The sequence below is a fragment of the Streptomyces sp. NPDC048825 genome (genome assembly GCF_043198355.1).
In the GTDB taxonomy this organism is placed as follows: Bacteria; Actinomycetota; Actinomycetes; order Streptomycetales; family Streptomycetaceae; genus Streptomyces; species Streptomyces xiangluensis.
In genome coordinates, this window is sequence record NZ_JBICUR010000023.1 from 112,822 (window position 1) to 167,687 (window position 54,866).

A 54,866-nucleotide genomic window follows, 5' to 3' on the forward strand; every position below is an offset into this window, starting at 1 on the left:
TCGCACAGGCGGTCCTCAACCCGACGCTGCGCGGCCTGCAGCCGGCGGCCGACCAGGGCAGCGCCATCTGCTCGGCCTACAACGAGTGGCAGGCGGCGACCTGGCTCCAGGACGAGACGGACGGACCGCGCTTCCTCGGCACCATCCGGATCAACCCCATGGACCCCGAGGGCGCGGTCGCCGAGATCGAGCGCTGGGCCGACCACCCGCGGATGGTCCAGGTCGGCGTACCGCTGGAGTCCCACCACCCCTATGGCCAGCGGTACTACCTGGCCATCTGGAAGGCGGCCGCCGAGCACGGGCTGCCCGTCGCCATCAAGGCGGAAGGGGGCGTGGGCGTCGAGTACTTCCCGACCATGACCGGACTGCCGCGCACCCACATCGAGTTCAGCGCCCTCCACCGCGACCGGTTCTTCTTCCACCTCGCGAGCTTCATCGCCGAGGGCACCTTCGACCGCTTCCCGGATCTCAGGATCGTGTTCGCGGACGGCGGCTTCGACATGCTCACCCCGGCGATGTGGCGGATGGACATGGACTGGCCGATCACCCGCACCGAGGTGCCCTGGGTGAAGCAGATGCCCAGCGACTACCTGCGGCAGCACGTCCGGTTCGTCACCAACAGGCTCGAAGGGCCGCCGGACTCCGAGCCGGAGACCGTCGTGGAGTGGGCCCGGCGCACCGACGCGGCGCACCTGCTCGTTTACGGCAGCGGCTATCCGGTGTGGAGCGCCGCCCGCCCGGACCAGATCCTCCCGGCGCTCGCCGACGAGGACCGCGACCGGATCCTGAGGGGCAACGCCACCGAGTTGTACGCGTCCCGGCTCGCGGCGACACGCTAGTTCATCTTCCCTGCCGGCACCGCGCCCCCCTCCTTCCCGGCGTGCCCGGGGCTCGGCACCGGCAGGGGACCACTCATCGACACAAGGAGCGGGACATGAAGGTCGACGTCGACCCGGAACTGTGCGAGCACCAGGCGGTGTGCATCGGAATCGCCCCGTCGGTCTTCGATTTCGGCGAGGACGGGGCGCTCAAGGTGCTGCAGGTCGAGCCGCCGGAGTCGCTGCGGGACGCGGTCGAGGACGCCGCGGCAGCGTGCCCGCTGGGCGCGATCACGGTGCGGGAGTGAGCGTGCCGCCCCGGATCGCCGTCGTGGGCGCGTCACTGGCCGGCGCGCGGGTGCTGCGAGCGCTGCGACGCCGCGGCTTCGACGGCCGACTCGTACTGATAGGGGAGGAGAACGAGCTCCCCTACGACCGACCGCCGCTGTCCAAGCAGTACTTGACGGCGCCGGACCCCGTACCGGTGAAGCGGCTGGAGCCGGAAGGCTTCTACGACGGCATGGAGCTGCGTCTGGGCGTGCGCGCGACCGCGCTGAACCTGCGAGAGCGCAGCGTCCTCCTGGACGACGGCTCCACCGTGAAGGCCGACCACATCGTCATCACCACCGGCGCGGCTGCCCGCTCACTTGCTGGACTGCCCGACAGCGAGCGCGTGGCGCGCCTGCGGACGGCGGCCGACGCACGCCGCATCCGCGGCGCCCTCGACGAGGCCCACCACCTCCTCGTCGTCGGCGGAGGGTTCATCGGCTGCGAGGTCGCGGCCTCCGCCCGCGGGCGCGGTCTGGCGGTGACGGTCATCGAGCCCGCGCCCGCCCCCGTGCTGCGCGGAGTGGGCGCCACGGTCGGCGCCATGCTCGCCGAGCTGCACCGGGACAACGGAGTCGACTTCCGGCTCGGGGTCACCGTCGCCGACGTCGATGAGCGCGGGGGCCGACCGGTTGTGACGCTGTCCGACGGCAGCCGGATCGAGACGGACTTCGTCGTCGTCGGGGTGGGCGCCTTTGCCCGCACCGACTGGCTCGACAGCAGCGGACTCGACCTGTCCGACGGTGTGCTGTGCGACAACCGCTGCCGGGTCGCCGGCGCGGGAGGCCACGTCTGGGCCGCGGGCGACGTGGCGGCGTGGCCGAGCGAGCGTTTCGGGGCCACCCGGCGCATCGAGCACTGGACCAACGCCGCCGAACAGGCCGGCGTGCTCGCGGCGAACCTGCTGGACGGAGCCACGGCACCGACCTACGACCCGATCCCGTACGTGTGGTCCGACCAGTACCAGCACAAGATCCAGATCCTGGGCAGCGTGAGCGGTGAGGACGACACGACGCTGCTCGACGGGAGCTTCGAGGAACGTCGCTTCGTCCTCGCCTACGCACGGGACGGGCTACTGCGCGGCCTCGTCGCCTGCGACATGCCACGCGAGATCGCGGCCCGGCGCTCACTCGTCGCCACCCCGACGCCGATGGCCGGCGTCGTCTGAGACCACCACCGCCGCACCCGACTCGCGCGGCGCATGTGCCGACGCAAGCCAGGCAGCGGCCTCGACCGCCGGACGTAACGGATGGGACAAAGATGACCGATCCCCTTTCAGTACCCGCCGCGAGCCGCATCCGGGACCGCATCCTGACCGAGGACCGTCCCGTCCTCGGGGCCTGGCTGACCCGCCCTTCCCCCGACCTGCTCGCCGCACTGTCGGCATCCGCGCTCGACTACGTCGGCATCGACTGCCAGCACGGCATGGCCTGCGAGGCAGAGGCCGCCCGGATGACAGCGACCGCCCAACCGACGGCCGCCGGCCGCCTGGTGCGGGTGTCGGCGAACCGCCCCGAGCTGATCGGGCGCGTGCTCGACGGCGGCGCCGACGGCGTGATCGTGCCGACGGTGAACAGCGCCGAGGAGGCCCGGGCCGCGGTAGCCGCCGTTCGCTTCCCCCCGCACGGACACCGCAGTTACGGCCCCATAGCGCCCCATCTCCCGCGCGATCCGGAGCATTTGGCGCAGCACGCGCTGCTGCTGGCGATGATCGAGACGAGCCAGGGACTGGAGTCGGTGGAGGACATCCTCGCGGTCCCCGGCGTCGACGGCGTGTACGTCGGCCCGGCCGACCTCGGAATCTCCCTCAGCCTGGGACCCGCGCAGTTCCCGGCAAGCCCGGAGCTGGAACCCGCCCTGCACGCGGTGGTCGACGCGGGAAAAGCCGCCCGGAAGATCGTCGGCATTCACGCCGGCAGCGACTTGTTCGCCGAGCGCTACGCCGACATGGGCTTCCGCCTGCTGACGCTCGGCACAGAAACCTCGTTCGTCACGGCCGGAGTCGAGTGCGTGCTGGAGAGAGCAGGCACGGCCGCGACGAATGAGCGGAAGACAAGCGGGCCTTACTCAGGCACGTGACCAAGGAAGTACGAAATTCCACTGAAGGCGGGCGGAAATGGCGAAGCGGCAGTTCTCAGGCAGAGAGACCTACGACTATGTCGTGATCGGCGGCGGCTCGGCGGGGTGCGTCATGGCGAACCGCCTGTCCGAGGACCGGTCGACAACGGTGATGCTCCTGGAGGCCGGCGGGCACGACCTCCACTACCCCATCCGGTTCCCGGCCGGGATGATCAGGATGAAGAAGGAGTGGGACTGGGGCTACCAGGCCGAAGCCGACGCCTCCAGAAACGGTTTCCAGGACATCTGGGCCGCGGGCAAGGTGCTCGGCGGCAGCAGTTCCATCAACGCCATGGTGTGGGTCCGGGGAAACCGGGCCGATTTCGACAACTGGGCGGCGCAGGGCTGCGACGGATGGGACTACGACAGCGTGCTGCCGTACTTCCGGCGGGCCGAGAGCTGGGAGGACGGCGCCGACGAGTACCGCGGTGAACGCGGGCCCCAGCGCGTGTCCCACATGCGGATCGACAACAAACTGATCCCCGCGTTCGTCGACGCCGCCCAGCAGGCGGACCTGCCGCACAACAAGGACTACAACGGCGCCGACCAGTACGGCGTGGCCACCGGACAGGTGTCGCAGCGAGGCGGCATGCGCGCGAGCACCGCCCGCTCCTACCTGTCCCCCGCCCGCCGCCGCCGGAATCTGTCGGTGACGACCCACGCGCACGTCACCCGGATCCTCGTGGAGGACGGGAAAGCCGTCGGCGTCGAGTACGTCAGCAAGGGCCGCACCCTGCGCGTCCACGCGGAACGCGAAGTGATCCTCTCCGCGGGGGCCATCGCCTCCCCCAAGATCCTGATGCTCTCCGGCATCGGCCCGGCGGACGCACTGCGCGAGCACGGCATCGACGTGAAGGCCGACCTCCAGGGCGTCGGGCAGAACCTCATGGAACACCCGCACGCCCAGCTCAAGTACGAGGTCACCGAGCGGACCCTGAACATGGACCTCACACCGCTGGGCATGGCCAGGCACGGCCTGGACTTCCTCTTCCGCCGCCGCGGGGCGGTGACGAGCGGGTTCAACCACGCCATCCTCTTCGCGAACTCCTCCGACGCCGCCGAATGGTGCGACATCGAGATGCAGATGCTCGTGATGGGCGTCTCGGCCAAGGTGAAGGAGGTCGCCGACGAGTACGGCCTCGGGCACGAGGTCCACACGATGGCACCGGACCCGTATCCCGTGGTCAGCGTCATGCCGGCCTTCCTGCACCCGAGCGGCCGCGGATCCGTTGGACTGCGGTCGGCGAACCCGCTGGACGACCCCGTCATCCGCCATGAACTCCTCGGGCACCCGGACGACATGGCGGGCTTGCTGGCCGGCGTCAAACTGGCGCGCGAGATCTTCCGGCAGCCGGCCATCAAGAAGTACGTCGTATCGGAACGTGTCCCGGGCGACTCGGCCACCACGGACGAGGACCTGAAGAAGTACCTGAGCGTAGCGGGATTCACCGGCAAACACCCCTCGGGCACCTGCAAGATGGGCGTCGACGAGACAGCCGTCGTCGACCCCCAGCTGCGGGTACGCGGCATCGCGAACCTCCGCGTGGTCGACGCCTCGATCATGCCGGTCGTCACCAGCGGCAACACCAACGCCCCGACGATCATGCTCGCGGAACGTGCGGCCGACCTGGTCCGGTTCGGTGCCCACGCCCGCACCGAGACCGCGGCCCCCGCCAGCAGCACGAAGGCGCGGAAGCCTACGTCGTCCCAGACGAAACCCGTCCTGCCACCCGCGTAGCCCCCGCAAGCGCCACCCTCCACCCCTCCCTTTCACACCACGAAAAGAGAGCACACATGCTGGCTGCACTTGGTCTCGAACACGGCCACCACCTGTCGGTCGAGAAAGTCGATCCCCGCCCCCCTGGCCCGCACGACGTCGACGTACGGATCGGCGCGAGCGGGGTCTGCCACACCGACGTCGCCGTTCTGGGCGGCCAACTGCCCCTGCCACTGCCCCTCGTCCTCGGCCACGAGGGCGCCGGAGTGGTGACGGAGATCGGCTCCGAGGTGACCTCGGTCGCCGTCGGCGACCGGGTCATCGGAACCGTGGGTGCCGTGTGCGGCACCTGCTGGTACTGCGTCCGCGACATGACCCACCTGTGCGACAACAGCCAGGCCATGACCTCGGCACCACGCGTGACCAGGGCCGACGGCACCGAGGTTCCGGCCTTCCTGGGCCTTGGTACCTTCGCCGAGGCGATGACCGTGCACGAGGCGAGCGTGGTCCGGGTGACCACCGACCTGCCGGACGAACAACTCGCGCTGATCGGCTGCGCGATCACCACCGGCCTGGGCGCGGTGTTCAACACTGCCAAGGTGAAGCCCGGATCGAGCGTCGCGGTGATCGGCTCCGGCGGCGTCGGCCAGGCCGTCATCCAGGGCGCGCGGATCGCAGGAGCCGCCAGGATCATCGCGATCGACCCCCTGGAGAACAAGCGCTCGGCCGCACTGGGCTCCGGCGCCACGGACACGATCGACCCGGCGGCCACGGACCTGGCCGACGAAGTCCGACGTCTGACCGGCGGGCGTGGCGCCGACTACACGTTCGAGGTGGTGGGGCACCCCACGACCATCACCCAGGCATGGGAGGCGACCCGGCGCGGTGGGACCATCGCACTGGTCGGCATGCCGTCCGTCGACGCGACGATCACCATGTCCGCCTTCCAACTCGCCTCGGACGACAAGCGCCTGTGCGGCAGCCTCTACGGCGGCACACAGGCCCGGCGCGACATCCCGCTGATCATCGAACTCGCGGAGACAGGACGCCTCGACCTCGCCTCGATGGTCACCCGCCGAGTCGCGCTCCACGAGGTGAACGACGCCATCCGAGCCCTCGATGCAGGAGAGCAGATCCGCACGGTCGTCGTATGACGCGCCAATCCTGAGAAATCCACCTGCTCCAGAGATAAGGAAGCACGTGCCGCACGACACACCGTCCACCCCCCAGGTCCTGCTCGTCGGCGCAGGAGCGATGGGCGTCATATCCGGATACCACCTGCAGTTAGCCGGCGCCGAAGTGACGTTTCTGGTGCGCCCCGGACGCGTGAAGGAGTTGTCACGACCCCGGAGGCTGTACTCCTACGACGACGCGAACCTGAAGCTCTTCTCCGGCTACAGCGTCCTCTCCGATGTCTCGGAAGTCGGCAAGCGGTCCTACGACTACGTCATCGTCACTCTCGATGGTGCTTCCTCGCGTTCGGCCGAGGGCACCGAACTACTGAACCGTCTCGGCGCAGCCGTGCGCGAGACCTCCGCCACGGTCATCTTCGGCGGCGTCGGCTTCGGCCTGCGCGAGCATGTCCTCGACGCCCTCGGGCTGGCTGAGGAGCGCGTCGTGAGCGGACTGCTCGGCGTGCTGGCCCACCAGGTCGCCTCCGCCGGTCTTCCGGTACACCCGCCCACGGACGCCGAGCTCCTGGCGCAAGCCGATATGGCCTACCGTCATCTCGGCAAAATGGGCTTCGCGATGGAGGACCGGTTTCCCGCTGCCGCGGCACGCTTCAAGTCGCTCTACGACGCCTGCGGTGTCTCGCGCTGCGAGATCATCGACCACATGCAACTCCAGCTGCACGTGGCCCTCATACTTCCCACCTTCGCGGCGGGTGAGCTGATGGGGTGGCCGCCTGCCGCACAGTACGCCGATCACAAGGACATCTGGGATCTTGCCGTCGAGGCGGCGCGGGAGATCACCTCCCTCGACGAGTACGGTCCTGCGGGCCAGGCTGTGGCCACGCAGTTGAGTGACCACAGTCTGACCCGAACCGTGATGGCCTACGAGGAGCAGGCCGTGCCGTTGGACTGGCAGGAGTTCTCCGCGTTCCACCATGGCGGCAAGGTCGCGCAGCAGGACCTGGAACTCTTGAGAGACCACGTCACGGCTGGCGAGCGCCAGGGCAAACCCACATCGGCATCGCGGCAACTGATTGCCGCGCTCACGACATTCCGGCAACAGTGAGCACTGGGCACTGAGAAGTTGCAGGTCACGGGGTCTGATGCGCGGACCACGCACCTCACCGTTTTGGCTCGATGAGGAGCCCGGAACCGGGCTCCACCACGCCGCGACGCACCATCAGACACCGCCCACCCAACAACGTGACAGCGCCCGTCGAGGCGTTCGGCGTCGTAGGCGAGGTGGGAGACGACGAGGATCGAACGGCCGGCCCCACACAGCCGGGCGGCCAGGTCCCAGAAGCGCTGGTAGGTGTCCCAGTCGAAGCCCTGGTAGGGCTCGTCCAGCAGCAGGAGCTGCGGGTCGTGCATGAGGGCCAGGGTGAGGTTCAGCTTCTGCCGGGTACCGCCGCTGAGGACGCCAGCCCGCTCGTCGATGTACTCGCCCAACCGGAGCGTCTCCATCGCCTCTTCGGCCCGGCGCAGGTCGGGGAGGGCGTAGGCGGTTTTGAAGAAGTCCAGGAATGTGACGGCAAAGCCGCGCCACCCCAACGAGTGAGATGCCGGCCCTTCCCAAGGCCTAGACAGGGAACTTCACGCCGGTGAGGTTCTCGGAGACCGTCCACAGGCGTTGCTGGACTGTCCGGTCGTAGGACTCCGGGCTGGACTCGACAACCTTCGGGTGTCCTCGGTAGCCGCCCATCCCGTCGGGGCCGTAGTACTGGCCGCCGCGGACGGCGGGGTCGGTGGCCGCGCGCAGGGTCGGCAGTGCGCCCATCTCCGGCTTCTGGCTCATCAGGGGTGCGATCACGGGGCTGATCACCCGCATTGCGGCGGGGGAGTTGCGCATGAGGTCGGTGTTGGCCAGACCCGGGTGTGCGGCCACCGAGCTCGTGGTGCCCTGCAGGGCGAGGCGGCGTTGCAGCTCGTAGGTGAACATCAGGTTCGCCAGCTTCGACTGCCCGTAGGCCGCGACTCGGCTGTAGGACCGTTCCGACTGCAGGTCGTCGAAGTGGATGGCGGCCCGGATGCGGTGGGCGACGCTGCTGACCGTCACCACCCGCGAGCCCGGCACGGGGAGCAGCAGGTCCAGCACCAGCCCGGTGAACGCGAAGTGGCCGAGGTGGTTGGTGCCGAACTGCAGCTCGAACCCGTCGCGCGTGGTCTGCTTCGGTGGGTACATCACACCGGCGTTGTTGATCAGCAGGTCGATCCCCGTGTGTGTTCCGTGCAGGTCGTCCGCGGCGGCGCGGATCGACTCCAGTGACGTCAGGTCCAGCTTCTGCACGGTGACGTCGCCGGACATGCGGGCGGCCGCCTGCCTGCCCTTCTCGACGTCCCGCACGGCCAGCACCACCGTCGCCCCGTGTTCCGCCAGAGCACGGGCGGTCTCGAAGCCGAGGCCGGTGTTGGCGCCGGTCACGACCGCCACCCGCCCCTTCTGTTCGGGGATGTCACGCTCAGTCCACTTCATGCCGATCTCCTTATAGACCGTTGGTCTCTTACAGGCTCGACAGTAAGAGACCGATGGTCTGCTGTCAAGAGACCGCTGGTTTGTAAACTGGGGCGCATGACATTCCAGCGGGCACGCAGTAAGGAGCAGCGCGAGATCCGGCGCCAGTCGATCCTGGACACGGCGGCGGCGATGCTCGACGAGATGCCGGTGGCCGACGTGAGCCTCAACGAGCTGAGCCGACGGGTCGGGCTGGCCAAGTCGAATGTCCTGCGTTACTTCGAGTCCCGTGAGGCGGTGCTCTTCGAACTGCTGGAGCGCGCCATGGCGAGATGGCTGGCGGAGGTGCCGGACGAACTGGCCAAGGGTGTCGACCCACGACTGTCGGCGCGCGAACGTGGTGACCAGGTGGCCGCGGTACTCAGCGCGTCCCTCGCAGGCCAGACGGTGTTGCTCGATCTCGTCAACGCACAGACCAATGCGCTGGAGCACAACGTGTCCGTCGACGTCGTGGTGCGGCACAAGCGGTCCGCCGTCGCCGGCATCACGACCGCGACCGACCTCATCCGCCAGTACGTGCCGGAACTCGGCGACGGCGCCCGGACGGTGGCCATGATGACGTTGATCCTGGCCGGCGCCCTCTCGACCTACTGCCGGCCCTCCGCCAGCGCGCTCGCCGCCTACGAAGCCGACCCCACCGTGGTCGGGCTCCGCCTGGACCTGCGCGCCACCCTGGAAAACGCCGTCGCCACGCTGATCGCGGGCACAGTGGCGCGTGCCTGACGCCAAGGCAGTGAGGAGCCCGCAGAGCAGCACCGGTTAATCTGCCCGGACGTACGGAGGTACGGACGTACGACTGGGTGAGGCGGGAAGCAAGGGGCGTGGAGGAGCGAGGGAGTCTGGGGGACGGGGCGCGGCTTGTTGCGCGGGGGGCCGTGTATCTCGTCGTCGGGGGCGTTGCCCTCGTCGCGATCGTCACCGTCGGGTCCGTGCTCGGGCCGATGTTCGCGCTCGATCTCGCTACGCCTGCCATGGGGGCCTGGTGGACCGTCTTCACGGCCATCACCGTGCAGGGGATGCCTTTCCTGTTGCTGGGTACGGCGGTGTCGGCGGCGATCGGGGCGTTCGTGCCGGAGCGGGTCTTCAGCCGCGTACTGCCCAAGAAACCGGCGCTCGCCGTGCCCGTCGCGGGGGCGGCCGGGGTGGTGCTCCCCGGGTGCGAGTGCGCTTCCGTGCCGGTGGCCGACAGCTTGATGCGGCGCGGTGTCGCGCCCGCCGCCGCGCTGGCCTTTCTGCTGTCCGCGCCCGCCATCAATCCGGTCGTGCTCGTCGCCACCTCCATCGCCTTTCCCGGGAACCCGGCCATGGTCGGTGCCCGGCTCGTCGCCTCGCTCGCCACCGCCGTGGTGATGGGCTGGCTGTGGATCCGGTTCGGGAAGGAGGAGTGGCTGCCCCGGCCGCGTACGAGCGGGAAGGGGGCGTCCCCCACCGGGTGGCGCGGGTTCCGGGACGGGCTGCAGCACGACTTTCTGCACGCGGGCGGCTTCCTCGTCCTGGGCGCGGCTGCCGCGGCGACCTTCAACATCCTCGTGCCGCGCTCCGTGCTCGACGTCTTCACCGGCTCGCCCTGGCTGTCGGTGCTGCTGCTCGCCGTACTCGCCGTCGTGCTGTGCGTCTGCTCCGAGGCCGACGCCTTCGTCGCGGCCTCGCTGACCGGGTTCTCGCCCACCGCGCGGCTCGCGTTCATGGTCGTCGGGCCGATGGTCGATCTGAAACTGTTCGCCCTCCAGGCAGGGACCTTCGGGCGGGCCTTCGCCATCCGGTTCTCGTCCGTGACATGGGTCGTGGCCGTGGCGAGCAGTGCGGGTGTGGGGTGGTGGCTGCTATGAGGTTCCGTACGCAGGGCGTGCTGCTGCTTCTGTGCGGGGCGGCGCTGCTGAGGGTGTCCCTCTTCAGCGAGCTGTATCTGCGGTATGTGAAGGAGGGGCTGCGGCCGTATCTGGTCATTTCCGGGGTGCTGCTGCTTGTGCTCGCAGTACTGGGCCTCGTCAGGCGTGAAAACGGTGACGGCGGCAGTCGTGATCATGGCGACGGTGACGGCGACCACCGGGGCGGCGACGACGGGCACGAGGACCGGCACGGTCACGATCACGCCCGCAGCCCCCGTATCGCCTGGCTCCTCGCCGCCCCTGCCCTCGCCCTCCTCCTCTACCCGCCGCCCGCCCTCGGCTCGTACAGCGCCGAGCGCGAGGAGGCGAAGGTCGCGGCACAGGGCGTCGGGACCTTTCCGAAGCTCCCGGTGGGGGACCCGGTCGAGCTCACGCTGAACGCGTTCGCGTCGCGCGCGCAGTGGGACAGCGGCGCCTCCATGAAGGGACGCACCCTCCGGCTGACCGGCTTCGTGACGAAGGACGACGACGGCGCGTGGTACGTCGCCCGCCTCTTCGTCAACTGCTGCGCCGCCGACGCCCAGCCCCTGAAGGTTCAGGTACGCGGCGCCAAGGCCCCAGCCCGCGACACCTGGGTCACCGTCACCGGCACCTGGCACCGCACCGGCAGTCCCGGTTCGGACGAGGCTCGCCCGGTCCTGAACGCCACGTCTGTGGACCGCGTCGACCAGCCGTCGAACCCGTACGAGAAGCGCTGACCCCGGCTGCCCCTCGGCCAACTCCTGTGTTGTGCTTCGATGTACGCGACCCAGGGACCCGTACACCCGACCCAGGGACCCGTACACGCGGCAGGGACGACCGGGCTGCACGGCGTCCCGCAGACTCCGGCGGGGGCATGACCGAGGAAGAGTTCGACGCGTTCTACGCCGCCGCGTTCCCGCGGCTGACCGGCCAGCTCCATGCCTTCACCGGGGACCACGGCGAGGCGCAGGACGTCGTCCAGGAGGCGTTCGTACGTGCCTGGGACCGGCGGCGGGAGTTCCTGGCCGAAGGGGCTCCCGAGGCGTGGATCCGTACCGTCGCGATGCGGCTCGCGGTGAGCCGCTGGCGGCGGGCGAGGCGTTGGCTGGAACTGGTGCGCCGCACTGTGCCGCCGGAGCACATGCCGGGGCCGGGGCCCGAGCGGACCGCGCTGGTCCAGGCATTGCGGGAGCTGCCCGAGGTGCAGCGCCGAGCCGTCGTACTTCACCATCTGTGCGACCTCAGTGTCGAACAGGTAGCCTCCGAAACCGGTGCGCCCGTGGGCACGGTGAAGGCCCGGCTGGCCCGTGGCCGCGCGGCGCTGGCGCGGCGGCTGAGCGAGGCCGACGAACTGGCTGAGAGGGAGGACGACCGTGTCCGATGAGCCCCGGCCCGCCGAGTCCCACCGCAAACTGGCTCTCGCTCTCCATGAGTGGGCCGACGACCACGAGAGCCCGCCCCCCGTCCCGGGCGCCGAGATCCGCCGTCGTGCCGTACGCCGCCGGCGTCGCCGTCACGCTTCCCTGGCCACGGTCGGTGCCAGTGCGGTGGCGGCCGTATCGGTGGTCCTGAGCATGGCGTTCATCGGCGGAAAGAAGGAGGGCCACTCCAGACCGCCCGCCGCCACGCTCAAGGCGCCGGGGCCGTCGTCCGCCGCCGCCTCGGTGCCCGCCGCGACCGTCAACCTCTCCCGGCGTGAACTGGTCGTCGGGGGGCGCGTCCTGCCCATCTCCGCGGGGGCGGCCAAGACGCCGACGCCGACGGGCCGTATGACGGTCACCGGCAAGTACGAGGTCGCAGCCCTGCCCACCGACACGCTCGGACTCGGGCGACGGTACGAGACGAAGGCGCCGTGGGTGATCCGGCTGCGCACCCCCCAGAACCGTACGAACTACATCGTCGCCTTCATCCTGGACGAGAAGGCGCCCGGCAACTACGACAGCACCACGGGGTGGATCGGGCTGCGCCGCGGCGACGCGGAGTGGTTGTACCGGCGGCTTGATCCGGGTGCGGTGGTGGCGGTGGTGGGGGCGGCGCCCACGCCGGCGTCCACGACGCCGGCCCCTGCGGCGCCGACTCCGGTGCGGACGGGGCCGGCCGGTACGGCGCCGTGACGAGTGCCTGTGGCAGTACGTACGTCAGTGCCCGTGCCCGTGGGGGATGAGCCGGTCGACCATGCGGCGGGCCGCTCCCGGACGTGAGGCGGGGACCGGCGGCAGTTCCGCAGGGCGTTCCCAGTCGCAGGGCGGGGACAGGCGGAGCCGCGGATCCTCGCCCTGCTCGTCGCTGTGTTCCTTCAGTGCGACGCTCACGAGGCCCAACAGCAGTTCTACGTCCGCGTCGCAGTCGAGGAGGACGGTGATCCAGGAGGCGCCGGGGCGTACGCGGATGGCGCTGCTGTGGCTGAGCTGGGGGAGCAGACGTTCGACCGCCGCGCAGGTGAGGTGGAGGTCGGCGGAATCAGCGGTGTGGAAATGGACGATCTCGTGTCCCGCCGAAGCGAAGGCATGCCCAACGGTGCACTTGGGCGGGCCACTTACCAGGTTCGGCCAGCTCTCCAGGAGAGCCATGGCGCGATGGGCCGCGGTCATAACCACATCCTTGCGCACACGTCACCTGGATGACTACCCCCGGCTTCCGGTGGTTCGACCGCTCAGCCGGCGGGCCGATCATGTAGCGGATCGATCACCCGGCGGACGGAGACCAACTGTCTCGACTGCGCGGGCGTCCTGACCCCTCCGCTCCACGACAGTTCCGGGACCGCCCTTACTCCGCCCGTCTACTCCCCTCGTCCCATGGTCACCGTGCGCGTGCCCGGAGTGATGGCCCGCCCCACGCCGACGCGGTTGGCCGCTACGCGCTCAGCAGCTTGCGCCGGCTGCGGAGCGGTGCCGCCCAGGCGCTGACGGCCGAGGACCTCGGGGCCCTCGACCGGCTGCTCGACACCGAGGGGCCGCACAGCATCCTGCGGCGCGGCGACCTGACGGTGCGCACGGAGCGCATGGTGTGGGCCGCGACTGCCTCCGGCGGCTGAGCGGGGCGCCTCCGGGGGGGGGGGGGCGGTTCGGTGGCGACTGCGGGTGTTCTGTGGCTGGTCGCGCCCACGCGGCGGAGCCGCAAATCGATACAGCCCCGCGCCCCTGGGTGGTTGGTGGGTGCGGGGCCGTGGGCAAGTGCGGGCACGTGGTAGCTGGCGGCTCCAGGTGCGCCCCTTTAGGGGCGAGGGGAACTGCGCGACCAGCCACCCACGCACCCGCACCCGCACCCGGAAACGAACCCAGCCCCCACGAACCCAATCGTTCAACCGGCGGAGGCCACCCCCGTCTGCCAGGCCCATGCCGCGATTTCGACGCGGTTCCTCGCGGCCAGTTTGAGTTGGACGCTGGCCAGGTGGGTCTTGACCGTGGAGAGGGAGACGTACAGGTCGGCGGCGATCTCGGCGTTGGTGCGGCCCAGGGCGACCAGGCGAACGACGTCCAACTCGCGGTCGGTGAGCGGTTCTTGGGGCCGAGCCGGGGGTGGTGCGGCCTGTGTGGGGGGCGCCGTGGGGGCCGTGACGTGTTTGAGGAGGCGGACCGTGATGGAGGGGGAGACCAGGGAGTCGCCCGCCGCGGCCGCACGTACCGCCTCCGCGAGCAGCGTGGGGCCGGAGTCCTTGAGGAGGAAACCGCAGGCTCCGCCGCGGAGGGCTCCGTAGACGTACTCGTCGAGGTCGAAGGTGGTGACCACGACGACCCGCATCGGGTCCGGAACCTCCGGGCCCGCCAGCAACCGCGTCGCCTCCAGACCGTCCATCTTCGGCATGCGGATGTCGAGCAGGCACACGTCCGGCCGGGCCTCACGGGCCAGCGCCACGGCCTGCTCCCCGTCCGCCGCCTCGGCGACCACAGTGATGTCCGGCTGCGCGTCCAGGAAGAAACGGAAGCCGGTACGCACCATGTCCTGATCGTCGGCGATCAGGACGCGGATGGGGCGGTCGCGCTCGGTCGTGGCTCGCTCGGTCATGGCCCGAATCCTGCCGTACGGGGCTGCAGGCGGCGACTCCCCCAGGCGTCGTCCTCAGGGCTCCTGCTCAGAAATCCTTTTCGGGCCAGTCCAGCAGACGCGCCCCGATCACCGCCGTCTGCAGCGTGTACCGGTGCCCCGGGTCGGCCGGATTCGCGCCGGTCAGCCGGTGGATCCGGTCCAGCCGGTACGTGAGGGCCCGCACGCTCAGCGAGAGCCGGCGGGCCGCCTCCGCGGCGACGCAGCCCGAGGCGAAGTACTCGGTGAGGGTGTCGAGAAGGGGGCGGGCGCCGCCGCGGGCCTGCCGCAGCGGGCCGAGGGCATTGAGCACCAGGTCCGCCATGGCCTGGCGGTCGCGGGTGAGGACGGGGTAGACGAGGAGGTCGGCGGCGCGGAGTACGGGGGCGTCGAGCTCCAGGCGCTCGGCCAGGTCGAGGGCGTTCAGGGCCTCCTCGTACGACTGGACGACCCCGCCGGGCCCGGGCTGCGGACGGCCGATGGCGACCTGGCCGCCGTCGGTCGCTGCGTACGCCTGCTTGGCGAAGAAGGCGAGGACCTCGTCCTGGTCGCCGGGGGCGATGCAGACGAGCCGCCCGTCCTTGGTCGTCATGAGGATGCTGCGGTCACCGAACCGGCCGATCAGCGCACGCTCCACCTCACGGGACACGGCGTCCCCCTCGTCGTACCCGGCCCCGCCCTGCCCCACGGCGACGGCGTGTGCATGCGAGAGGCGCAACCCGAAGCGTTCGGCGCGTTCGGCGAGCCGGCCCAGGTCACTGCGCCCGTACAGCAGGTCGTCGATGAACTCCCGCCGCGCCGCCTCCTCTTGGCGCACGGCCTGACGCTGGGCCCGCTCGTACCCTTCCGCGAAGGCGTCGACGATCTGCTCGACGGCGGCGAGCACGCTGTCCGTGGAGGCGAGGCCCGCGGCCGGCCAGTGGACGCGGGCGGCGGCAAGATGCGCGCCGACGAGGGCGCGGAGCCCGTACCCGGCCTCTGCGGCCCGTTCGCCCAGTGCACGGCGGGAGTCGAGTTCGTCGCGGGTCAGCCGGCGGCCGGTCGCGGAGGCGTTCGCGAGGATGACGGCTAAGCCGTCGAGGTACTCCTCGGGTACGTCCCGCCCCGCCATCAGCGCCCCCGGATACATCATCAACCGTTGACGCCTTTCTAACGCATACGCGGCTGGGGTGGACCGCCAGGGAGTGGTTCACTGCCGGAAGACGGCACAGGACCGGGCCCCGGTGCTGGTGTCTTCCCCCTCGACACCCCGTCACCGGGGCCCGTATCCGTCCCCCGTAGTTCCCCCGTGCTCCCCTTGTTTCCTGCCCCGCCATCCTGGCCCGCGGCCGGAGCCCGGTGCATGGGCCGGAACCGGCATCAAGGCGGCGTAAAGACTGCCGGAGTACGGCAATGTGCGATGAGGCACACGTCTGAGATGATTCCCGCACGCCGAGGTGATCGGCGTACACGGGGGACACGGGGGAGGCGTACCGCATGACCTTCTTTCTCGGTCTCGGCATCGCGGGGATCGTCCTGCTCGTCCTGGCGCTCGTCTTCGACGGAGTGCTGGAAGGGCTGTTCGACGGGGTCGGGGTGCTGGACGCGCTGTTCGACGGGCTGCTGTCGCTGCCGGTCATTGCCGGGTTCATCTCGATGCTCGGCTTCGCCGGGGCCATCGTGCTCGGCACGACGGGCCTCGGCGCCGGACCCGCCACCGCCGTGGGTGTCGGCGCGGGCGCCGGGGCGGGCTGGCTGACCTGGAGGTTCAGCCGGGCCCTGATGCGGGACGAGCCCGCCGCCGCCCCGCGCAGCGAGGACCTGGTGGGCTCCTCGGGCTCCGTGGTCACCGCGATCCCGGCCGACGGCTATGGCGAGGTGCTGCTGTATCTCGCGGGCCAGCCGGTGAAGTACGCGGCCAAGAGTGCCGTTCCCATCGCGCGGGGCGCCGAAATCTGGGTCGAGGGGACCTTGTCGACGACGTCGGTGAGGGTCCGCCAGGTCGAGCGCTGACCGGACGGTCACGGGCGGCCACCCAACAGCCCGCGCGCAGACAACACCCCGCGCGCAGACAACATCCCGCACTTCATTCGTACGCACCGATCTGCCGTCCACGGGGCCGGCAGGGGGGAAGCCATCATGAGTCCAGTCCTCATCGCCGTCGTCGGAGTCGTCGTACTCCTCGTGCTGCTCGCGCTCGTCGTCGTCACCCGCTACAAGGTGGCCGGACCGAGCCAGGCGTTCATCGTCACCGGGCGGCGCGGCAAGAAGTCCACCGACCCGGAAACCGGCCGCATCTTCACCGACAACAGCGGCCAGAAGGTCGTGGTCGGCGGCGGCGTGTTCGTCGTGCCGTTCGTGCAGCAGAAGTTCACCCTCGACCTGTCCTCGCGGCACATTCCGATCTCGGTGCGCGGCGCGGTGACGTTGCGCGGGGTGAAGGCCAACCTCGAAGGCGTGGCCATCGTCAAGGTCGGCGGTTCCGAGGACTCGATCCGCGCCGCGGCCCAGCGGTTCTTGATGCAGCAGGGCGGAATCGTCGGGTTCACCCAGGAGGTGCTGTCCGGCGCGCTGCGGTCCATCGTGGGCCGGATGTCGGTGGAGGACATCATCCGGGACCGGGCCGCGTTCGCCGGGCAGGTGGCGGAGGAGGCCGAGGCAAGCCTGTCCGGGCAGGGCCTGGTGCTCGACGCCTTCCAGATCCAGGACATCACCACCGAGGGCTCCTACCTGGAGGACCTGGGCCGCCCGGAGGCCGCGCGGGCCAAGCAGGAGGCCGACATCGCGGAGGCGGTGGCCCGCCGGGCCGCCGAGCAGGCGCGGCTGAAGGCGGAGGAGGAGATCGCGATCGCGCAGCGGACCTTCGCCCTCAAGCAGGCCGAGATCAAGGCCGAGACGGACGCGGCGGCCGCGCAGGCCAACGCGGCGGGACCGCTCGCCGAGGCAGCCCGTCAGCAGGACGTCCTGATCCAGCAGGAGAAGGTGGCCGAGCGCCAGGCGGCACTGAAGGACCGTCAGCTCGACACCGAGGTGCGCAAGCCCGCCGACGCCCGGCGGTACGAGGCCGAGCAGGAGGCGGAGGCCAAGCGGGTGGCCCGCGTGAAGCAGGCCGAGGCCGAGCGGCTGGCCGCCATCGCGGCCGCGCAGGCGGAGGCCGAGCGGGCGCGTCTGTCGGGTGAGGGCGAGAAGCAGCGCCGCTCCGCGCTGGCCGAGGCGGAGGCCGTCGAAGGCCTCAAGCAGGGTGAGGCCGAGCGGTCCCGGCGTGCGGCGATCGCGGAGGCGGTCCGGCTGGAGGGTGAGGCGGAGGCTGCCGCGATCGGAGCGACGGGTGCCGCTCAGGCGGAGGCCATGCGGAAGAAGGCGGACGCGTTCGCGCAGTACGGCGACGCGGCCGTGCTCCAGATGCTCGTCGAGGTGCTGCCGCAGGTCGTCGCCAAGGCGTCCGAGCCGCTCTCCGCGGTGGACAAGATGACGGTGATCTCGACGGACGGCGCCAGCCAGCTGTCGCGCACGGTCGCCGACAATGTCGCGCAGGGCATGGAACTCCTCAGCTCCACCACGGGAGTTGACCTCGCCGAGCTGCTGAAGGGGATCACGGCGGGCAAGACGGCCGTACCCGCGGAGGCGGCCAACGGGAAGATCGAAGTGACCGGCTGACCGTGGAGGCCGGCGTTCCGCCCAGGGGCGCCGGTCCTTCATGCGGGTTGCGTACGGTGCGTGTGTGGGGCGCAGACAGCCCCGTGGACACGTACGTACGGATCGGACAGGGGATCAGCCATGGGCACACCACGCCTGAGCAGTACGCCGTTGCCGGGGATCGGGGTGCGCTACGACCTGACGACACGTGAGCGGCGCCGCCTTTCGGTGGTCGCGCACCGCGACGGCGACCGGACGTTCAGCTCATACCGCACGGACGACCCGGACGCCTGCTCGCTGTCCGTGCATCTGACGCCGAAGGAGGCGGCGGCCCTCGTCGACGCCCTGCTGCCCACGCATCACAGCCCGAACCTGCTCTCCACCACCGAGCTGGGCCTGGTGGCCGAACGCCTCGAACTGGCCGGCACCTCGTACTGGAACGGACGGCATCTAGGCGAGACCCGGATGCGTACCGAGACCGGCGCCTCCATCGTCGCCGTGCTGCGCCGGGCGGAGGCGATCCCCTCGCCCCCGCCGGACTTCCGGCTGGCCGGCGGCGACATCCTCATCGTGATCGGCACCCGCGAGGGCGTGGAGGCGGCCGCGGCGATACTCGGACGGGAGTGAACCCGGCAGTGCACACCTCCGCGGTCTTTCTGATCGAGTTCGGTGCCATCATCCTCAGCCTGGGGCTGCTCGGCCGCCTCGCCGGGCGGTTCTCGTTCTCGCCCATCCCGCTGTATCTGCTCGCCGGACTCGCCTTCGGGAAGGGCGGGTTGCTGCCGCTGGGCACCAGCGAGGAGTTCGTGGCGATCGGCGCCGAGATCGGGGTCGTACTGCTGCTGCTCATGCTGGGGCTCGAGTACACGGCGAGCGATCTCGTCTCCAACCTCAAGACCCAGTACCCGGCGGGCCTGGTCGACGCCGCCCTGAACGCCCTGCCCGGCGCCGCCATGGCGTTGCTGCTCGGCTGGGGTCCGGTGGCCGCCGTGGTCCTGGCCGGAGTCACCTGGATCTCGTCCTCCGGAGTCATCGCCAAGGTCCTCGGCGACCTGGGGCGGCTCGGCAACCGCGAGACTCCCGTGATCCTCAGCATCCTGGTGCTCGAAGACCTGTCGATGGCCGTCTATCTGCCGATCATCACCGCCCTGCTGGCGGGCGCGGGCCTCGCCTCGGGCAGTGTCACGCTGGCCATCGCGCTCGGTGCGGCGGCGCTCGTACTGGTGGTCGCGGTGCGGTACGGCCGCCTCATCTCCCGTTTCGTCTCCAGCGACGACCCCGAGAAGCTGCTCCTGGTCGTACTCGGCCTGACCCTGCTGGTCGCCGGCCTCGCCCAGCAGCTCCAGGTCTCGGCGGCGGTGGGCGCCTTCCTGGTCGGCATCGCGCTGTCCGGGGAGGTGGCGGAGGGCGCGCACAATCTGCTCTCCCCGCTCCGGGACCTGTTCGCCGCCGTGTTCTTCGTCTTCTTCGGCCTGCACACCGACCCGGCCAGCATTCCGCCGGTACTGCTGCCCGCGCTCGCTCTGGCACTGGTCACCGCCGTCACGAAGATCGCCACGGGTTACTGGGCCGCCGGGCGGGCCGGGATCTCGACGAAGGGGCGCTGGCGGGCGGGCGGCGCGCTGGTGGCGCGCGGCGAGTTCTCGATCGTGATCGCCGGCCTTGCGGTCACAGCGGGCATCGAACCGTCCCTCGGGCCGCTGGCCACGGCGTACGTCCTGATCCTGGTCGTACTCGGTCCGCTGACGGCTCGCTTCACGGAGCCGCTGGGCACGCGTTTGACGGCGGTTGTCCGTCGCCGTCGGCCCGCGGTGACGCCGCCCGAGGCGGAGGCGGCGCCGGAGCCGGCGGGCCGGGCGCCGGGGGCTTGAGGGTGTGGGGAGTGGCCAGGCGGGCGTCAGTGCGTCAGGACGTGAGCACCCTGTGTGAGCGCCTGCGGGGATTCGCTTCCGGCACCCCCGTGAACAGGAAGTTACTTGAACAGGAAGTTATGCGATCGCTTCAACGAACGGCTGCTCGCATGTAAAGGTGTCTGGATGCAGACCCTTTACAGGCGACTACTCAAGCTGCTTCCCAAGCTCGGGGTGCAGGTACTCGATCTTGGTCCGGGAGAGGCGTTGGTCTCCCGGCGGCGCGGGCGTGCCCCGATCTCACTGGAGCCGGGGGCGGATCTGCTGGGCCGCCGAAGTAGCGGTTATGCCGTGACGCCCGTGGGCGCGGACGCGTGGCTGGTGGCCCGCGGTCGCACGGAGGGGTCCAAGGCCAAGCCGAAGACGGCGAAATGGAAGAACGTCGCGCTCGGGCAGACCGGGGCGCACCTACTGTTCGACCCTGACGCGGCGAAGGGCGACGAACGCGTCCTCCAGCTGGCCGCCGCCGATTACCTGTGCGCCCACCATGTGAACGGGCTGCTGGACAAGTACCAGGTGAACTGCGTCTTCGACGTGGGCGCCAACGCCGGCCAGTACGGCAGCCGCCTGCGCCGCCACGGCTACACCGGCCGCATCGTCTCCTTCGAGCCGACCGCCGAGCACTTCGCCAAGCTGCAGAAGAAGGCGGAGAACGACCCCGACTGGCACGTCTACAACTGCGGCCTCGGCCGTGAAGAAGCCACCATGGAGATCCACTCGAACTGGAACTCCATGAACTCCCTTCTCCCGCCCACCGAGTACGGCAAGGGCCGCTACAAGCGGTTCGCCAAGGCGCGTATGGAGGAGATCGAGATCCGTCGCCTGGACGCGGTGATGGACGAGGCGATGGACGGCCTCACCGATCCGCGGCCCTACCTGAAGATGGACACCCAGGGCTACGACCTGGAGGTCTTCGCGGGCGCCGGCAAGCGCATCGACGACTTCGTCGGCATGCAGTCGGAGGTCGCCCTCCTCCGGCTCTACGAGGGCAGCCCGCAAATGCACGAGGCTGTCGCGGTGTACGAGGAAGCGGGCTTCGAGATCACGGGCATGTACCCGGTGACCCGGGAACCGGCTACGGGGCGGGTTGTGGAGTTCGACTGCGTGATGGTTCGCGCGGCTGCGGTTGCCTCCGGCGGTTGAGCGGGGGGCGCCTAAGGGGCGGGTGGGTTCGGTTTCTGGGCGGCTGCGGGTCCGTCGTGGCTGGTCGCGCAGTTCCCCGCGCCCCTGAAAAGCAAAAGCCTGCGACTCCCGGCGCCCAGGGAAAGCCCGTACCCCCAACTACCCGCAGCTTCCCACCGGCGGGAGGGGACGTGGGCCGGTGCGTCGTATGCCCGTCGCGTAGGTTCTGTCTCAGGAAACCCGCACCCTGTACCAAGCAAGGGCCGTATGCCCACCCTGCGACGGGCTGACGCACCGGCCCACGGCCCCGACCCCCAACGAACCCAGGGGCGCGGGGAACTGCGCGACCAGCCACAGCGGACCGGCAGTCGCCGATGAACCGAACCCACACCCCCCGGAGGCGCCCCGCTCAGCCGCCGGAGGCAGTCGCGGCCCACACCATGCGCTCCGTGCGCACAGTCAGGTCGCCGCGCCGCAGGATGCTGTGCGGCCCCTCGGTGTCGAGCAGCCGGTCGAGGGCCCCGAGGTCCTCGGCCGTCAGCGCCTGGGCGGCACCGTTCCGCAGCCGGCGCAAGCTGCTGAGCGCGTAGCGGCCAACCGCGTCGGCGTGGGGCGGGCCAAGGTTCACGGTAACCGTGCGTTCGGCCTCGACGGTGAAGCCGGCAGCGGTGAGCTTGGCTCCCCAGTCGGCGCCCCGGTGCGGCACATGTTCGGCGTGGTGCCGCGCAAGCGCGGCGTGGCAGCGTTCCTCGAGACCCGGACGCTCTTCGGGGGCGTTTTCTGGCAGGAACCTGGGGAAGCCGGCCAGTTCGACGACGGCGAACAGCCCGCCCGGCGCAAGCGTGTTGCGGACCTGGCGCAGGGCGCGGTCGGGATCGGCCATGTGGTGCATGGAGGCTGATGCCCAGACCAGTTCGGGCGTGCCGAGGTCGGGCCAGGTCGCGTCGAGGTCGGCCTGGACGGTGTTCACCCGGTCGGCCAGGCCTTCTGCCGTGGCCTTCTCGAGCAGGCGGTGCAGGTGGCCGGCCGACGTGTCGACGGCGGTCACCTCGGCATGGGGGAACCGCTTGAGCAGTGCGAAGGTGCCGGTTCCGGTCCCGCAGCCCAGATCCACGATGTGACGCGGGTCGGCTCCGACGGGCAGCCATGCGGTGATGGAGGCGATGTGCTCGGCGAGCACCTCGGCGTCCAGATCGAGGATCTCCGCCTGACCGTCGGCGTCGTGGTCCGCTCCGTGCTGGTCCGCTCCGTGCTGGTCGGCTCCGTGCTGGTCGGCTCCGTGCTGATGGGCTCCGTGCTGATGGGTCGCGTGCGCTGCGTGGTCGTGCGATGCGTGCGGGGATGCATGAGTCATGCCGACGACGCTAAGAGGATCACGGCCACGTGACGCGGCCGCTTCCCGAAAGAGCAAGACGATGGCCGCTTGGCCTGCCGACTGCGCAAGAAACCCGTCATTCGGCACCCTCGCTGCGCTGGTGCCCGCGCCGGGCGTCACGGTCGAAGATGCCCAGGACCTCGCACGGCCCGCCCTCGGCGCCGATGGCGTGCGGGAGCATCGTCGGGAACTCGGCGGCCTGGTTGGTCTCCACGCGAAAGCGCCGGTTGCCAAGGAGCAGGACGGCGGTACCGGAGAGGACGACGAGCCATTCGCGGCCGGGGTGGGCGCGCATGCGCGAGGGGCTGTCGGGCGGCGGGTCTGTCATGCGCTGACGTATGACGGTCATGCCCGGGTCCGCACGGATGGGCCACTGCATCCGCTGGTGCGTCGCGTCGATCATCGGGCTGGAGATGACATCGTCGGCGGCGGTCTCGACGAGTTGGTCGAGCGAGGTGTCCAGGGCGCGGGCGAGGGTGACGAGCTGATCCAGCGCGAGGCGGCGCTGACCGTTCTCGATGCGGCTGAGCGTGGACGGGCTGAGCCGGGCGCGGGTGGCCAGCTCGTCGAGGGACCAGCCCTGTGCCAGGCGCAGTGCGCGGATCCGTTTGCGTACGAGGCTGTCGAGTTCGCCATGGTCGTCTTGCGGCATAGGCAAAAGCGTATGCCCAACAAGCAAGGCGCACGCTCATCGTGATCGCTCACGGTCCCGGCTCAGACGTTGGAAAGCCCCACTCGCCACTCGGGTAAACCCCCTTGTACATAGGCCAGTTGGCAGGATGGGGCGTTCGGAGGCGAGCCGCGAGGCTCGTGGTCATGACGAAGACCAAGCGAAACGCAGCCTTGATCGCCGCCTCCGCCGTCGTCCTGGGGATCACCGCACCGCTGACCGTGGCGTCGGCCTCGACCTCTGCCTCCCCCAAGGCACTCGAAGACTCCCTCGAATGGACGAAATGCGCGGGCACCGGCCTCGACCCCCGGCAGGAGTGCGCGACCGTCACGGTGCCGATGGACTACGCCCACCCGGACGGTAAGAAGATCGGCATCGCGATCTCCCGTATCCCCAGCGAGAAGCCGGAGGCTCGTCGCGGCGCGCTGCTGCTCATCCCCGGCGGGCCCGGCGGCAGCAGCCTCAACAACCCTTCCGGCAAGGGGCAGAAGCTGCCGCAGGACGTGCGGGACACGTACGACCTGATCGGGTTCGACCCCCGCGGGGTCGGCCGTTCCGCCCCGGTCAGCTGCGACCTGGAACACGGAGACCTTGCCGTCTCGAAGCTGCGCCCCTGGCCCGCCCCCGACGGCTCCGTCACCGAGAACATGACCAACGCCCAGCGGCTCTCGGACGCCTGCGCGCGCAACGGCGGCGAGATGATGCGCCACATCAGCACCGCCAACGAAGCCCGCGACCTCGACCGCATCCGCGCCGCGCTCGGCGAGCGGAAGCTCTCCGCGTGGGGTGTCTCGTACGGGACGTACGTCGGTGCTGTCTACAGCCAGCTGTTCCCGCACCGTACCGACCGCATCGTGCTGGACAGCAACGACGATCCCGATCACACACGGGTCGCCCGCGCCTGGCTCGCCGGGCACGAGCAGGGCGTCGAGGACGTCTTCCCGGAGTTCGCCAAGTGGGCTTCGGCGCCCGGCAACCCGGACCGGCTGGCCGACACGGCGGCGGAGGTCCGGCCATTGTTCCTGCGGCTCGCTGCCCGTCTCGACCGTGAGCCGATTCCCTGGCCCGGTGCCAACCCGGCCGAGCTGAACGGCAATGTCCTGCGCCAGACCATGCTGGACGCGCTCTACGACCCCGACGACTTCCCGGAGCTGGCCCAGCTGCTCCTGGCCGCCCAGAAGGGCAAGGTCCCGCCCGCGCCCCCGGCGCCCCCGGAGTCCGTACTGCAGAACGTCGCCGCGGTCGGGGCCGGGACCCTGTGCAACGACGTGGCGTGGCCGAAGTCAACCGCCGTATACCAGAAGGGAGTCGACAAGAGTCGCGCCAAGTACCCGCTGACCGCCGGGATGCCGAGGAACGCGATGGTCTGCGCCGCCTGGCCGTACGAGCCGAAGGAGCCCCCGGTACGCATCACCGACCGCGGCCCCTCCAACATCCTGCTCGTCCAGAACGAACGCGACGTCGCCACTCCGCTGAGTGGCGCCCTGAAGCTCCGTGGCGCCCTCGGCAAGCGGGCCACCATGGTGACCGTGAACTCCACCGGCCACGACGCCTACCTCGCCAATGGCAACGAGTGCGGCGACCGGACGGTGTCCCACTTCCTGGCCACGGGGGAGCGGCCGAAGCGGGACATCTACTGCGACTGACGTCCGTTGGCGGATGGGCAGGCGGGGCCGCCGGGCTCGTCGGACTGGGGCTGGTCAGATGACCTTGGCAGTGCGGAGGACGTCGATGTCCGCCGCGCTGTGCCCCAGTTCGCCCAGGATCCGCTCCGTGTGCTCCCCGACCGCGGGGACCGGGTCCATCCGGGCAGGGATGCCGGCCAGGTCCACCGGCGGCAAGAGCGCCGGCACCGCGCCCCCGCCGGGAAGGCGCACGTCCTGCCACCGCCCGCGCGCGCCGAGCACGGGATGGGCGAGGAACTCCTCGACATCATTGACCCCGGCGTTCGCGATACCCGCCGCGTCCAGCAGCTTCTCCACCTCACGGCTGCCGGACCGGCTGAACCGCTCAGCGACGATCGCGTTGATCTCGTCGCGGTGCGCCACCCGGTCGGACCCGGTCGCGAAACGCGGGTCGTCGACGAGCTCCGGACGCTCCAGGAACCGTTCGCACAGCGCGACCCACTCGCGCTCGTTCTGGATCGAGAACAGCACGTCCTTGCCGTCGGCCGCGGTGAACGCGCCGTACGGCGCGATGGTGGCGTGCTGGGTGCCGATGCGGGGCGGCTGGGTTCCGCCGTGGCGGGTGTAGTAGGCGGGCTGGCTCATCCACTCGGCCAGCGCCTCGAAGAGGGAGACCTCCACGGCGCGGGCGACTCCGGTGGTCGCGCGGGTGTAAAGGGCGGTGAGGATGCCCGAGTACGCGTACATCCCCGCGGCGATATCGGCGACCGACACCCCCGCGCGGGCCGCTCCGTGCTCGTTCCCGGTCAGTGAGACCAGCCCGGTCTGGCACTGCACGAGCAGGTCGTAGGCCTTTCGGTCCGCCCACGGCCCGCTGCTCCCGTAACCGGTGATGGAGCAGGGGATGAGGGAGGAGTGCCGTTCGGCCAGGTCTTCCGCGCCGAATCCCAGCCTGGCGGCCGCACCCGGGGCGAGATTCTGTACGAACACATCGGCCCCGCCGAGCAGTTGCTCCAGGACCTCCCGCCCCTGTGCCGACTTCAGGTCGAGGGTGAGGGATTCCTTGGAGCGGTTGAGCCACACGAAGTAGCTGGATTCTCCGTCGACCGTGGTGTCGTACCGCCGGGCGAAGTCCCCCTCCCCCGGCCGCTCCACCTTGATGACCCGCGCCCCGAGATCGGCCAGCTGGCGCGTGGCGAAGGGGGCGGCCACGGCCTGCTCGACGCTCACGACGGTGACGCCGGTGAGCGGGAGTGGTGCGGGGTGGCCGGTCACGGGGCGCTCCTGTCCGGCGACTCGTCCGGCTGCCGGTCGGCGTCCGCGATGCCCGGCAGCAGGCCGCACAGGGCCGCGTGTTGCTCGGAGCCGAGGGCGCGGGTGACGGCGTCGGTGATGGCGTGCGCGAGAGGGGGCGAGGTGTCTTTCAGAAGCCGGCGTGCCTTCTCCGTGAGGGTCACTTCGATGCCGCGCCTGTCGCCGCAGACCGACCCTTTTGTGATGAGTCCGGCGTGCTGGAGGCAGGCGACCTGATATGTCAGCCGCGTCTTGGGGCGGCCCAGAAGTTCGGCGATGCGGGTCATCCGCAGCCCGCCTCCGGGCTGGTCGGCCAGCAGGCACACGATGAGGAACTCGTCGTGCGAGATCCCGAGGGCGTCCTTGACCCGGGAGCGCAACTGCTGCTCGACCGTGCCGGCCGCGGCCAGCAGATGCATCCAGGCGCGGAGCTCCGCCGGCAGCAGCCCGCTCTCGCCCGAGGGATCGCGCTCCTCCGAGGGATCGCGCTCGGGCAGGTCGGTGGGTGCGGTGGAGTCGGCCATGATGCTCCATCCTACCGGTTGTCCAATTTTGGATGACGCGCTAGCTTGTGACTGTCCAATTTTGGATAACCGCATTCAACGGCCCAGCCATGCACGCCCCCGTCAGGAGAAACCTCATGTCCGTCGCAGTCGAAACCGGTCTCTGGCAGCTCGACCCCGCCCGTTCCACCGTCGCTGTCCGGCAGAAGACGATGTGGGGCATGGTCACCGTGAACGGCACCTTCGCGGGGATCACAGGCGAGGGCGAGGTCCGCCCCGACGGCTCCGCCAGTGGCACGGTGACTGTCGACGCCGCCTCCCTGGACACCAAGCACACCAAGCGCGACACGCATCTGCGCTCCGCCGATTTCTTCGACGTGGACCGGCACCCCGCCATCACCTTCGCGGTACGCAGCTGCCTCCCGCGTACGGACGACACGGTCGAGGTCTCCGGCCAGCTGACCGTACGCGGCGTCAGCCGCCCGCAGTCCTTCACCGCCCGCGTCACCGACTCGACAGCCGACGCGGTCACCCTGGCCGCGGAACTGACCGTCGACCGCACCGAGTTCGGCATCTCCTGGAACCAGATGGGCATGATGCGCGGCCTGACCACCATCACCACGACCCTCCGCTTCGCCCGCGCGGCGGCGTGACGGGCAGGAGGGGGCAGGCGAGAGGTACCTCCACGATCGCGGACACGTGCTCGGTGTCCGCGTGGCTGTACGCCGCCGGTGCCTGCGGCCAACTGGCCAGCCGGTGATCTCGTACGGTCCTGGCCCTGGTTCTTACGGGGCTACGGCCTTGCGGAGTGTGTGCAGGCACAGCGTCAGGGCCGTGTGCTTGGGGGTTTCGTAGTCGCGGGCCTGTTCCCAGGCTGTGTAGAGCAGGGCCCACAGGACGTTCTGGATCCAGTAGGCGTCAGGTTCGGGGTCGAGGGTGCCGTCCGCCTGGCCGCGGCGGATCAGGCGCAGGAGTGCCTGGTCGGCGGGGGTCTCCTCCTCCCAGCCGGACCAGTTCCTGAACTGCGGCATGTCGAACAGCAGCATGAGGCGGTCGCCGAGTTCGAAGAACTCCTGGCAGAGCCGCTCCAGGGCCTTGAGGGGCGGGCCGTCGTCGAGCCGGGCCCGCTCGGTCGCCACCGCGACACTGTCGAGGACGTCCGCGCCGATGGCCGCCAGCAGGTCCGACCGCTCGGGGAAGTAGCGGTGAACGGTGGTGCGCCCCACACCGGCGGCCGCCGCGACATCGGCGAGCGACGCGCCCTGGTCGGTGGACAGGAGCGAGACGGCGGCGTCGAGGATGGCGCGCCGTGTTCGCGCGCGCGTCCCGCTCTCGGTCACCGCGGTGCGGTCATCACTCATGCCCATACGGTAGCGCCCCATTCCGGACTGAAACTCGCTTGCCCTTAGTGGAACATCGATGTTCCACTCGGTGTCATGACTGTTCCCAAAGACACTCAGCGAGACTCGGCCGTGCCACGGCTGCGGATCCTGTGGTCGTTCGCCCGGCCGCACCGAGCCGCGCTCGTGCGAGGACTCCTCCTGGCCCTGGTGGGTTCGGCACTGGGACTGGCCACGCCGATGGTCACCAAGTGGGTGCTCGACGCGCTGGGCGAGCCGGCATCGCTGACCGGCCCCGTCGTCGCCCTGCTGGTGCTGCTCCTGCTCGGTGGAGCCGTCGGGTTCTGGCAGTGGTCCATGCTCGGCGCGCTGGGAGAGCGCGTGGTGCTGGAGGCCCGCGAGTCGATGGTGCGGCGATTCCTGCGGGCCACCGTGCCCGCCGTCACCCGGCGCCCGACCGGCGAGCTGGTCACCCGCGTCACCTCCGACACGGTCCTCCTGCGCGAGGCCGCCACCGGCGCGCTGATCGGCCTGATCAACGGCACGATCATGCTGGCGGGGACCCTGGTCCTGATGGGCGTACTCGACCCTGTACTGCTCGGTACCACCCTGGCGGCGGTGGCAGTGATCGGCGTGCTCTTCGCGATCCTGATGCCCGGGATCGCCACGGCGCAGCAGCGGGCCCAGGAGCACATCGGTCGGCTCGGAGGCGTACTTGAGGGCACGCTGCGGGCCATCCGGACGGTGAAGGTGAGCCGCGCCGAGGACCGTGTGGCCGAGCGGATCGTGGCCGACGCGCGCTCCTCGGCCGAGTACGGCGTACAGGCGGTCCGCCGCGAGGCGCTGGCCTGGACGATCGCGTGGTCCGGCATCCAGCTGGCGATCATCGCGATCCTGGGAGTGGGCGCCTGGCGGGTCGGCGAGGGGCACCTGGAGGTGTCGAGCCTGATCGCCTTCCTGCTGTACGCGTTCGGCCTCATGGAACCCATCACCGAGCTCAGCCAGAACCTCACCTCGCTTCAGGCCGGCATCGCCGCCGCGGAACGCATCCGACAGACGGACGACCTGCAGACCGAGGATCTGCGGTCCGACAGCCAGAGGCTCGGGGATCTGCGGTCCGGCGGTCCGCAGCCCGAGGATCCGCGGATCGCCGACATCGCCCGCCCGGCGCCCTCAACACGTCCCACACCGGGCGCAGGCTCCCGCGACGACATCCCCGTACTTGAACTGAGGCAGGTCAGCGCGGCCTACGGCCCCGACGCCGAGCCTGCCGTACGGGGCATCGACCTGGCCGTCCCCCGGTACGGGCACACCGCGATCGTCGGCCCCTCGGGAGCGGGCAAGACGACCCTCTTCTCCCTCATCCTGCGCTTCCTGGAGCCGACGGGCGGCGAACTGCTCCTGGACGGCCGCCCGTACCGCGACCACCCCCACGACGACATCAGGGCGCGACTTGCGTACGTGGAGCAGGACACCCCGATCGTCCCCGGGACCATCCGCGACAACCTGCTGCTCTCCCGCCCGGACGCGACGGACGAGGAACTCCGCCGTGTCCTGAACGACGTCCGGCTGACCGAGAAGATCGACACGCTCGACGAGGGTCTCGACACACCCCTGTCGTCCACGACCGTCTCGGGCGGGGAACGCCAGCGCATCGCACTGGCCCGCGCCCTGCTGCGCACCCCCGACGTGCTGCTCCTGGACGAGGCGACCGCCCAGCTCGACGGGCTGACCGAAGCCGCCGTCCACGACTGCATCCGCTCGCGCGCCGGCACCGGTGCCGTGGTCACGATCGCCCACCGGCTGTCGACCGTGAGCGACGCGGACACCATCGTGGTGATGGAGGCGGGCCGCATCCGCACTCGCGGCACCCACGAGGACCTGCTGACGACGGACACCCTGTATCGCGAACTGGTGGAGGCCCTGCGCATCGCCGCGACCACCGCCCCGGTCGCACGGTGAGCTACTCTTAGTCCGGTGCTTAGTCCACTTCGTGATCGTATTGAGAGGCGGCCATGGAAGCAGCACGTCAATACAACGTTCACGAAGCAAAGACGCACTTCTCACGGATCCTGGAGCAGGTCGCGACCGGTGAGGAGATCGTGATCAGCAAGGCGGGCGAGCCGGTGGCCAAGCTGGTGCCGCTGCGCCCCAAGGTGAAGCGGACCGGCCGGGGCTCGCTTCGGGGGCAGATCCACATCCCCGACGACTTCGATGAACTGCCCGACGACATTGCCGACGCCTTCGGGACGCGCTGATGCGACTGCTGCTCGACACCCATGTGGTCCTCTGGTGGCTGGACGACTCTGCTGAGCTGTCCGGCGAGATCAAGGATCTGCTCGACACCGAACCCGCCGTGTACGTCAGTGCCGTATCACCGTGGGAGATCGCCATCAAGCAGTCCCTCGGCAAACTGGAAGGTCCGGAAGACCTGGCCGAGCGGGTACGCGACAGCCAGTTCACCGGCCTGCCCATCACCGCCGGGCATGGGGTGCGGGCAAGCAGGCTTCCGGCGCATCACCGCGACCCCTTCGATCGGATACTGGTCGCTCAGGCGCAGACCGAAGGGATGACCCTGGTGACGCGGGACAAGTGGATCCCGCAGTACGACGTGCAGGTCATGCCCGTGTGAGGAGCGGTCCTGGCGTCGGCGGCCGTCACATCTGCGGCAGCCTCTCCCCCTGCACGGCCTGCACGTCCAGTGACACCTTCAGCGTCGCGCCGACCGCCGCGATGCCCGCCCGTACGACCTGGTTGTAGTTCATCTCGAAGTCCTCGCGGCGCAGCTCCGTCGTCGCGCGGAACGCCGCTCGCACCCCGCCCCACGCGTCGGGGCCCGTGCCCAGGTAGGCGAGGTCCAGGTCGACGGGGCGTACGACGCCGTGCAGGGTGAGGTCGCCGTGGACGGTCCAGCGGTCCGGTCCTGCGGGGCTCAGGCCGGTCGAGTGGTACGTGATCTCCGGGCACCGTTCGGCGTCCAGGAAGTCCGGTGACCTGAGGTGGTCGTCGCGCGTGCCGTTGCCGGTGTCGACAGAGGCGGCGCGGATGGACGCCTCGACCCGGGACTTGCCGGCGTCCTCCCCGATCTCGATACGCCCGCCGAAGTCGGTGAAACGGCCGTGCACGCTGGAAAGGCCCAGATGCTGGGCCACCGCCTCCACCGAGGAGTGGGCCGGGTCGATCGTCCACGGACCCGGCGGCGGCAGCTCGACGCCCGCCTGCCGGCCGAGGACGACCTGGCCGAGCTCCGCACGACCGCTCGCCGTGACGAGCGCGGTCGAGGCGGCGGGCGCGTACCCCACCGCGGTGACGATCGCCGTGTACGAGCCCGGCTCGAGATGCGCGTCGTCCCTGACGGCACCCTCGGCGTCCGCCTCGGCGCGCAGGATCTGCGTGCCGGTCATGTCGGTCACCGTGACCACCGCGTGCGGCACGGCCCAGCCGTCCCGGGTGCGTATCCGTGCGCTGAGTGCCATTCGCGTCCCTCTTCTCTTCCGGTCGTCTCTTCCGTGCGTACCGTCTTGCCGTAGGGCCCGGCCGAACTACGCGCCTCCGTGGGCGAGTTCGATGTCATGGCCGTCCACACCGCCGCCGGAGACGGTGACCGTGGTGGCCTTCGGCGGGTAGCCGGTCGCCATGACCGTGTAGGCGCCGCTGTCCAGGTCGGAGAAGGCGTACGCCCCATCCACGCCGGTCGTCGTCGTGGCGACCACGTTGCCCGCGGCGTCCATCAGCGTGACCTGCGCGTCGCTCAGCGGAGCACCCGCGCCGAGCACCGTGCCCCGTACATGCGCACCGGGGTGCAGCTCGACCTCGACCCCCGTGACCCCGGCGCCGATCTCGACGGGCAGGGCCAGCGGCCGGTGCTTGGCCGAGTTGACCGCGAGGGTCACCGTCCCCGGCACCAGGTCCGAGACGGTGAACTCGCCCATGGCGTCCGTCTCCCCACTGGCCAGCACATCCCCGCGGACATCGGTCACGATGACCACGGCCCCGGCGACCCGCACCCCGCTGTCCGCCGACCGCACCACCCCGGCCAGCCCGCTGGTGCCGCTCAGCAGGACGTCGTACGTCACGGGGGCATCCCCTACGACGACGGTCGAGGCTTGCGGCTGGTAGCCGTCGGCCGCGGCGATCAGGACGTACGAACCGGCGCCCGGCGCCTGCACACCGTACGAGCCGTCGCCCTGCGCGACCGCCCGGCCGAGCTGCCGGCCCTCGAGGGAGATCAGCGTCACCGCGGCACCGGACACGGGCGCGCTCTCCGCCCCGCGGACGTGGCCACGGACGGGGACACCGCTCGCTCCGTCGTCGTCCGGTTTCCTCGCGTCCAGGGGCAGGCGGGGCCGCGGAAGGGTGACCGACGAGCTCGACGCGCCTGCGCCTGCGTCTGCGGTAGCGGGGATGGCCGGTGCGGCGGCGTCGTCCGTGTCCCCGTCCCCGGCTGGTGTCCCGGACATCCCGTCCGCCAGCGGCTGCCGCCGCGGAATGAACGAGGCGACGACGAAGGCGAGAAGAGCCGCCCCGACCCCGATGGCAAGGACCGCCTTGAAGCCGTCCTCGGAGGGGAGGGCGGTGGAGCCGAAGGTGGTGGTCATCTGCGCCAAAATGACCCCGGCGACCGCGCTGGCGACCGACGTGCCGATGGATCGCATCAGGGTGTTGAGGCTGTTCGCGGCGCCCGTCTCGGACGCGGGAACGGCGCTCATGATCAGCGCGGGCATCGAACCGTACGTGAAGCCGATACCGGCGCCGATGACGCAGGACACGAGGATGAAGTGCCAGACCTCGTCCATCAGCACGATGTTCAGTCCGTAGCCGCCGGCCACGATCAGGGAGCCGATCATCAGCGTCACCTTCGGGCCCTTGGCCTTGGAGACGGCCGCGGAGACCGGGGCCAGCGCCATCATCACCAGACCGGACGGCGCCATGACCAGACCGGCGGCGAGCAGCGACTGGCCCAGACCGTATCCGGTCGCCTCAGGCAACTGCAGGAGCTGCGGAATGACGAGGGACATCGCGAACATCGCGAAGCCGACGGCTATCGAGGCGAGGTTGGTGAACAGCACCTGACGGCGCGCGGTGGTCCGCAGGTCGACCAGCGGTTCCTTGGTGCGCAGCTCGAACAGGCCCCACACCAGCAGGATCACGACGGACGCACCGAACAGGCCGAGGGTGGTGCGGCTGTCCCAGCCCCAGTCCCCGCCCTTGGAGATCGCCAGCAACAGGCACACCAGCCCCGCCGCCATCCCGATCGCGCCGATCAGGTCGAACCGTCCTCCGGTGCGCACCTGCGATTCCGGTACGAGGGCAGGTACGAGCAGCAGGGCGACGGCGCCCATGCCGGCCGAGGCCCAGAACAGCACGTGCCAGTCGAAGTTGTCGGCGATGAGCGCGGCGGCGGGCAGACCGAGGGCACCGCCGACGCCGAGCGATGCGCTCATCAGCGCGGTGGCGGAGCCGAGCCGTTCGGCGGGCAGTTCGTCGCGCATGATGCTGATGCCGAGCGGGATGACACCGGAGGCCAGACCCTGGAGCGCACGCCCGACGATCATCGGGCCCAGGGAGTCGCTGAGCGCGGCCGTGATCGACCCGGCCACCAGCATGACCAGGCTGACCAGCAGCATCCGGCGCTTGCCGTACATGTCGCCGAGCCGCCCCATCATCGGCGTCGCGACGGCGGCGGCGAGCAGGGTGGCGGTGACGGCCCAGGCGGTGTCGGACGCCGGGGCGTTCAGCAGGGTGGGCAGCTCCGGAACGATCGGGATGACGAGGGTCTGCATCAGCGAGACCACGATCCCGCCGAAGGCCAGCACCGCGACCACGACGTTCGGCCGCGGTGGGGCTGCCGCCCCGGTGGTGGCGGTGCGAGGTTGTGCGTGGGACATGGTCGGGCCTCCGGGTGGGCGGTCGGGTATGCGCGACGAAATAAAATGTAAGTACGTTGATTTAGTTAAGCAAGTTAAGCCTGCTCGGTGTGGGGGTGCTTGGTGAAGATTTGGGTCGGCGGTGGTCGGCGGTGGTCGGCGGTGCTTGTCGCGGAACTGCATGAGAAAAGCGGGACCCGTGACGGATCCCGCTTCTCCCCTAGGCGTTTCGCTCACATGCCGCATTCCGGAACGTCCGGCAGCTTGTCGGCCGGGTGGTCGACGTAGTAGCTCGCCATCCAGCCGAGCATGCCGCCGCGCTCGACGAGTACCCACCACTCGTTGCCGCCGACGACCTGACCCTGGTTCTGGCAGACCGCCTCGAAGGGCTGGTTCGGCTGCAACTGCCCGACGACGCGCGGGCAGTTCGCGGTCGACGGGTTGTTGTCGCAGGTGGCGACGTCGTTCGGGTTGTCGCGGACGTTCACGTCCGTCGCCCAGACGGTGTAGGTGGCCTGTGCGCCCGTGTCGGCCGCCGTCGCGGGTCCGGCCGCGGCGACGGAACCCGCCACGAGCGCCGCGGCGGCTGCCGCCCCGGCAAGTGCGCTACGTACCTTCATGTGCTTCTCCCCGTTGGTCGTCGGTCAATTGACCGTGTGTGCCTTGCGCAGGGGACACGACGGGGGAGGGCGCTTCGTATGACAGGGGCGAATGTGACGTGCGTCACCTGTCAATGAGAGGTGGGTCGCGGCCCGGCTGCCCCTTGGCGCAGCGGGGCCACAGGCGGTTCACAGGGGAACTCTCGTGTGGGGTGGGGCGTTCGAGCGGACAGGGTTCGGGAGCTGGGCTCGGTCTGGTTCTCGACGTCCCCAAGTGCACAACCAGTTCGCTGAGTTGCCGAGTTCGCAGAGTTTCACCCCCACCTTCATGGAGGCCCGGAACCATGTCCCCGAACCAAGCCCGGCCGTCCCGGCGCACCGTTCTCGGCGGGGCCGCCGCCGCACTCACGCTGGCCGCCGGTGCCGGCACGGCCAGTGCCGCCGCCGGAACCGTAAAGAGTGCTTGGCCGACCGAGTTCCCGCTCCCGAACGGCTGGCTGCCCGAGGGCATCACCATCGGCAGAAAGCCGTACGCCTACATGGGCTCCCGCGCGAACGGCGCTGTCTACCGCACCGACCTGCGCACCGGCAAGGGCGGCGTCCTCTTCGAGGGAGCCACCGGCACGGCGTCCATCGGGCTGAAGCTGGACCACGACGGTCTGCTCTACCTCGCAGGAGGCGCCGGCGGCACCGCGCGCATCGTCGACTCCCGCAGCGGCAAGCTGAAGGCCACGTACCAACTGACCGACAACGCCGCCCCGTTCATCAACGACGTCATCCTGCTCGGCGACCGCGCCTGGTTCACCGACTCGAGCGACGCCGTGCTGTACGGCGTACCTCGTGGCCGCAGCGGCGAAGTACACAGCCTGCCGCTCGGCGGTGAGTGGACGCAGACGCCCGACGCGTTCAACGCCAACGGCATCGTCGACACCCCGGACGGCCGCGGCCTGATCGTCGTCAAGAGCACGCCGGGCGAGCTCTACCACGTGAACGTCAAGACCGGTGAGGCGAAGAAGATCGCGCTGAAGGGACAGGCCGATGTCGCAGGCGGCGACGGTCTGCTCCGAATAGGCCGCACCTTGTACGTCGTGCAGAACCGGCTGAACCTGATCAGCGTCTGGGACCTCGACGCGAAGGTCACCACGGCCACGCTGAAGCGGACGATCACCGATACCCGGTTCGACGTGCCGACCACGGCCGCTCGCTGGGGGGACCGGCTGTATCTCGTCAACGCCCGGTTCACCAGCCCTCAGACGCCCGAGACGACGTTCAACGGCGTAGCCGTTCCCGCCTAGCCGGAAAGCGGTCGGTCAGGCACGGCGGCGTACGTCCTCGAGGTAGTGGAGGACCGCGGCGACGCGCCTGTCCACCTGGTCGGTGGGGGACAGGTCGAGCTTGGCGAAGATGCTGCGGATGTGCTTGTGCACGGCGCCGTCCGTGACGACGAGGCGTTCGGCGATGGCGGAGTTGCCGAGGCCCTCCGCCATCAGGGCGAGTACGTCGCGCTCGCGCGGGCTGAGGCGTTCAAGGCGGGAGTCGTGGCGGCTGCGGGTGAAGAGCTGCGCGACGACCTCGGGGTCGATGGCGGTGCCTCCGTCCGCCACCCGCCGCAGGGCGTCCAGGAACTCCTCGACCCGCCCGACCCGCTCCTTGAGCAGGTAACCGAGGCCGGTGACGCCGCCGGTGAGCAGCTCCGTGGCGAAGCTCTGCTCGACGTACGCGGACAGCACGAGCACGGCCAGGTCCGGCCGGCGGCGTCTGGCCTCGACCGCCGCGACGATGCCCTCGTCGGTGTGGGTCGGGGGCATCCGTACATCGAGGATGGCGACATCGGGCTTGTGTACGTCGATGGCGTCGAGGATCCCGTCGGCCGTACCGGCGGTGGCCACCACGTCGAGCGACTCGGCCCGCAGCAGCAGTGCGAGCCCTTCGCGCAGCAGGGGGTCGTCCTCGGCGATCACGATCCGCATGGGAGGTCCACCTCGAGGGTTGTGGGCCCGCCGGGCGGGCTGGTGAGGATGAGGGTGCCGTCGTGGGCCGCCATGCGGCGACGCATGCCGGTCAGGCCCGAGCCGCCGGCTTCGTCCGCGCCGCCCCGGCCGTCGTCCTTGATCTGCAGGAGCAGTCGGCCGTCGTGGCTGCGGACGGTGACGGTGGCGTGCTGGGCCTGGCTGTGTTTGGCGATGTTGGTCAGGGCTTCGGCCACGATGAAGTAGGCGGTCGCCTCGACGGATGCCGCGCACCTCGCGGTTGCCTCGACGTCGACGCGGCAGGGCACCGGGCAGTCCGCGGCCAGACCGGCCAGCGCGCCTTCGAGTCCGCGGTCGTCCAGCACCGGCGGCAGGATGCTCCGGGACACCGAACGCAGTTCGGCCAGCGCCCCCTCGGCGGCGCTCTGCGCGCGTTCGAGGAGTTCGTCGGCGCCCGCCGGATCGCGGGCCACCATGCGGCGGGCGGCGCCGAGCAGGACGGTGACGTTGACGATCCGGTTCTGGGTGCCGTCGTGCAACGAGCGCTCGATACGGCGCAGTTCGGTCGCGTGGGCGTCGAGAGCGGCGGCCCGGGTGGCGGTCAGCTCAGCGACCCGCAGGGACAGGTCCGCGTCGGGTCCTGCCGACAGCAGCCGGCGTCCCGGCCGCGCCTGCAACCGCGCCATGCCCGGCCCGAGCCCCACGATGATGGCGATCCAGGCCAGGCCCAGCGGCGCCACGGCGAGGGCGTCCAGCCAAGTGTGCGCGGTCCCGATCCCGATGGACGTGCTGGTCGCGTCCTCGGGTACGAACGGCCACAGCAGCGGGAACGCGGTGTCGCGGACCGCGACGATCGGCAGCAGGACGCCGAGCAGGCCCAGCAGCAGCCCCAGCGTCGCGTGCGTGGCCAGCCAGCTCAGCTCCCGCCGGGTGGTGGGGTCGGCAAGGGCCGCGCGCAGCCGGGTCGGTGCGGGGCCCGGACCGATCAGCTCCGGGCCCCATCGGGTGAGCCGGTCGCGTTCGCGGTCGGCGGCGGCGTGCAGGGCGCGCAATGCGAAGGGCGCCGTCAGCAGTCCCACTCCCACCAGGGAGGCCACGGCGGTGACGGTCACCAGAAGGAGGACGATCAGCGCCAGCACGGCGGTACCGAATCCGCCGGCGAGCTTTTCGAGCGCGACGAGGGCGGCGCCGACCGACCGGACAACGATGTCCCGGATACGGGTTTTTGGGGCGCCGTCAGATGCGTACTGCTGGCTCGACATGGACTCCTCCTCGGGCAACGACCCTAAGGCGCCGATCAGTTGGCCGTCAGCTCAAGAGGCGAGAAGTACAGCCTGCTGTACCTCGAACCGGGCGGCAGGCGGGCTCGGCCGGTAGGGGTCGCGGTTCATAGCGTCGGTGACCGACAGCGGAACCTTCCGCAGGCCTCCCCGGCAACCAGGAACAGGAGCCCGAAATGACCGACCCCCACCGCCTCACCACCGGCCCCAAGACGTACGTCGACCCCAACGCCGAGACCATCGGCAAGCCGCTCCCCGTCGGCAAGCCGCTCCCCGTCGGCGAGCCGCTCCCCGTCGTCACCGGGTCCGGAGTCGCGCGCACCCTCCTCTGGGTGGTGCTGGTGATCAGCGTGATCGGCAACATGGTGGCCTCGTACGCCGCTAGCACGGCTCTGCACCTCGCCTGCGGCGCCGTCACCGCCGTCTGCCTGACCGCTCTGGTCGTTCAGGGCCTGCGGGGTCGTCGATGAGCAGGCTCCTCAAGGGAGTCGAGGCCTCCTCGGCGGCCCCGGACCACACCCCCGCCATCGCGCTGGCGCACCTCGGCAAGACGTATCCCGGAGGCGTACGCGCCCTCGACGACGTGTCCTTGACTGTCGAACGCGGCACCTTCCTTGCCGTGATGGGTCCTTCGGGGTCCGGCAAGAGCACGCTGATGCACTGTGCGGCGGGTCTGGACGCCCCGACCGCGGGCAGCGTCCGTATCGACGGGCACGAGATCGCGGGCCTGAACGAGACCCGCCGGACCGAACTGCGCCGCGAGCGCATCGGCTTCGTGTTCCAGTCGTACAACCTGGTGCCCTCGCTCAGCGTCGCCGACAACATCACGCTGCCGCTGCGCCTCGCGGGCCGGGCCCCGGATCGGGAGTGGCTGCGGACGCTGATCGAGCGCGTCGGTCTTGCCGACCGGCTGACGCACCGGCCCGCCGAACTCTCCGGCGGGCAGCAGCAACGGGCCGCGATCGTACGGGCGTTGGTGGCCCGGCCCGCCGTCGTGTTCGCCGACGAGCCGACCGGCGCACTGGATCTGCGCAGTGCCCACGAGGTCCTGAACCTGCTGCGTGACCTCGTCGACGAGCTGCGTCAGACGGTGGTCATGGTCACACACGACCCTGCCGCCGCCGCCCAGGCCCACCAGGCCCTGGTGATGGCCGACGGGCGGGTCGTGGACACGCTGCACGCTCCCACCGCCGCCGATCTGGCCGCCCGTCTCGTCGCACTCGGAGAGGGGTGAAGGCCATGTTGTATCTCGCGGTGCGTATGGCTCGGCACCGGGTCGCCGCGTTGGTGGCGGTGGGGTGTGCGGTGCTCGGGGGTGCGGTGCTGGTCACCGGTACCGGAGTGCTGGCCGAGTCCGGGTTGCGGTCGCAGCTGCCGGTCGGGCGGCTCGGTGGGGCGGACGTCGTGGTCTCGGCGGATCAGACCTTCCGGCCGGGCGGGGATCTGCCGATCGCACTGCCGGAGCGGGGGACGGTTCCGGCGCGGCTCGTCGACCGGCTGGGCGAGTTGCCCGGGGTCACCGGCGTGGTCGGTGACGTCAGCTTCCCCGCGGCTCTCGTCGACGCGCGCGGCCGGGTCGTACCGGGCGAGGATCCGAGGACGGCGGGGCATGGCTGGTCCTCCACCGGGCTGCTTCAGGACGCCCCCATCGACGGCAGGAAGCCGGCCGGTTCCGGTGAGGTCGCCGTCGACCGCGACATGGCCGCCGCCGCGAGTGTCCAGGCGGGCGACCGGGTCGAGGTCGTCGCGGCCGGCCGCGACGCCGCCGAGTACCGCGTCTCAGGGATCGTCGACGCGCCCGGAGCCGGAGTCTTCTTCGCCGATCCGACGGCCGAGCAGTTGGCAGGGCGCGACAGCGGACCCCGCGCCGGGACCGTCGACCTCATCGGGCTGCGTACCGAAGCCGGCGCCACCGACTCCGTCGCCGCAGCCGTCCGCGATCAACTGCGCGGCACGGACCTGGTGGTGGCCACCGGCGAAGACCGGGGCGAACTGGCGGCGCCCGACGCCGTTGCGGCGCGGTCACTCCTCGTCCTGCTGGCGGGCTCGCTCGCCGGGATCGTCCTGCTGATCACCGGGTTCGTCATGGCCGGTGCGCTGGGCGTGTCGATCGCCGGGCAGCGCCGCGAACTGGCCCTGATGCGGGCCGTCGGCGCCACCCCGAAGCAGATCCGCCGGCTCGCCACCGCCCAGGCCACGGTGATCGCGGCCGTGGCGCTCGTGCCCGGGGCGGCCCTCGGGTATCTGCTGGCCGGACAGTTCCGGCAGCAGCTGGTGGAACGCGGGGTGCTCCCCGAAGCCCTGCCCCTGACGTTCAGCCCGCTGCCCGCGCTCGCCACCGCCCTCCTGCTGGCCGTCGCCGTCCAGGTGTCGGCGAGGGGCGCCGCATGGCGTACGTCGCGGATGCCGGCCACGGAGGCGGTCGCCGAGTCGCGCACCGAACCCCGTAATCCGTCCCGCATCAGGACCCGTACCGGACTGCTGATCATCGTCGCCGCGACGACTCTCTCTGTCGTACCGCTGCTGTCGAGGACCGTGCTCGGCTCGACGGCCACCTCCATGGCCGGCATCATCGGCGCGATCGGCCTCGCGATGGCGGGCCCCGCCCTGGTCCGGGGCGTCGGCGACACACTGGCCCGGCGCCTGCGGCCCGGTGTCTCCGCGCCGACGTGGCTGGCCGTGTCCAACGTCCGCGGTTACGCCCTGCGCATCGCGGGCGTCGTCAGCACGCTCGCCATGGCGGTCGTGTTCGTCCTGACGTACACCCTCACCCAGACGACCGTGATGACCGCCACCTCGGACGACGTTCGCGCCGGCACCCTCGCACAGGAACGCCTGAGCGCACCGGCCCTCGGAGGGCTGCCCGAGGGCACGCTCGACGCGGTACGGGAGACCTCCGGCGTACGGGCGGCAGCTCCCGTCGGCAGCACGACCGTGATCTGGCCCTACAAGCTACTCGGCGAGGACGAGGTCGAATCCTCCTCCGCGATGATCCTGACTTCGGCCGCGCCGACCGTCCTGGACTTGGACGTACGGTCTGGCAGCCTGGCCGGGCTCACCGGCGACACCATCGCGGTCAGCAGCGATGTCGCCCGCTCCCGTGGCGCCGAACCGGGCCGGCGAGTCGGCCTGATTCTCGGCGACGGCACCCGCGTGAACGCCGAGGTCGTCGCCGTGTACGCCCGCGGACTCGGCTTCGGCCCGGTCGCGCTCTCCCGGGACCTCGCGGCGGGCCACACCGCGACGGGCCTCGACGAGAGCATCCTCGTCCGCACGGACGGCACGGCGAAGGCGCAGCGCGAGCTCGCGGCGCTCGCCGAGTCCCGGCCGGGCCTGACGGTGGAGCCCACGGACACGGGAACGGGAACGGGCGGCAGCCTGAGCGAGGCCCCGCCCGAGGTGTGGGTCAACCTGGCCACCATCGTCGTACTCCTCGGCTACCTCCTGCTCAGCATCGCCAACAAGCTCGTCGCCACCACCGCCCAACGCCGCGGCGAGATCGCCACCCTCCGTCTGAACGGCACCACGCCGCGCCAGATCCGCGCGATGATGCGCCGCGAGGCCGCGGTGATCGCCGCTGCCGCCCTCACCACGGGTCTGGTCCTGGCCGCGATCCCCCTCACCCTCCTGGGCCTCGGCTTCCTGCACCGCCCCTGGCCCGCGGGCCCGGTCTGGCTGCTGCCCGCCACGGCGCTCACGATCATCAGCCTCGCCTTCGTCACCATCGAGGTGCCCACCCGGCGGGCCCTGCGTACGGCTCCCGCTGAAGCACTCGCCGGCCGTGAGTAGTCCGGCCGTGACCAGGGCGGGCAGCTCCTCAAGGACCTGGCCCCGTTCGCCGAGTGATCACCGGACGCGCGTGCCTACCCTGGAGGTGTGGCCCGTTCCAACGACGAGGTCGCCGCGCTCTTCCAGGAGTACGCGGATCTGATCTCGATCACCGGAGGAGACGCGTACAGGACGCGCGTCTACGAGAAGGCCGCGCGCTCGATCGGCGGCTATCACGCCGATGTGGCCACCCTGGACGTCAAGGGCCTCCAGGAGATCCCCAACGTCGGCAGGTCGACCGCCGAGAAGATCGTCGAGTACTTCCAGAGCGGCAGCGTGTCCGCCGTCGAGCAGCTGCGGGCGAAGATCCCCGCCGGGGTCCGGCGGCTGACGGCCATCCCCACGCTCGGCCCGAAGAAGGCCTGCGTGCTGTACGAGGAGCTGGGCATCGCCTCCGTCGAGGAGCTGGCCGACGCCATCCACGAGGAACGGCTGCGCGACCTGAAGGGCTTCGGGCCGAAGACGGAGGAGAACATCCTCCACGGCATCGAACTCCTCCAGTCCTCCGGCGACCGTGTCCTGCTCGACGTCGCCATGGACCTCGCCGACGACATCGTCACCGAGCTGTCCCGGGTCACCGGCTGCCGGCGGTGCACCTACGCCGGTTCGCTGCGCCGCTTCCGCGAGACGATCGGCGACATCGACGTGCTCGCCGCGGCGGGGAGTTCGGCGCGGCTGATGCGGGCGTTCACCGAGCTGCCGTACGTCTTGGAAGTCATCGCGCACGGCGAGAAGAAGACGTCGATCCGCACCACCAAGGGCCTGTCCGTGGACCTTCGCGTCGTACCGCCGGACTCGTGGGGAGCGGCCCTGCAGTACTTCACCGGCTCGAAGGCCCACAACATCCGTACCCGCGAACGGGCCGTTCACCAGAAGCTCAAGCTCTCCGAGTACGGGCTGTTCGACGCCGAGAGCGGGGAGAAGATCGTCTCCGAGACCGAGGAGGAGGTGTACGCCAGGCTCGGCCTGCCGTGGATCCCGCCGACGCTGCGCGAGGACCGCGGCGAGATCGAGGCGGGGCTGCACGGTGAACTGCCCGACCTGGTCGAGGAGTCGGACATCAAGGGAGACCTGCACACGCACACCGATCTCACCGACGGACTCGCCCCGCTGGAGGAGATGATCGAGGCGGCGGCCGAACGCGGCTACGCGTACTTCGCGATCACCGACCACGGACCGAACCTCTACATGCAGCGGATGACCGACGAACGGATGCTGGCCCAGCGGGAGCGCGTACGAGAGCTGGACGGCACGTACCGCACAAGAGGGCGGCGCGGCGGCCTGCGCCTGCTCCACGGAGCCGAGCTGAACATCGATCCCGAGGGAGAGGTGGACTGGCCCGCGGACTTCCTGTCCGGCTTCGACCTGTGCGTGGCCTCCGTGCATTCCCATTTCAACCAGGGGCGCGAGGCGCTGACCCGACGCCTCGTCCGGGCCTGCGAGAACCCGTACGTGAACATCATCGGCCACCCCACGACCCGCATCATCGGCAAACGGCCGGGCATCGACGTCGACCTCGACGCGGTCTTCGCCGCCTGCGCGCGCACCGGCACAGCCCTGGAGATCAACGCCCATCCGGACCGCCTCGACCTGCGGGACGAGGACATCGTGCGGGCGCGGCGGCACGGGGTGAAGTTCGCCGTCGACAGCGACGCCCACGCCACTCTCCACCTGGCCAACATGCGTTACGGCGTGGGTACGGCGCAGCGGGGCTGGCTCACCAAGGACGACGTGATCAACACGTGGCCGGAGGCCCGGCTGCGGCGGTTCCTGCGCAAGGAGGCGGCGGGTCGCTGACGCGATCGCGGACGTCGTTGGCGGAGTAGCCCCCGCCCTCATGGTGGAGCCAGCCCTACCTTCGGTTCGGGAGTGGGCGTCATCGTGCTCGTGAGCTGGTGGCGGCAGGGTGGGAGCAGTTGATCCCAGAGGTTCACCGCTCCCACCTGCCGGAAGGTAACAGTCATGAACGCGGCCGACATACGCCCGAGTTCGGCCGCATCCGTATCCCCCGTATCCCACGTAACCCCCGGCCCCATCGCTTCCTTCGCCCGGTTCGTCCTGTGCGGCGGCGGGGTCGGGGTCCTCTCCAGTGGTGCCGTGGGCCTGCTGGCCGCGCTGATGCCCTGGGCGGTGGCGAACGCCCTGATCACCGTCGGCTCCACCCTCCTGTGCACGGAGCTGCACGCGCGCTTCACCTTCGGGGCCGGGCGGCGGGCCGGATGGCGTCAGCACTGGCAGTCCGCGGGATCGGCCACGGCGGCCTATCTGGTGACCTGTGCGGCGATGTTCGGCCTCCACACGGTGCAGTCGTCGCCTGGGATGCTGACCGAGCAGGCCGTGTACCTCAGCGCTTCCGGGCTCGCCGGAATCGGGCGCTTCCTGGTGCTGCGGCTGTACGTCTTCGCCTCAGCCCGTCGTGGTGAAGCCGTTCCTGACCTTGTCGAAGACGGGGCGGTAGGTGGCCCATTGGGCGTCCGGGGCCGAGAGGTAGATGTCGTACTCCTTGGCGCCCTCACGGCCGTACCCGAGGTCGATGGCGCGGAACGCCCGGGCGCGGCCCTGGAACGTGAACTCCCATACCGCCGCGGGCTGTCCACGGAACGAGGTCTTCTGCATGCGCAGCTTCCGGTACGACGTCGGGTAGTTGACCTTGGTGTTGGCCTCGATGTTCTCGAAGTGCTCGACGGGGTGGGAGCCGGCGGGGTCCACGACGCCGATGGTGATCTCGGCCAGCTCGGTCGGGTCGACGTAGGTGACGCCTTCGGGGGTCTTCCTGTCGAGCTTCCAGCCGTCCGGGATGGGGAAGGCGACGCCGTGGCGCTTGTCGCGGACCAAGTGGTAGCCCTCGGGCACGGGCGGGGGCTTGTACGGCGGTGCGGCGCTCGGACCGGGGTTCCGCGCGCCGTCATCGGTCGCCCCGCCCCCGTACGTCGTCGCGTAGAGGGTGCCTGCCACGGCCGCGCCCGCCACCGCCGCCGCCACGGTGCTCCAGAGCAGGGCGCGGCGCTTGCCGTTCCGGCCGCGGCCGGCCCTGCCGTCGTCGGTCCTGCCGTCGTCGGTCCTGCTGGGTACGCCCGGCGCGTCCGGCACCCCTGACGCATCCGGTACGTCCGGCCCTCGGCCCTGACCGCCGGCTGAGCCCGTCACCGAACCTGCCGTCGAACCGGTGACCGAGCCCGTCCGCGTCCCCGTGCCCGCGAACGCCGCAGCCCGATGCACCTCCGTCGGCCGTCCGGCCCGTATGGTCCGCAGCGCCCGCTCCGTCTGCTCCGCCGAAGGCCGCTCGTCCGGGTCCTTGACCAGCAAGGCCTCGATGAGCGGTTCCAGAGGACCGGCCTGCGTCATCGGTCCCAGGGGGTCGGTGGCGATGGCGTACGCCGTCTCCATCGCCGTGTCCTTGCGGAACGGTGGCCGTCCCTCCACCGCCTGGTGGAGCGTGGCGCCCAGCGCCCACAGGTCCGAGGCCGGTCCGGGGGTGAGGCCCCGCATCCGCTCGGGCGCCATGTAGTCGATCGAACCGACCATCTCGCCGGTCTTCGTCAGCGTCGAGGTGCCGTCCGTCATCGCGATGCCGAAGTCCGTGAGCACCACGCGGTCGTCGGAGGCGAGCAGTACGTTGCCGGGCTTGACGTCGCGGTGCAGCACTCCGGCGGCGTGGGCGGCGCGCAGTGCGGCGATCATGCCCAGGCCGATCCGGGCCGCCTCCTCGGGCGACAGGGTCCGGTCGCCCTTGAGCACGTCGCCGAGTGTGACCGAAGGCACGTACTCCATGACGATGCAGGGCAGCCCCCCGTCGTCCACGACGTCGTGCACGACGACCACGTTGGGATGGGCGATCCGGGCCGCGCTGCGCGCCTCGCGCCGCATGCGCTCGTACAGCGTGGCCAGTTCGTCGTCGGACAGGTGGTGGTGCGCGTGCAGTTGCTTCAGCGCGATCTGGCGGCCCAGGACCTCGTCCTCGGCGCGCCACACCGTGCCCATGCCACCACGGCCGATCCGCTCGGCCAGCCGGTAACGCCCGGCAACGAGCCGTCCCTCGTCCGACACGTCCCAGCCTCCGCCAACTTTGCTCACGTACATCACGTTCGATTTGCTTCGCCACGATAGCTGTCGCGCAGGACGGGGCGACGGCCGTGAGCACGTGGCCAACAGCACACAACCGTCGGGCTCCCGCGACCGTCAGGGCTTCGCAGTCGCCGTAAGTGCGGTCGTCGGCACCGGCCTCGGCCGAATGGCCGAGGAGCCGCCGCGCGAGCCAGGCCCTTGTGACCGTTCGGCTGAGGCGCGCGCCCGGGCCCGCGGGCGAGGCTGGAGCCACTTCCTCCCCACCACGGCCGACAGTGACCTGTCATCAGGTCAACTGGGGCCCCGCTCCTCCGACTTCAGGAGTACCCGATGCAGCGCAACCTTCTCGTCAGCCTCATCGGCGGGGCGACCGCCGTGGTCGCCGTCGGGGGTGTCGGCACCTATCTGCTGTCCGGCACCGAGTCCACCACCGGCCTCGACCACCCCGTGCTGGACGCGAAGGTGGACGGTCACGAGGCGCTGGAGGGCAGCATCGTCGCCGCCCGCACCGAGGGCAAGTACCACCCGCTGCCCTGGGTCGGCAGCGAGGTGTCCAAGGTGCGCTGCCCGGACCTCAAGGCCGCCGCCGGGACGAAGGTGACCTGCACCGGCAAGGGCGACGGCGGCAAGAGCGTGTCCATTCCCGTGACCGTGGTGAAGGCGTCGGACTCCGCCGTCACCTGGAAGTTCGAGCGCTGAGAAGCCGTCCGAAAAGCCGGCCGATAAGCCATCCGAGAGAGGGCAGACACATCATGAGCACCGTCCTGGCCGGTCACGGCCTCACCAAGAAGTACGGCTCCACCATGGCCCTCGCGGGCGTGGACGTGGAGGTCCGCGAGCGCGACTCACTGGCGATCATGGGCCCGTCCGGCTCCGGCAAGTCGACGCTCCTCCATGTCCTCGCCGGGGTCATCCGCCCGGAAGGCGGCCAGGTGCTGCTGGGCGGCGAGCGCATCGACAGCCTCGGCGAGAACAAGCTCAGCGCGCTGCGCCGCAAGCGCTTCGGCTTCGTCTTCCAGTTCGGCCAGCTGCTGCCGGAGCTGCCAGCGGAGGAGAACGTCGCGCTGCCGCTGATGCTGGAGGGGGTGCCCCGTAAGGCCGCCGTCGAGCGGGCTCGCCGCTGGTTCGCGCCGCTCGGCCTCGAGGGCCTGGAGCGCCGCCGTCCCGGTCAGCTGTCCGGCGGCCAGGCGCAGCGCGTCGCCATCGCCCGCGCGCTCGTCGTCGAACCGGACGTGGTCTTCGCCGACGAGCCGACCGGCGCACTGGACCAGAACACCAGCACCGAGGTCATCCAGCTGCTGACCTCCGTCACCCGCGCCCAGGGAGCCGCCCTGGTGATGGTCACGCACGACGCGGACGTCGCCGCCCACTGCCACCGGATCCTCCAGGTACGGGACGGCCGGATCAGCAACTACAGCCAGTACACGGTCGCTTGAGCCGACCCCTCCCGGATACCGCCCGTATCCGGTCGCCCGACCCCGCCACCCTCCCGGAGACCTCATGCGTTCCCCTGTCCTGCCCCTGACCTGGCATCTCGCCCGGTCATCCGGCCGCCGTGGCCTGCAGAGCCAGCTGCTGGCCGCCGTGGTCGCCGCCGTCAGCGCGTTCGTGCTGCTCATGATGATCGCCGTCAGTCTCGGTTCCGGTGCCCGCGCCGACCGCACCGACTGGCGTACGCCCGACGCCGCACCGGCGCGGCAGGCCACCGCCGTCCAGGCGCTCACCACGACATACGTACGCCACGAGCCCGTGAGCGTCGTGTCGTTGGCCCAGCTGCCGGACCGCAAGGCAACTCCCGCCCCGCCCGGCCTGAGCAGCTTCCCCAAGCGGGGCGAGGTGTACGTGTCCCCGGCGCTGGCCGAGGTGATGCGCGAGCTGCCCGCGAACCAGCTGGCCGACCGGTTCCCGAAGCCGGAGTCGTACGGCACGATCGGCGCGGCCGGTCTCGCCTCCCCCGACGAACTCGTCGCCGTGGTGGGACGGGCGCCGTCGGACCCGGCGGTGTCCAAGGCGGCCGGGGGCGGCAACTGGTTCGACGCGGGGCAGACTGCCCGCGCCGAGGTCGCCGGCTTCACGTCCACCAAGGCGAGCCTGTTCACCGCCCCCGACCAGCAGTTCGCGGTCCTCGGCGTGGCGCTGCTGGTGATGCCCGTGATCGTGCTGGCCGCGGCGGCCGGACGGCTGGGGGCGGCCCGGCGCGAGCAGCGGCTCGCCGCGCTGCGGCTGGCGGGGGCGACTCCGCGGCAGATCATCGCGATGACGGCCGCCGAGGCGGCGGCCGTGGGCGGGGCCGGGGCGCTGACGGGCGCCCTCGCGTACGCGGCGCTGCTGCCCGCCCTCGCCCAGATGCCGTACGGCATCGGCGGCTGGTACACCGGGCAGCTGTGGGTGGGCCTGCCCTGGTTCGCGGCCGTGGTGCTCGCGGTGACGGCGCTCATCACGGTCAGCGCCGTGACGATGCTGCGCCAGGTCGCCACCTCCCCGCTGGGCGTCGCCCAGCAGGCCAATCCGCGCCGCACCCGCATGATCCGGCTCGTACTGTTCGCCGGGGTGCTGGGCTATGTCTTCTTCTCCACGCAGGGCGGCCAGCTCGGCGCCCGGCAGATGGTCGCCCTGCTGGTGCTGTTCTACGGCGCGTTCTGGCTCTTCGGCCCGTGGGTCGTGGACCGGCTGGGCCGGATCGTTGGCCGTTACGCCCGCCGCCCGGCGACCCTGCTGGCGGCCCGCCGGCTGAGCGACGACCCGAGCGGCGCCTGGCGCACCGTCAGCGGTCTGGTCCTGGCCGGCTTCGTCGCCGGGTTCTTCTCCGTCAGCCAGCTGCACTTCGGCCTCCCCGGGCAGCAGGGCCAGGTCGCCGTAACCACCGGGGACTCCGCGCCCAGCCTGCGCACCGTCGCCGAAGCCCGCACGCTGCTGCGCGAGGCGGGCGTCACCGCCACCGTCACCGTCCCCTCCGAGGACGACTTCAACAGCGCGCTGGGCGGAACCCCGGGCCTGATCGCCCGTGTCTCCGGCGGTGAGGACCAGCTCGACGCCGCCGTCACCGCGCTGACGCCCGTCGGGGCGGGCCGGCTGCCGTTCACCCAGGACTACAGGACCGCATACGACAACGTGGGCGTGGACCGCATCGGCGTGGTCAGCACCGCCACCCTGGCCATGAGCTTCCTGGTCGCCGCCGTCTCCGCCGGCCTGACCGCCGCCGCGAACGTCCTCGACCGCCGCCGCGTCTATAGCCTCCTGCGCCTGGCCGGCACCCCCCTGAAGCTGCTGGACCGCGCCCGCACCCGCGAAACAGCCCTCCCCCTGGCAGTCCTGGCCGGCGGCACCACCGCGATGGGCGTCTACGGCGCCTTCCAGCTCAACAAGGCGGCCGACAGCACGATGAACGCCTCCGGCGCCCTGCAACTGACCCTCTGCGTGACGGTAGGCACCCTGGCCATGCTCGCCACGATCGCCGCCAGCCGGCCACTGCTGCGCAGGGTCACGGCGAACCCGGCGCAGACGGCGGACTGACGCGGATCGATGGGTGGCGGACGGTGAGGGCCCGTGTCCTCGCCGTCCGACGCGTCAACTCGGCGCTGCACAACGGAAGTTGTTCGGTTAGCCTCGGTACGCCCGCGCCGCACGCGGTACCTGACCGGCCACGGGCGGCTGGACCGACGGGAGGAGTCCGACATGAGCGCCACGGATCTGCGTACCGATCAGCCGCACAGTGCCCGCATGTACGACTACTACCTCGGGGGGCGCGACAACTACGCCGCCGACCGCGCCGCCGCCGGCCGGGCGATCGCCGCCTTCCCGAGCATCATCGTCATCGCACGCAGCAACCGGGTGTGGATGCACCGCGCCACCCGTTTCCTTGCCGAACAGGGCGTGCGCCAGTTCCTGGACATCGGCACCGGGATCCCCACCAGCCCCAACCTGCACGAGATCGCGCAGGAGGTCGCGGCCGACGCACGTGTCGTGTACGTGGACCGGGACCCGGTCGTCCGCGCGCAGGCCGCCCGGCTGCTGAGCGGCGTCCCCGAGGGCCGTACGGCGTTCGTGGAGGCGGACGCCGGCGACCCCGCCGCGCTCCTCGCCGCCCCGGAGCTGACCTCCACCCTCGACCTGAGCCGCCCGGTTGCCCTCAGCCTGAACGCCGTCCTGCACTTCTTCCCCGACGACCGCGACCCGTACGGCATGGTCGGACGCCTGATGGAAGCCCTGGCGCCCGGTTCCCACCTGGTGATGTCACATGTCACGGCGGACTTCGACCCCGAGGGCATCGGCCGTGCGGTGCAGGTGTACGAGTCCTCCGGCATCCCGGCGCAGGCCCGCTCCAAGGCGGAGGTGGAACGCTTCCTCGACGGACTGGAGATCGTCCCGCCCGGTGTGGAGGTACCCCATCGCTGGAACACCGACGGCCTGGCCGAGTCCAGCAGGGTAACCGCCGACGTCTCGGACGCTGAGGTGTCCTGCTACGTCGCGATGGCCCGCAAGCGCTGACTGCGGCGCAGGCCGAATACGGGCTTACTCCAAGGCGGCCCGCCGCAAGGACGATCAACACCGCGGCCACAAGCAGTTCACCAGAATCGGCGGTCTACGCTCTCGTCATGACGATCACGTACGAGTGGCGGGGCGACTTCGACAACGCAGCTCTCAACGCGTTGCATGCGGCGGGATTCGGCCATCGGACCTCGGATGTCGACTGGCTGGCACGGGTGCGGCGTCACAGCCTCGGCTGGGTCTGTGCACGCCATGACGGTGATCTCGTGGGCTTCGTGAATGTCGCGTGGGACGGCGGCGTCCACGCGTTCATCCTGGACACCGTGGTCGCAGCGAGCCACCGCCGCTCCGGGATCGGAGCCGGGCTCGTCGCCGAGGCCGCCCGACAGGCCCGTACGGCCCAATGCGAATGGCTGCACGCCGACTTCGAGGACGACCTGCAGCCGTTCTACTTCGACGCCTGCGGGTTCAAGCCGACGACCGCGGGTCTCATCGCGCTCTGAGCCGACCTCGCCGCATTGGGACAGTGCCCCTGTCAGACATGACAGGGGCACCTTGGTCGGGGACGTGCTGAGCTCAGACGGGGAACTTGCCGCGCTTGATGGCGCCGACGAACGAGGACCAACCACCCGCCGCGATGAGTAGGGCGGGACCGTGGGGGTTCTTGGAGTCGCGGACGGGGACGGTGGTGTGTCCGTCGATCACTTCGAGGCAGTCGCCGTTACCGCCTCCCCTGTAGCTGTCATCACCGGATCAGGGGCGTGGCCGTCAACCACAAGGGAGTTGATGACATGTCCCACGCTGTCGCGAGGCTGATCGAGCCGCTGCTGCGGTTCCTGTTCCCCGCCCGAGGCCGTCATCGGGCGACGGGTGTACCCCTCGGGTCACGCTTCATCCGGGGCGTGGAGGTGTCGGCATGACCGACCGCACCGACACCCCGCGACTGCTTCCATGGTCCACCCCTGAGGGCCGGCCCGCCTACCTCATCGGCGATGGCACCGGCTATCTCTCCCGCGTCGCGGACAACATCGAAAGCGTTCAACTCGGCATGGCCGGCGACCTCCTCGACTACGCCGCCGACATGCTCACCGATCACAAGGCCACCCCTGCCCAACTCCGGTTCCTGCTCGCGCGGATGAGTGAGTCCCTGACCGACGTACACCGCATTGCGGAGTTGTCTGCCAGCGGCGCCGCTGGCGGCGTCACGAGGCATGGCCCCGGGCGGCGCGCGCTGGGCGAACGTCGCCGCAAACCTCTCGGCGCCTGATCGGCGGTGGTGTTAGGGGGCGTGACGAGGCGTCACATGCGCTCGGGCAGTGGGTGCGGCAGTGGTCGCACCCCCTGCGCTCGCACGTTCAGGTGATCAACTGGGATCGCTCTGTCGGACGTACGCCGGCACGCCTATCCAGGACGTATGGATGAACTCCGCACCGCAGCCAGCACCCATCGTCCGTTCTCCCGGCGGCAGTTCACGGCCGTGGCCGGTACCGCCGCGACTGTGACGGCACTTGGCTCGGCCACAGCGGGCGAGGCCGTCGCGGCGCCCGCCCACCCTCAACACGCGCCAGCCGAGCCTCGGCAGGCGCCTGCCGGGCCTCAACAGGCACCCTGCCCGCCGAGATCCACCGCCGACTGGGCCACCTGTCTCGCCGTCGCCCGCGCGCTGCTGGTCGTCGAAGACGACAACCGGCCGCTGGTGCCGACGTACAAGAAGATCCTCGGCTCCGGTCTGCCCCGCCCGAAGACCAAGGGGGCCAAGAAGGTCCTGGTGGTCGGTGCGGGCCCGGCCGGGCTTGTGGCGGCCTGGCTGCTCAAGCGGGCCGGGCACGAGGTCACGCTGCTGGAGGCCAACGGCAACCGTGTCGGCGGCCGGATCAAGACCTTCCGTACCGGCGGGCACGAGCAGGCGGCGCAGCCGTTCGCCGATGCGCGGCAGTACGCCGAGGCCGGTGCCATGCGCATCCCCGGCAGCCATCCGCTGGTGATGAGCCTGATCGGCCAACTGGGTCTCGAAAAGCGGCGGTTCCACCTCGTGGACGTCGACGGCGAGGGCAAGGCCGTCAACCATGCCTGGCTGCACGTCAACGGCATCCGCGTACGCCGCTCCGAGTACGCCGAGGCGCCGCGCAAGGTCAACCGGTCCTTCGGGGTGCCGCGCAAGTACTGGGACACACCCTCAAGCAAGATTCTGCGCGACGCCCTCGACCCCGTACGCGACGAGTTCAGCACGGCCGGTCCTGACGGCAAGCGCGTCGACAAGCCCATGCCCGAGCGGGTGCGCGGCTGGGCGCGGGTGATCCAGCGGTACGGCGACTGGTCCATGTACCGGTTCCTGACCGAGCGGGCAGGCCTCGACGAGCGCACCATCGATTTGGTCGGCACCCTGGAGAACCTGACCTCACGGCTGCCGCTGTCCTTCGTGCACAGCTTCATCAGCCAGTCGCTGATCAGCCCGGACACCGAGTTCTGGGAGCTGACCGGCGGCACGGCCACCCTCCCGGACGCGCTGCTGCGGGAGGTACGCGACCTGCTGCGTCTCGACCGGCGCGCGACGCACATCGAGTACTGGGATCCGGACCGGCACGACGACCCGTCACATGTCCGCCCCGGTGGCCCGCACGTATGGATCGACACGGTGTCCGAGGGGCGCGACGGCAAGGTCGTACGGGAGGAGTTCACCGGCGACCTCGCGATCGTCACCGTGCCGTTCTCCGGGCTGCGGCAGGTTCAGGTCAGGCCGCTGATGTCGTACGGCAAACGCCGTGCCGTCGCCGAGCTGCACTACGACAGCGCGACCAAGGTGCTGCTCGAATTCGCCCGCCGCTGGTGGGAGTTCGACGAAGATGACTGGAAGCGGGAGCTCGACGCCGTACGCCCCGGGCTGTACGACGACTACCGCCGCGGCAAGGCGCCCGCCGACGGAAGTCTGCTGGGCGCGCACTCCTCCGTCCCGGACGGGCACATCAGTGACGCGCAGCGCGCCCACTACGCGGCCAACCGCTGGGCCGGCCGCGACCAGCCCGAGGCGGCGCGCATCATCGGCGGCGGCTCCGTCTCCGACAACTCCAACCGCTTCATGATCAACCCCTCCCACCCGGTCCCCGGCAGCAAGGGAGGCGTCGTCCTCGCCTCCTACAGCTGGGCCGACGACGCCTCCCGCTGGGACTCCCTCGACGACGACGCCCGCTATCCGCATGCGCTGCGCGGGCTCCAGCAGGTGTACGGCCAGCGCCTAGAGGTCTTCTACACGGGCGCGGGCCGCACCCAGAGCTGGCTCCGCGATCCGTACGCGTACGGCGAGGCGTCCGTTCTCCTGCCCGGCCAGCACACCGAGCTCCTGGCCGCCATCCGTGCTCCCGAAGGTCCCCTCCACTTCGCCGGCGACCACACGTCGGTCAAGCCGTCGTGGATCGAGGGGGCGCTGGAGTCGGGCGTACGGGCGGCGCTCCAGGTGCACATGACGTGACTGCCGGCCTGACAGTGCGCTCAACGGCGGTGCATCAGAATTGCCGTGAACTGCTGGGACGTGCCCCAGGGGGTGACGTGTTCTTCGCCCGCGGTGTCGACGAGTTCGTAGCCGGGGAACTCGGCGGCCAGCTCGGTGTGGGTATAGCGGACGATCGGGAGGCCGCTGCAGGTGGTGGGGCCGTCGGGGCCGAAGGTCGCCACGACGAGCCGGCCGCCGGGGCGCAGGGAGCGGTTCAGGGAGGTCAGGTAGTCGGCGCGTTCGTCGGGCTCGGTGAGGAAGTGGTAGACGGCGCGGTCGTGCCACAGGGCGTACTCGCGGCCCATGCGCAGGTCGAGTACGTCGGCCACGGTGAGGGTGACGTCCGCGCTTTCCGGGCCGAGGCGGTCGCGGACCGTCTGGAGGGCGGTGGTGGACAGGTCCACCGCCGTCAGGTCGCGGTAGCCGCGTTCGAGCAGGTGGTCCACCAGGGTCGACCAGCCGGCGCCCACGTCGATGATCGGCTCGTCGAGGCCGACTCCGGCCTTGTCGACCAGGCCCAGGGAAAGTCCCGGAACCGACTGCCACCAGGAGACTCCATCGACGTCCTTGCTGTGGTGGACGCCTTCCCAGAACTCCGTCCGGGCCGCCGGGGCGTCGGGGCGCTGGATGCCGTGGTCGGTCATGGTTCGACCGTAGACCTGCGGCGCCTGCCTCGGCACCCCGGGCGGGCGCCGTCATGGTTCGGTAAGGATCCAGCCACTGCCTGTCGTGCCCGGCCATGGCTACGGTCGGAACCATGGTCGAACTGACAGGTGTGGACCGGGCGCCGAATCCGCCGAATCCCCTCGGCGAAGTCGATGCCCTGGTTGACGGCGGTGACATGGACTGCGGCAGCGGCCTGCTGCTGCTGATCACCCGCGCGATGCGGCGGCTTGAGCCCGGTCAGCTGCTCGGAGTGCGCAGCGCCGAGGCGAGCGTCGACGTCGATCTGCCGGTCTGGGCCGAGCTGGTCGGGCACGACGTCGTCACCCGGGTGGCCGAGTCGGACCAGGGGCCTTGGTGGTTCGCCGTCAGCAAGTCCGGTGCGCGGGACAAGAGCGGACGTACGGAGCAGCCGGGCACCGTTTTCAGCCAGGGTGAGCGGACGCCCGTGGGCAGGCGGCTGTGGATCTACACCAACTTCGACTGCAACCTCGCCTGCGGCTACTGCTGCGCCGAGTCCTCCCCGAAGGCCGCCGCCCGGCGTTTCCAACCGGCCCTCGCAGCCGCGGTGTTCGACGAGTTCAGGGCCCAGGGCGGTCGCGAGGTGTTCCTCACCGGCGGCGAGCCCT

Annotated in this window: 51 protein-coding genes and 4 pseudogenes (2 of these 55 only partly in view); 37 read left to right on the plus strand and 18 right to left on the minus strand. The window is 70.6% G+C overall.

Features of this window, described 5'->3' with window-relative positions; translation table 11 throughout:
• The 7 genes from ACGFNK_RS39595 to ACGFNK_RS39625 all read left to right on the plus strand — a co-directional run.
• On the plus strand, window positions 1-839 hold the 3' portion of the coding sequence (locus ACGFNK_RS39595; RefSeq protein WP_393424214.1) for an amidohydrolase family protein. 283 nt of this gene lie to the left of the window's left edge; 839 of the gene's 1,122 nt are visible here — the last part of the coding sequence; its start codon lies beyond the left edge, outside the window; its stop codon occupies window positions 837-839.
• Window positions 840-934: 95 nt separating this feature from the next.
• Window positions 935-1,126 carry a ferredoxin gene (locus ACGFNK_RS39600; protein ID WP_393424217.1) on the plus strand — a complete coding sequence of 64 codons (192 nt, stop codon included), beginning with the start codon at window positions 935-937 and terminating at the stop codon, window positions 1,124-1,126.
• Window positions 1,123-2,313 (plus strand): NAD(P)/FAD-dependent oxidoreductase, encoded by a 1,191-nt coding sequence (locus ACGFNK_RS39605; protein WP_393424219.1) that lies wholly within the window; start codon window positions 1,123-1,125, stop codon window positions 2,311-2,313. Before ACGFNK_RS39600 ends, ACGFNK_RS39605 begins: the two co-directional genes overlap by 4 nt.
• A 92-nt stretch (window positions 2,314-2,405) precedes the next feature.
• The gene (locus ACGFNK_RS39610; protein ID WP_393424222.1) at window positions 2,406-3,224 is read left to right on the plus strand and encodes an HpcH/HpaI aldolase/citrate lyase family protein; all 819 of its coding nucleotides are present in this window, start codon (window positions 2,406-2,408) and stop codon (window positions 3,222-3,224) included.
• A 37-nt stretch (window positions 3,225-3,261) separates the two neighbouring features.
• A complete protein-coding gene (locus ACGFNK_RS39615) occupies window positions 3,262-5,001 on the plus strand; it encodes a GMC family oxidoreductase (RefSeq protein WP_393424225.1) in 1,740 nt (579 codons plus the stop codon).
• A 56-nt stretch (window positions 5,002-5,057) separates the two neighbouring features.
• On the plus strand, window positions 5,058-6,134 hold the full coding sequence (locus ACGFNK_RS39620) for a zinc-binding dehydrogenase (protein WP_393424228.1): 1,077 nt from the start codon (window positions 5,058-5,060) through the stop codon (window positions 6,132-6,134).
• Window positions 6,135-6,180: 46 nt separating this feature from the next.
• Complete coding sequence (locus ACGFNK_RS39625; RefSeq protein ID WP_393424231.1) at window positions 6,181-7,218, plus strand: ketopantoate reductase family protein; 1,038 nt, start codon at window positions 6,181-6,183, stop codon at window positions 7,216-7,218.
• 101 nt (window positions 7,219-7,319) lie between these two features.
• On the opposite strand, the pseudogene ACGFNK_RS39630 reads toward ACGFNK_RS39625, so the two are convergent.
• A pseudogene (locus tag ACGFNK_RS39630) lies at window positions 7,320-7,673 on the minus strand (ATP-binding cassette domain-containing protein); the annotation flags it as partial.
• 58 nt (window positions 7,674-7,731) lie between these two features.
• Complete coding sequence (locus ACGFNK_RS39635) at window positions 7,732-8,625, minus strand: SDR family NAD(P)-dependent oxidoreductase (protein ID WP_393424234.1); 894 nt, start codon at window positions 8,623-8,625, stop codon at window positions 7,732-7,734.
• A gap of 96 nt (window positions 8,626-8,721) precedes the next feature.
• On the opposite strand from ACGFNK_RS39635, the gene ACGFNK_RS39640 reads away from it, so the two are divergent.
• The 5 genes from ACGFNK_RS39640 to ACGFNK_RS39660 all read left to right on the plus strand — a co-directional run bounded on the left by ACGFNK_RS39640 (window position 8,722) and on the right by ACGFNK_RS39660 (window position 12,628).
• Entirely contained in the window at window positions 8,722-9,387 is a 666-nt protein-coding gene (locus ACGFNK_RS39640) for a TetR/AcrR family transcriptional regulator (RefSeq protein WP_393424237.1), read from the plus strand.
• Window positions 9,388-9,539: 152 nt separating this feature from the next.
• Window positions 9,540-10,493: a permease gene (locus tag ACGFNK_RS39645; protein ID WP_393424240.1), complete on the plus strand. Its 954-nt coding sequence runs from the start codon at window positions 9,540-9,542 to the stop codon at window positions 10,491-10,493.
• The gene (locus ACGFNK_RS39650) at window positions 10,490-11,251 is read left to right on the plus strand and encodes a TIGR03943 family putative permease subunit (RefSeq protein ID WP_393424243.1); all 762 of its coding nucleotides are present in this window, start codon (window positions 10,490-10,492) and stop codon (window positions 11,249-11,251) included. The genes ACGFNK_RS39645 and ACGFNK_RS39650 overlap by 4 nt, the downstream gene beginning before the upstream one ends.
• A gap of 137 nt (window positions 11,252-11,388) precedes the next feature.
• The gene (locus ACGFNK_RS39655; RefSeq protein ID WP_393424246.1) at window positions 11,389-11,898 is read left to right on the plus strand and encodes a SigE family RNA polymerase sigma factor; all 510 of its coding nucleotides are present in this window, start codon (window positions 11,389-11,391) and stop codon (window positions 11,896-11,898) included.
• Window positions 11,888-12,628: a L,D-transpeptidase gene (locus ACGFNK_RS39660; RefSeq protein WP_393424249.1), complete on the plus strand. Its 741-nt coding sequence runs from the start codon at window positions 11,888-11,890 to the stop codon at window positions 12,626-12,628. Before ACGFNK_RS39655 ends, ACGFNK_RS39660 begins: the two co-directional genes overlap by 11 nt.
• A gap of 24 nt (window positions 12,629-12,652) precedes the next feature.
• Here ACGFNK_RS39660 and ACGFNK_RS39665 read toward each other — a convergent pair whose 3' ends face one another.
• Window positions 12,653-13,105 carry a luciferase family protein gene (locus ACGFNK_RS39665; RefSeq protein ID WP_393424252.1) on the minus strand — a complete coding sequence of 151 codons (453 nt, stop codon included), beginning with the start codon at window positions 13,103-13,105 and terminating at the stop codon, window positions 12,653-12,655.
• 245 nt (window positions 13,106-13,350) lie between these two features.
• On the opposite strand from ACGFNK_RS39665, the pseudogene ACGFNK_RS39670 reads away from it, so the two are divergent.
• Window positions 13,351-13,548, plus strand: a pseudogene (locus ACGFNK_RS39670) (SAM-dependent methyltransferase); the annotation flags it as partial.
• 266 nt (window positions 13,549-13,814) lie between these two features.
• Here the strand turns inward: ACGFNK_RS39670 and ACGFNK_RS39675 are convergent.
• Window positions 13,815-14,519: a response regulator gene (locus tag ACGFNK_RS39675; protein WP_393424255.1), complete on the minus strand. Its 705-nt coding sequence runs from the start codon at window positions 14,517-14,519 to the stop codon at window positions 13,815-13,817.
• 67 nt (window positions 14,520-14,586) lie between these two features.
• On the minus strand, window positions 14,587-15,648 hold the full coding sequence (locus ACGFNK_RS39680) for a PucR family transcriptional regulator (protein WP_393424394.1): 1,062 nt from the start codon (window positions 15,646-15,648) through the stop codon (window positions 14,587-14,589).
• A 365-nt stretch (window positions 15,649-16,013) separates the two neighbouring features.
• On the opposite strand from ACGFNK_RS39680, the gene ACGFNK_RS39685 reads away from it, so the two are divergent.
• The 5 genes from ACGFNK_RS39685 to ACGFNK_RS39705 all read left to right on the plus strand — a co-directional run bounded on the left by ACGFNK_RS39685 (window position 16,014) and on the right by ACGFNK_RS39705 (window position 21,205).
• Complete coding sequence (locus ACGFNK_RS39685; protein ID WP_393424258.1) at window positions 16,014-16,529, plus strand: hypothetical protein; 516 nt, start codon at window positions 16,014-16,016, stop codon at window positions 16,527-16,529.
• Window positions 16,530-16,655: 126 nt separating this feature from the next.
• Window positions 16,656-18,173 carry a flotillin family protein gene (locus tag ACGFNK_RS39690; protein WP_393424261.1) on the plus strand — a complete coding sequence of 506 codons (1,518 nt, stop codon included), beginning with the start codon at window positions 16,656-16,658 and terminating at the stop codon, window positions 18,171-18,173.
• Window positions 18,174-18,293: 120 nt separating this feature from the next.
• Window positions 18,294-18,779 carry a cation:proton antiporter regulatory subunit gene (locus ACGFNK_RS39695; RefSeq protein ID WP_393424264.1) on the plus strand — a complete coding sequence of 162 codons (486 nt, stop codon included), beginning with the start codon at window positions 18,294-18,296 and terminating at the stop codon, window positions 18,777-18,779.
• An 8-nt stretch (window positions 18,780-18,787) separates the two neighbouring features.
• Window positions 18,788-20,023, plus strand: a complete 1,236-nt coding sequence (locus tag ACGFNK_RS39700; RefSeq protein ID WP_393424397.1) for a cation:proton antiporter — start codon at window positions 18,788-18,790, stop codon at window positions 20,021-20,023.
• Between the two features lie 165 nt (window positions 20,024-20,188).
• Window positions 20,189-21,205, plus strand: a complete 1,017-nt coding sequence (locus tag ACGFNK_RS39705) for an FkbM family methyltransferase (RefSeq protein ID WP_393424267.1) — start codon at window positions 20,189-20,191, stop codon at window positions 21,203-21,205.
• Between the two features lie 388 nt (window positions 21,206-21,593).
• Here ACGFNK_RS39705 and ACGFNK_RS39710 read toward each other — a convergent pair whose 3' ends face one another.
• Both ACGFNK_RS39710 and ACGFNK_RS39715 read right to left on the minus strand, forming a co-directional pair.
• Window positions 21,594-22,538, minus strand: a complete 945-nt coding sequence (locus ACGFNK_RS39710) for a class I SAM-dependent methyltransferase (RefSeq protein ID WP_393424270.1) — start codon at window positions 22,536-22,538, stop codon at window positions 21,594-21,596.
• A gap of 97 nt (window positions 22,539-22,635) precedes the next feature.
• Window positions 22,636-23,211, minus strand: coding sequence for a helix-turn-helix domain-containing protein (locus ACGFNK_RS39715; protein ID WP_393424273.1), 576 nt, complete (start codon window positions 23,209-23,211; stop codon window positions 22,636-22,638).
• A gap of 164 nt (window positions 23,212-23,375) precedes the next feature.
• Here ACGFNK_RS39715 and ACGFNK_RS39720 point away from each other — a divergent pair, with 164 nt between their 5' ends.
• Window positions 23,376-24,875 carry an alpha/beta hydrolase gene (locus ACGFNK_RS39720; RefSeq protein ID WP_393424276.1) on the plus strand — a complete coding sequence of 500 codons (1,500 nt, stop codon included), beginning with the start codon at window positions 23,376-23,378 and terminating at the stop codon, window positions 24,873-24,875.
• 54 nt (window positions 24,876-24,929) lie between these two features.
• Here the strand turns inward: ACGFNK_RS39720 and ACGFNK_RS39725 are convergent, their stop codons facing one another.
• Both ACGFNK_RS39725 and ACGFNK_RS39730 read right to left on the minus strand, forming a co-directional pair.
• Window positions 24,930-26,129, minus strand: coding sequence for a CaiB/BaiF CoA transferase family protein (locus tag ACGFNK_RS39725; protein WP_393424279.1), 1,200 nt, complete (start codon window positions 26,127-26,129; stop codon window positions 24,930-24,932).
• Window positions 26,126-26,671, minus strand: a complete 546-nt coding sequence (locus tag ACGFNK_RS39730; RefSeq protein ID WP_393424282.1) for a MarR family winged helix-turn-helix transcriptional regulator — start codon at window positions 26,669-26,671, stop codon at window positions 26,126-26,128. The genes ACGFNK_RS39725 and ACGFNK_RS39730 overlap by 4 nt, the downstream gene beginning before the upstream one ends.
• Window positions 26,672-26,787: 116 nt before the next feature.
• Here ACGFNK_RS39730 and ACGFNK_RS39735 point away from each other — a divergent pair, with 116 nt between their 5' ends.
• On the plus strand, window positions 26,788-27,303 hold the full coding sequence (locus ACGFNK_RS39735; protein WP_393424285.1) for a YceI family protein: 516 nt from the start codon (window positions 26,788-26,790) through the stop codon (window positions 27,301-27,303).
• A gap of 132 nt (window positions 27,304-27,435) precedes the next feature.
• On the opposite strand, the gene ACGFNK_RS39740 is transcribed toward ACGFNK_RS39735, so the two are convergent.
• Window positions 27,436-28,011: a TetR/AcrR family transcriptional regulator gene (locus tag ACGFNK_RS39740; RefSeq protein ID WP_393424288.1), complete on the minus strand. Its 576-nt coding sequence runs from the start codon at window positions 28,009-28,011 to the stop codon at window positions 27,436-27,438.
• A gap of 75 nt (window positions 28,012-28,086) precedes the next feature.
• Here ACGFNK_RS39740 and ACGFNK_RS39745 point away from each other — a divergent pair, with 75 nt between their 5' ends.
• From ACGFNK_RS39745 to ACGFNK_RS39755, 3 genes are read left to right on the plus strand one after another with little or no spacing between them, the layout of a single operon-like run.
• Complete coding sequence (locus tag ACGFNK_RS39745) at window positions 28,087-29,952, plus strand: ABC transporter ATP-binding protein (protein ID WP_393424291.1); 1,866 nt, start codon at window positions 28,087-28,089, stop codon at window positions 29,950-29,952.
• Between the two features lie 53 nt (window positions 29,953-30,005).
• Complete coding sequence (locus ACGFNK_RS39750) at window positions 30,006-30,248, plus strand: type II toxin-antitoxin system Phd/YefM family antitoxin (RefSeq protein ID WP_393424294.1); 243 nt, start codon at window positions 30,006-30,008, stop codon at window positions 30,246-30,248.
• A complete protein-coding gene (locus ACGFNK_RS39755; RefSeq protein WP_393424297.1) occupies window positions 30,248-30,622 on the plus strand; it encodes a type II toxin-antitoxin system VapC family toxin in 375 nt (124 codons plus the stop codon). The genes ACGFNK_RS39750 and ACGFNK_RS39755 overlap by 1 nt, the downstream gene beginning before the upstream one ends.
• A 25-nt stretch (window positions 30,623-30,647) precedes the next feature.
• Here ACGFNK_RS39755 and ACGFNK_RS39760 read toward each other — a convergent pair whose 3' ends face one another.
• From ACGFNK_RS39760 to ACGFNK_RS39770, 3 genes are all read right to left on the minus strand, one after another.
• Entirely contained in the window at window positions 30,648-31,466 is an 819-nt protein-coding gene (locus ACGFNK_RS39760) for a YceI family protein (protein ID WP_386342424.1), read from the minus strand.
• A gap of 66 nt (window positions 31,467-31,532) precedes the next feature.
• On the minus strand, window positions 31,533-33,878 hold the full coding sequence (locus ACGFNK_RS39765) for an MFS transporter (RefSeq protein WP_393424300.1): 2,346 nt from the start codon (window positions 33,876-33,878) through the stop codon (window positions 31,533-31,535).
• A 212-nt stretch (window positions 33,879-34,090) separates the two neighbouring features.
• Window positions 34,091-34,477 carry a hypothetical protein gene (locus ACGFNK_RS39770; protein ID WP_393424303.1) on the minus strand — a complete coding sequence of 129 codons (387 nt, stop codon included), beginning with the start codon at window positions 34,475-34,477 and terminating at the stop codon, window positions 34,091-34,093.
• Between the two features lie 323 nt (window positions 34,478-34,800).
• Here ACGFNK_RS39770 and ACGFNK_RS39775 point away from each other — a divergent pair, with 323 nt between their 5' ends.
• Complete coding sequence (locus tag ACGFNK_RS39775) at window positions 34,801-35,751, plus strand: SMP-30/gluconolactonase/LRE family protein (RefSeq protein WP_393424306.1); 951 nt, start codon at window positions 34,801-34,803, stop codon at window positions 35,749-35,751.
• Between the two features lie 15 nt (window positions 35,752-35,766).
• On the opposite strand, the gene ACGFNK_RS39780 is transcribed toward ACGFNK_RS39775, so the two are convergent.
• Together ACGFNK_RS39780 and ACGFNK_RS39785 are read right to left on the minus strand one after the other, a co-directional pair.
• Window positions 35,767-36,426, minus strand: coding sequence for a response regulator (locus tag ACGFNK_RS39780; protein ID WP_393424309.1), 660 nt, complete (start codon window positions 36,424-36,426; stop codon window positions 35,767-35,769).
• Window positions 36,414-37,688, minus strand: a complete 1,275-nt coding sequence (locus ACGFNK_RS39785) for a sensor histidine kinase (RefSeq protein ID WP_393424312.1) — start codon at window positions 37,686-37,688, stop codon at window positions 36,414-36,416. Before ACGFNK_RS39785 ends, ACGFNK_RS39780 begins: the two co-directional genes overlap by 13 nt.
• A 194-nt stretch (window positions 37,689-37,882) precedes the next feature.
• Here ACGFNK_RS39785 and ACGFNK_RS39790 point away from each other — a divergent pair, with 194 nt between their 5' ends.
• The 5 genes and pseudogenes from ACGFNK_RS39790 to ACGFNK_RS39810 all read left to right on the plus strand — a co-directional run.
• The gene (locus ACGFNK_RS39790; protein WP_393424315.1) at window positions 37,883-38,176 is read left to right on the plus strand and encodes a hypothetical protein; all 294 of its coding nucleotides are present in this window, start codon (window positions 37,883-37,885) and stop codon (window positions 38,174-38,176) included.
• Window positions 38,173-38,940, plus strand: a complete 768-nt coding sequence (locus ACGFNK_RS39795; RefSeq protein ID WP_393424318.1) for an ABC transporter ATP-binding protein — start codon at window positions 38,173-38,175, stop codon at window positions 38,938-38,940. The genes ACGFNK_RS39790 and ACGFNK_RS39795 overlap by 4 nt, the downstream gene beginning before the upstream one ends.
• Window positions 38,941-38,945: 5 nt before the next feature.
• Complete coding sequence (locus tag ACGFNK_RS39800; RefSeq protein ID WP_393424321.1) at window positions 38,946-41,495, plus strand: ABC transporter permease; 2,550 nt, start codon at window positions 38,946-38,948, stop codon at window positions 41,493-41,495.
• Window positions 41,496-41,582: 87 nt separating this feature from the next.
• The gene (gene polX, locus ACGFNK_RS39805; RefSeq protein ID WP_393424324.1) at window positions 41,583-43,331 is read left to right on the plus strand and encodes a DNA polymerase/3'-5' exonuclease PolX; all 1,749 of its coding nucleotides are present in this window, start codon (window positions 41,583-41,585) and stop codon (window positions 43,329-43,331) included.
• A 165-nt stretch (window positions 43,332-43,496) separates the two neighbouring features.
• Window positions 43,497-43,949, plus strand: a pseudogene (locus ACGFNK_RS39810) (hypothetical protein); the annotation flags it as partial.
• On the opposite strand, the gene ACGFNK_RS39815 reads toward ACGFNK_RS39810, so the two are convergent.
• A complete protein-coding gene (locus ACGFNK_RS39815; protein WP_393424400.1) occupies window positions 43,941-45,581 on the minus strand; it encodes a protein kinase in 1,641 nt (546 codons plus the stop codon). The pseudogene ACGFNK_RS39810 and the gene ACGFNK_RS39815 overlap by 9 nt on opposite strands.
• Before the next feature lie 348 nt (window positions 45,582-45,929).
• Here ACGFNK_RS39815 and ACGFNK_RS39820 point away from each other — a divergent pair, with 348 nt between their 5' ends.
• The 5 genes from ACGFNK_RS39820 to ACGFNK_RS39840 all read left to right on the plus strand — a co-directional run bounded on the left by ACGFNK_RS39820 (window position 45,930) and on the right by ACGFNK_RS39840 (window position 50,590).
• A complete protein-coding gene (locus tag ACGFNK_RS39820) occupies window positions 45,930-46,298 on the plus strand; it encodes a hypothetical protein (protein WP_393424327.1) in 369 nt (122 codons plus the stop codon).
• A gap of 53 nt (window positions 46,299-46,351) precedes the next feature.
• Window positions 46,352-47,035, plus strand: coding sequence for an ABC transporter ATP-binding protein (locus tag ACGFNK_RS39825; RefSeq protein WP_393424330.1), 684 nt, complete (start codon window positions 46,352-46,354; stop codon window positions 47,033-47,035).
• Between the two features lie 64 nt (window positions 47,036-47,099).
• On the plus strand, window positions 47,100-49,112 hold the full coding sequence (locus ACGFNK_RS39830) for an ABC transporter permease (protein ID WP_393424333.1): 2,013 nt from the start codon (window positions 47,100-47,102) through the stop codon (window positions 49,110-49,112).
• Window positions 49,113-49,274: 162 nt separating this feature from the next.
• The gene (locus ACGFNK_RS39835; RefSeq protein ID WP_393424336.1) at window positions 49,275-50,087 is read left to right on the plus strand and encodes an SAM-dependent methyltransferase; all 813 of its coding nucleotides are present in this window, start codon (window positions 49,275-49,277) and stop codon (window positions 50,085-50,087) included.
• A gap of 107 nt (window positions 50,088-50,194) precedes the next feature.
• Window positions 50,195-50,590, plus strand: coding sequence for a GNAT family N-acetyltransferase (locus tag ACGFNK_RS39840; protein WP_393424339.1), 396 nt, complete (start codon window positions 50,195-50,197; stop codon window positions 50,588-50,590).
• 73 nt (window positions 50,591-50,663) lie between these two features.
• Here ACGFNK_RS39840 and ACGFNK_RS39845 read toward each other — a convergent pair.
• Window positions 50,664-50,816, minus strand: a pseudogene (locus ACGFNK_RS39845) (DUF397 domain-containing protein); the annotation flags it as partial.
• A gap of 187 nt (window positions 50,817-51,003) precedes the next feature.
• Here ACGFNK_RS39845 and ACGFNK_RS39850 point away from each other — a divergent pair.
• Both ACGFNK_RS39850 and ACGFNK_RS39855 read left to right on the plus strand, forming a co-directional pair.
• Window positions 51,004-51,354, plus strand: a complete 351-nt coding sequence (locus tag ACGFNK_RS39850; RefSeq protein WP_393424342.1) for a hypothetical protein — start codon at window positions 51,004-51,006, stop codon at window positions 51,352-51,354.
• 147 nt (window positions 51,355-51,501) lie between these two features.
• Window positions 51,502-53,553 (plus strand): FAD-dependent oxidoreductase, encoded by a 2,052-nt coding sequence (locus ACGFNK_RS39855; protein WP_393424345.1) that lies wholly within the window; start codon window positions 51,502-51,504, stop codon window positions 53,551-53,553.
• 20 nt (window positions 53,554-53,573) lie between these two features.
• On the opposite strand, the gene ACGFNK_RS39860 is transcribed toward ACGFNK_RS39855, so the two are convergent.
• Window positions 53,574-54,218 carry a class I SAM-dependent methyltransferase gene (locus ACGFNK_RS39860; RefSeq protein WP_393424348.1) on the minus strand — a complete coding sequence of 215 codons (645 nt, stop codon included), beginning with the start codon at window positions 54,216-54,218 and terminating at the stop codon, window positions 53,574-53,576.
• A gap of 113 nt (window positions 54,219-54,331) precedes the next feature.
• Between ACGFNK_RS39860 and ACGFNK_RS39865 the strand changes: the two genes are divergently transcribed.
• On the plus strand, window positions 54,332-54,866 hold the beginning of the coding sequence (locus ACGFNK_RS39865; RefSeq protein WP_393424351.1) for a radical SAM protein. It continues 590 nt past the right edge of the window; 535 of the gene's 1,125 nt are visible here — the first part of the coding sequence; it begins with the start codon at window positions 54,332-54,334; its stop codon lies beyond the right edge, outside the window.

Excerpts from the sequence above, each read along its gene's own strand:
- ACGFNK_RS39785 (WP_393424312.1), bottom strand. The coding sequence starts at position 37,688 with ATGTCGAGCCAGCAGTACGCATCTGACGGCGCCCCAAAAACCCGTATC.
- ACGFNK_RS39635 (WP_393424234.1), bottom strand. The coding sequence starts at position 8,625 with ATGAAGTGGACTGAGCGTGACATCCCCGAACAGAAGGGGCGGGTGGCG.
- ACGFNK_RS39665 (WP_393424252.1), bottom strand. The coding sequence starts at position 13,105 with ATGACCGCGGCCCATCGCGCCATGGCTCTCCTGGAGAGCTGGCCGAAC.
- ACGFNK_RS39760 (WP_386342424.1), bottom strand. The coding sequence starts at position 31,466 with ATGGCACTCAGCGCACGGATACGCACCCGGGACGGCTGGGCCGTGCCG.
- ACGFNK_RS39740 (WP_393424288.1), bottom strand. The coding sequence starts at position 28,011 with ATGAGTGATGACCGCACCGCGGTGACCGAGAGCGGGACGCGCGCGCGA.
- ACGFNK_RS39795 (WP_393424318.1), top strand. The coding sequence starts at position 38,173 with ATGAGCAGGCTCCTCAAGGGAGTCGAGGCCTCCTCGGCGGCCCCGGAC.
- ACGFNK_RS39640 (WP_393424237.1), top strand. The coding sequence starts at position 8,722 with ATGACATTCCAGCGGGCACGCAGTAAGGAGCAGCGCGAGATCCGGCGC.
- ACGFNK_RS39735 (WP_393424285.1), top strand. The coding sequence starts at position 26,788 with ATGTCCGTCGCAGTCGAAACCGGTCTCTGGCAGCTCGACCCCGCCCGT.
- ACGFNK_RS39685 (WP_393424258.1), top strand. The coding sequence starts at position 16,014 with ATGACCTTCTTTCTCGGTCTCGGCATCGCGGGGATCGTCCTGCTCGTC.
- ACGFNK_RS39755 (WP_393424297.1), top strand. The coding sequence starts at position 30,248 with ATGCGACTGCTGCTCGACACCCATGTGGTCCTCTGGTGGCTGGACGAC.
- ACGFNK_RS39705 (WP_393424267.1), top strand. The coding sequence starts at position 20,189 with ATGCAGACCCTTTACAGGCGACTACTCAAGCTGCTTCCCAAGCTCGGG.
- ACGFNK_RS39715 (WP_393424273.1), bottom strand. The coding sequence starts at position 23,211 with ATGCCGCAAGACGACCATGGCGAACTCGACAGCCTCGTACGCAAACGG.
- ACGFNK_RS39650 (WP_393424243.1), top strand. The coding sequence starts at position 10,490 with ATGAGGTTCCGTACGCAGGGCGTGCTGCTGCTTCTGTGCGGGGCGGCG.
- ACGFNK_RS39775 (WP_393424306.1), top strand. The coding sequence starts at position 34,801 with ATGTCCCCGAACCAAGCCCGGCCGTCCCGGCGCACCGTTCTCGGCGGG.
- ACGFNK_RS39615 (WP_393424225.1), top strand. The coding sequence starts at position 3,262 with ATGGCGAAGCGGCAGTTCTCAGGCAGAGAGACCTACGACTATGTCGTG.
- ACGFNK_RS39800 (WP_393424321.1), top strand. The coding sequence starts at position 38,946 with ATGTTGTATCTCGCGGTGCGTATGGCTCGGCACCGGGTCGCCGCGTTG.
- ACGFNK_RS39780 (WP_393424309.1), bottom strand. The coding sequence starts at position 36,426 with ATGCGGATCGTGATCGCCGAGGACGACCCCCTGCTGCGCGAAGGGCTC.
- ACGFNK_RS39825 (WP_393424330.1), top strand. The coding sequence starts at position 46,352 with ATGAGCACCGTCCTGGCCGGTCACGGCCTCACCAAGAAGTACGGCTCC.
- ACGFNK_RS39770 (WP_393424303.1), bottom strand. The coding sequence starts at position 34,477 with ATGAAGGTACGTAGCGCACTTGCCGGGGCGGCAGCCGCCGCGGCGCTC.
- ACGFNK_RS39695 (WP_393424264.1), top strand. The coding sequence starts at position 18,294 with ATGGGCACACCACGCCTGAGCAGTACGCCGTTGCCGGGGATCGGGGTG.
- ACGFNK_RS39620 (WP_393424228.1), top strand. The coding sequence starts at position 5,058 with ATGCTGGCTGCACTTGGTCTCGAACACGGCCACCACCTGTCGGTCGAG.
- ACGFNK_RS39600 (WP_393424217.1), top strand. The coding sequence starts at position 935 with ATGAAGGTCGACGTCGACCCGGAACTGTGCGAGCACCAGGCGGTGTGC.
- ACGFNK_RS39745 (WP_393424291.1), top strand. The coding sequence starts at position 28,087 with ATGACTGTTCCCAAAGACACTCAGCGAGACTCGGCCGTGCCACGGCTG.
- ACGFNK_RS39675 (WP_393424255.1), bottom strand. The coding sequence starts at position 14,519 with ATGACCGAGCGAGCCACGACCGAGCGCGACCGCCCCATCCGCGTCCTG.
- ACGFNK_RS39610 (WP_393424222.1), top strand. The coding sequence starts at position 2,406 with ATGACCGATCCCCTTTCAGTACCCGCCGCGAGCCGCATCCGGGACCGC.
- ACGFNK_RS39835 (WP_393424336.1), top strand. The coding sequence starts at position 49,275 with ATGAGCGCCACGGATCTGCGTACCGATCAGCCGCACAGTGCCCGCATG.
- ACGFNK_RS39655 (WP_393424246.1), top strand. The coding sequence starts at position 11,389 with ATGACCGAGGAAGAGTTCGACGCGTTCTACGCCGCCGCGTTCCCGCGG.
- ACGFNK_RS39690 (WP_393424261.1), top strand. The coding sequence starts at position 16,656 with ATGAGTCCAGTCCTCATCGCCGTCGTCGGAGTCGTCGTACTCCTCGTG.
- ACGFNK_RS39820 (WP_393424327.1), top strand. The coding sequence starts at position 45,930 with ATGCAGCGCAACCTTCTCGTCAGCCTCATCGGCGGGGCGACCGCCGTG.
- ACGFNK_RS39840 (WP_393424339.1), top strand. The coding sequence starts at position 50,195 with ATGACGATCACGTACGAGTGGCGGGGCGACTTCGACAACGCAGCTCTC.
- ACGFNK_RS39730 (WP_393424282.1), bottom strand. The coding sequence starts at position 26,671 with ATGGCCGACTCCACCGCACCCACCGACCTGCCCGAGCGCGATCCCTCG.
- ACGFNK_RS39720 (WP_393424276.1), top strand. The coding sequence starts at position 23,376 with ATGACGAAGACCAAGCGAAACGCAGCCTTGATCGCCGCCTCCGCCGTC.
- ACGFNK_RS39750 (WP_393424294.1), top strand. The coding sequence starts at position 30,006 with ATGGAAGCAGCACGTCAATACAACGTTCACGAAGCAAAGACGCACTTC.
- ACGFNK_RS39765 (WP_393424300.1), bottom strand. The coding sequence starts at position 33,878 with ATGTCCCACGCACAACCTCGCACCGCCACCACCGGGGCGGCAGCCCCA.
- ACGFNK_RS39680 (WP_393424394.1), bottom strand. The coding sequence starts at position 15,648 with ATGGCGGGGCGGGACGTACCCGAGGAGTACCTCGACGGCTTAGCCGTC.
- ACGFNK_RS39710 (WP_393424270.1), bottom strand. The coding sequence starts at position 22,538 with ATGACTCATGCATCCCCGCACGCATCGCACGACCACGCAGCGCACGCG.
- ACGFNK_RS39860 (WP_393424348.1), bottom strand. The coding sequence starts at position 54,218 with ATGACCGACCACGGCATCCAGCGCCCCGACGCCCCGGCGGCCCGGACG.
- ACGFNK_RS39855 (WP_393424345.1), top strand. The coding sequence starts at position 51,502 with ATGGATGAACTCCGCACCGCAGCCAGCACCCATCGTCCGTTCTCCCGG.
- ACGFNK_RS39850 (WP_393424342.1), top strand. The coding sequence starts at position 51,004 with ATGACCGACCGCACCGACACCCCGCGACTGCTTCCATGGTCCACCCCT.
- ACGFNK_RS39830 (WP_393424333.1), top strand. The coding sequence starts at position 47,100 with ATGCGTTCCCCTGTCCTGCCCCTGACCTGGCATCTCGCCCGGTCATCC.
- ACGFNK_RS39790 (WP_393424315.1), top strand. The coding sequence starts at position 37,883 with ATGACCGACCCCCACCGCCTCACCACCGGCCCCAAGACGTACGTCGAC.